The organism is Thioclava sp. UBA3469 (assembly GCF_002378135.1).
GTDB lineage: Bacteria > Pseudomonadota > Alphaproteobacteria > Rhodobacterales > Rhodobacteraceae > Thioclava > Thioclava sediminum.
Genome location: NZ_DFRG01000246.1, coordinates 1 through 43,967, shown reverse-complemented (window position 1 = coordinate 43,967; position 43,967 = coordinate 1). Strand labels below are relative to the sequence as shown.

Here is a 43,967-nt window from a genome sequence, read left to right as displayed (position 1 = left end):
GAAGATGCGCTGCCGCATCGTGCCGATCTTGCGCGCGACCAGAGCGGAATCCGGCATCGCCGGTCGGATGCGGATCGAGACATCGAAGCCGCCCTCCACCATGTCGACAACCCGGTCATCGAGCGAGAGCGACAGCCGCAGATCGGGATGCGCCTCCAGAAACTCCGGCAGGATCGGGGAAATCACCGTCTGCCCGAAAGAGCTCGAGGCGTTCACTTTCAGATGCCCGCGCACCGCCCCCGCCACGTCGCGGATACGCGTCTCGACCGAGGTCACCGCATCGAGAATGCCGCTCGCCTCGTCATAGTAGAGCCGCCCGGCATCGGTCAGAGACATCGAGCGCGTCGTGCGTGTCAGCAGCGAGCTCCCGAGGCTTTCTTCCAGCAGCTTGATCTCGCGGCTCAAAAGCGCGGGCGACACCCCGAGATCCTCCGCCGCGCGCGCGAAACTGCCGCGCTCGACGATGCGGCGGAAGGCTTGCATGACGGAAAGCTTGTCCATTTCGGAAGACCCTCGGGGCGGTCAGGTAGCGCTCCGAATAGCACGAATTTCGCGCCACGCGAACGCCCTCGCAGAGAGCGGTCGCAAGCGCCGAAGCCGCAGGGCGCATCGCCGGGGATTGGACCGACCTTCACGACCGCGGCCCAAAACTACGACCGGAGGGCCCGCTCACTCGGTGGGCCGCTCCTCCAGATCCAGCCGCATCGTGGCCATGCCCTGCCGCCGCGACAGCTCCTCATAGCCAGCCGAGAGATAGGCGTTGTGGGCTGGCGCGTTGTCGACTTCCACCTTCAAGGTCAGGGTCAGCGCCCCGAGGTCGCGCGCCGCCTGCTCCACATGGCTCGTAAGCTCCGCAGCGGCACCACCGCGTACTTCTTCGATGAGATAGACATAGGTAAGGTGCCGCACTTCCGGCCCGACACCCTCACGCAGCGCGAAGAAACCCACGTCTCGCCCCGCGGCATCCTGCAGGTAGAAGGAGACATCCTCGCGGTCTCCGAGCCACTTCTGATGCCATTCCATCTCGTCGAACGGGACTTTCGCATTGGGATTGAGCAGCGGGATTTCGGCGTCCGAAAGCATTGCTGCCAAGGGTGCCAGATCGCGGTCGCGGTTGCGGCGCAGGGTAAGTGTCATATGTCCTTCCTTCGGCTGGGCCCGGCACGTGCGCCGAGGGTCCTCATGAAAGGTCGCGTGCCTGACACAGAAGTCCAGTGCGGGTCAACCGGAGGGTGCCCCGCAACTGCGTCCATGTCCACGGTGCGGGCAGGCCCGAGCGGCGGGCCAGCAGATAGCGGCGTTCGAATATTCGCCATTTCGGAGCTTTGGAGAATAATCGAGCGAGCTTTGTGAGGGGTGTGGGGACGGCACAACAAAGCTCGCTCGATACCCCGCGGCTCAGGTCAGGCGTGTTTGCGGCCGGTGACCATGGCTCTCGCGAGGTGTTCGGGATGGGAGTGGCCCGCGAGGTGCACGCCTCCCAAATGTAGGACACTCAGGTCGAGTGTCAGGTGGGCGGTGGCGAAGCTCGCCACCAGCCCGCAGTATCCGAAGCGGACGAAAGGGCCTCAGACCCGACTGGCCGCTCCTTCGCACATCAGTCCAGCTCGGAGCCGATGATCTCGCCCGACACCGGGTCGAGCTTCAGCTCAAGCCGACGACCGTCGCGATCGCGAACCTTGGCTTCATAGCTGTAGCGCTCCATCTCCATCTTGCTGATCTGGTAGCCCTCGGCACGCAGGTCGCTGGCGACCTCGTCCATCTTCTTCCACTGCTCGCGTGCCTGATTCATGTTGCGAACTTCCTCGCGGTAGTTCGACGGCATGCCGTATTCGCCCTCGGACTCGCCATTGCGATACGAGTTGCGATATTCGTTCCGGTATTCGTAGGTCTCGCGGTTCTGGGACTTGGTCTGCGTGGCATTCTTCTGCGGCAGCATGACCTGACCGCCCGACTGCCCGCCGCCGCCATTCCCATTGCCACCAGGACCCTGCGCCTGTGCGGCACCGAGGCTGAATGCGCCGACAGCGGCACCGAGGGCGGCGGTGAAGAGAAGAGTGCGTTTCATCTTTAACTCCTGTGATCGGATAGGGGCGAGTTGCCCGGATGAGACGACATTCGCAGATTCACTCTGACGCCGTACTGACGGGCTTTGTCAGCGTTCTGTCAGCTTGTTTGCGCTAGGAAAGCCGCATGAAAACGCTCACGACCCTCCTCCTTCTTTCGCTGGCCATGGCCACGCCCGCCCTCGCCGATCGTGCGGGCGGCGGCGGCGGTTCGGGCCGAGGCGGCTCGGATCACGACCGGGCGCGAAGCGCGGTCGAGCGCGAGGAAATCCTTCCGCTATCGAAAATCCTCGGCGGTGTGCGCAACCGTTTCGGCGGCCGCGTCATCAAGCTGGATCTCGAATCGGATGACGGTCACTATGTCTACGAGCTCAAGCTGATCACCCCGGAAGGCCGGATCATCGAGCTTGAGGTTGACGCGGCGACCGGTTTGCCGATTGGTGGTCCCGAAGACAGCGAGCGCGACGGGGACAAGTAATGCGCGTATTGGCGGTCGAGGACGACCAGAGGATCGCGGCGGATCTAAAGGCTGCGCTCGAGGCGGCGGGATTTCTCGTCGAGACCTGCGCGGACGGGCTCGATGCGTGGTTTCTGGGCGATACCGAAGATTACGACCTCGTCATTCTCGATCTGGGCCTGCCGAAGATGGACGGGCTTAGCATCCTCAAGAAATGGCGCGCCAATGATCGCGAGATGCCGGTGCTGGTGCTGACCGCGCGCGGCGCCTGGACCGAGCGGGTCGAGGGGATCGACGCGGGCGCCGACGACTACCTGCCCAAACCGTTCCGCATGGAAGAACTCGTGGCCCGTGCGCGCGCGCTGATCCGGCGCTCGGCGGGGCGGGCCTCGGCGAACCAGAGCGTGGGCGAGTTGACGCTCGACGCGAACCGGATGAGCGTGTCGATCCGCGGCGTGCCGATTGCGGCGACGGCGCTGGAATTCCGGCTGCTCTCCTACCTGATGCTGCATCGCGACCGCGTCGTGCCGCCGACCGAACTACTCGAACATCTCTACGGCGATGACGACTCGCGCGAGGCCAATGCGCTGGAGGCGCTCGTGGCGCGGCTGCGCCGTAAGCTGGGCCCCGGCGTGATCGGCACGCGGCGCGGCTTTGGCTATTTCCTCGAAGGCGGCGGCGCGTGATGCGGTTGTCGCTGCGCCTCCGGCTCGCGCTTGGCGGCGCGCTCGCGGTGGTGCTGGCGCTGGCGATTGCCTCCGCCGCGCTTACGGCGCTGTTTGCCGCCCATGTTCAGCGCCGGGCCGAGGCCGAACTGTCGGTGCAGCTCGATCAGGTCGTGGCGGCGCTCGGACGCGATGCCGACGGGAGGCTGGCGCTGCAGACGCCGCCCGCCGATCCGCGGTTCGACCAGCCTCTGAGCGGGCTTTATTGGCAGATCGACCTCGGCGACACGCTGCTGCGGTCGCGCTCGCTTTGGGATTACGCGCTGCCGCTACCGCCCGATGAGCTGCCCGACGGACATATCCACGTGCATCGTCTTCCCGACCAGACAGGCGACACCCTTCTGACGCTGGAGCGCAGCGTGACCCTGCCGCCTTCGCTGGGCGGGAGCCAAGTGCGCGCGGCAGTCGCGCTGACGACGGTCGATCTGGATCAGGCGCGCAACGATTTTCTCAAGGAACTGCTGCCCTATAACGCTATCCTCGCAGCCGCTCTGATCGTTGCCGGATGGGTTCAACTTTTCTTTGGCCTGCGGCCCCTTTCGGAAGTGGGCCGCCGCGTGCTCGCCGTGCGCTCGGGCGAACAGCGGCGGCTTGGCAGCGATTTCCCGAAAGAGGTGCAACCGCTCGCGAATGAGGTCGATGCGCTGATCGACGCCCGCGAGGCCGAGCTGGACCGCGCGCGCCACCGCGCCGCCGATCTCGCGCACGGGTTCAAGACCCCGCTGCAGGCGCTGATGGGCGAGGCCGACCGGCTGCGCCAGACCGGCCAGACCGAGCCTGCCGCCGCCATCGAGGAGATCGCCGAAGCGATGCGCCGCCATGTCGATCGCGAACTGACGCGGTCGCGCCTCGCGGGACGCGTCGTGAAAGACAAGGCCACGGTGGCCCCTGTCGTGCAGCAGATTGTCTCGGTGATCCGGCGCACCCCCACGGGCAGCGCGGTGGAATGGAACATCGCCGTGCCCGAGGATCTGCAGGTGACGCTCGACGCCAGTGATCTTGCCGAAGCCTTGGGCGCGCTGATCGAGAATGCCAGCCGCCACGCCACGTCGCAGGTCACGATCCGCGCAAGCCGACGCGCGGAAATGATCGCCATCGACGTGCAGGACGACGGCCCCGGCATCTCGGCGGACCGCATCGAGCATCTTCAGAAACGCGGCGCGCGCGCCGATGAAAGCGGCCATGGTTTGGGGCTGTCGATCAGTGCCGAGATCGCGCAGGCCGTCGGCGGCACGCTGAGCATCGCGAATGCGGAGACCGGGCTGCGTGTGACGCTAAACCTTCCGGACGCCCGCGCTGGCGTTCCCGGGACGCGCCGCTCCTGAACACCTGAAACGGGCATCATCCTCACGCATCGTTTATGAGCGATGTCCTGCCTACATATTCAAGTTTTGGAACATGAATCGATCGCGGCGCATTTCTCCGGCAATCCCGAGCTGACGGAAATTCGGAGGCAAATGACATGACTATGCGTTTTGAACAGATCCTTGCGGAAGGGATCGCCCAGTGCTCCTACCTCCTGGGCGACACCGGCAGCGGCACCGCCGCCGTTGTCGATCCCCGCCCGGATTGCGATATCTATATCGAGCGCGCCAAGGCGCTCGGCCTGACGATCACCCATGTGTTCGAGACCCATATTCACGCCGACTTCCTGTCGGGCGCGCGCGAATTGGTGGACCGGCTGGATGGCACGCCCAAGCTTTGCGTCAGCGTCGAAGGCGGCGCCGAATATGACTTCGCGCATGAGGGCATCTGCGATGGCGACAAATTCACCTTCGGCCAACTCACGCTTGAGACGCGGCACACGCCGGGGCACACGCCCGAACACGTCTCCTTCCTGCTCTACGAGAAGGACAATGACGACCCGTGGGGCGTGCTCAGCGGCGATTCCTTCTTCGTGGATTCGGTCGGCCGCCCCGACCTCTTGGGCGACGACAAGACCGAGGAACTGACCGAGGCGCTCGTCCGCACCACGCAGGAATTCTACATGCAACTGCCCGACGGTGTGCTCGTCTACCCCTGTCACGGCGCGGGCTCGGCCTGCGGGCCGAATATCGGCGACCGGATGTCGACCAGCATCGCCTATGAGAAAGCCCATAACAAATACGTCCAGATCACCGATCTGGAGGCCTTCAAGGAGGAGATGACGAAGGACGCGCCGCCGGTGCCCACGCATTACCCGCGCCTCAAGAAGGTCAACGCGGCGGGCCCCGAGGTGATGCACGGATTGCCGCGCTGCATCGGCAAAACGCCAGAGGAGTTCGAGGCGCTGATCGCCGACAAGGACGTGCAGCTCGTCGATCTCCGCGACATGCTCGCCTTCGGCGGCGGCTTCATCGAAGGGTCGCTCAATATCGGGCTGCAGCCGATCCTGTCGGTCTGGGCCGGATGGATGCTCGATCCCGACAAACCCATTGCCTTGGTGAGTGAAAAAGCTGTCGACATCGACGAGGCCGTGCTGCGTCTCTGGCGCGTGGGTTTCACGAAATTCGCGGGCTACCTGAACGGCGGCATCGCCGCGTGGCGCACCTCCGGGCGACCGCTTGCGCATATCCCGCAGGTCACGGTGCAGGCGCTGAAGGGCAGCGATCTGACCCCGCTCGACGTGCGCAAGAATGAGGAGTGGGACGGCGGCCGTATCCCCGGCGCGATCCACCATTTCCTCGGCACGCTCGAAGACGAGATGGACCAACTCGACCGTTCCGTCGACTATGCGGTCTATTGTCAGGGCGGCTACCGTGCCAGCGTCGCTGCGAGCCTGCTGCACCGCGCCGGGTTCAAGAACCTCTCCGCTGTGCCGGGCAGCTTCGGCGCATGGTCCGCGCAGGACTACCCGGTCGAAACCTGAACCGCTTTCAACTCAAGGAGCCAACACCATGAGCTACACCATCGACAAACGCCTCACCAACACCACGCTGGAAGAGGCCGACACCCGGACCCGCGAGGCCCTGAAGGAGCAAGGCTTCGGCGTGCTCACCGAGATCGACGTGCAGGGCACGATGAAGAAGAAGCTGGACGCAGACATGCCCGGCTACCTGATCCTCGGCGCCTGCAATCCGAAGATGGCGCATCAGGCGATCCAGCTGGAGCCGAATGTCGGCGCGATGCTACCCTGCAACGTCATTCTGCGGCAGGATGGTTCGGACATCCTCGTCTGCGCAATCGACCCGGAAGCCTCGATGACGGCGATCGACAATCCGCAACTCAAGTCGGTCGCGGGCGAAGTGCGCGACATGCTGGCAAAGGCGATCGACGCCCTTTGAGCTGGAATGCCCCCGGCAGCGAGGCCTCCTCCGCTGCCGGGGCATCGGCGCGCGCGTCCCGCGCAGCCCTTGCATTCGAGAGCCGTTTTGCGGGATATCACGGCCCGACGACTTCCCATGCGAAGTCCCGTTAAGCGAAGGCCAGAATGCCCCAGACCGATCGTCTCAAGACCGACTGTTCGCAATGCGCAGCCCTGTGCTGTCTGGTGCTGGCCTTCGACAAGGGCAAGGATTTCGCCTTCAGCAAGAACCCCGGCGAGCCCTGCCGGCACCTTTGTGGGCACGATTGCTCGATCCACGACAAGCTGACGCAGGAAGGCATGGCGGGCTGCGTCGCCTATGATTGCCTCGGCTCGGGCAACCGTGTCGTGCAAGAGGTCTTCGGCGGGCAAACCTGGCAGAGCGAGCCGCGCCTGATGCCGGTGATGATGGAAGCCTTCTCCGCCATGCGCGAGGTCCATAAGCGGATCGACCTGCTGCGCGCCGCCGAGACCCTGTCGCTGGATGCGAGCGACGAGCGCAAACGGCGCGACTTCCTCGACCATCTCGAGCAGCACGAATGGACCCATCCCGAGCTGAACGAATTCGAGTTCGGACTGGCGCTCGAGATCGACCTCTTCTTCCACAGCCTCAGCACGTAACGCGCCCCTGCGCCTCGATGCGGCGGGGCCACGCTGAAGCGCTCAACTCCCCGCCAGAGCCGACAAATTTTGACTGCCTGAAGAAGCTGTGATCTGATCTGGGTCGGGCACTTTGCCCGATCTATCTCAAGAGGCCGAGCGTGCAGCCTGCCTTTCGCACCGAAGCATTGTCGAAGACCTACGGCGAAGGTCCTGCCGCGGTCCACGCGCTCCGAGAGGTGACGCTGGAAATTCCGCGCAGCGAGGTCGTCGTGCTGCTGGGCCCCTCGGGCAGCGGCAAATCCACCTTTCTCAACATCATCGGCGGGCTCGACAGGCCAAGCTCGGGTCAGGCGTGGTTCGGCGATCAGAACCTGACCGAGATGTCCGACCGCGCGCTGACGCAATATCGGCGCAGCCATGTCGGCTTCGTCTTTCAGTTCTACAACCTGATGCCCAGCCTCACCGCGCGCGAGAATGTCGATCTGGTGACCGAGATTTCGCATGACCCGATGGATGCGGGCGAGGCGCTGCGGCTGGTGGGGCTGGAGGGACGGCTCGACCATTTCCCGGCGCAGATGTCGGGCGGCGAGCAGCAGCGCGTCGCCATCGCGCGCGCCATCGCGAAGCGCCCGGCCGTGCTGTTTTGCGACGAGCCGACCGGCGCGCTCGACAGCACGACGGGGCGGCGCGTGCTGCAGGTGCTCAACGATGTGAACCGCGAGCTGGGCACCACCGTGCTGATCGTCACCCATGCAGCGGCGACGGCGGCGATGGCGCATCGCGTGCTGCATTTCACCGATGGCCAATTGCGCGAGACGATCGTCAACGAGACCCGCGCCGATCCTGCCGAGATCGAATGGTGAGCCGATGGCCCTGACCGTTCTCCATCGCAAGCTGTTCCGCGACCTCTGGCGCATCCGGGCGCAGGCGCTTGCGATCTCGGCGGTCGTCGCTCTGGGCGTGATGGTGCAGGTGATGATGGCGGGGCTGACCGATACGCTCACCGTCACCCGCGACGCCTATTTCGAACGGCACCGGCTGGCGCAGGTTTTCGAGCCGCTCACCCGCGCGCCCAGCTCGATGATGGAACAGGTCAATGCCATTCCCGGCGTGCTGGCCGCCGAGGGCCGGATCAGCGGCTTCGGCCGGATCGACGCAGACGGCGGCGAACCGGTGCAGGCGCGCATCCTGTCGCTACCCGGTGCGGCGGGGCTCAACGGCATCCTGATGACGGCAGGACGCAAGCCCATCGCCGGGCGCAGCGACGAGGTCGTGCTGCTCGACACATTCGCAGCCGCGCGTGGGATCGCGCTTGGCGACACGCTCGGCGTCACAGTCGAGGGCCGCCACCAAAAACTGCAGGTCGTCGGTTTCGCCCGCGCGCCGGAGTTTCTGTTCATGCCCGCACCGGGTGAATTCTTCCCCACCGATGGCCGCTTCGCCGTGATCTGGATGGAGCGCAAGGCCGCCGCCGCCGTGCTCGATCTCGACGGCGCGTTCAACGAGGTGCTCGCGCTCACCACGCGCGAGCGACCGCGCAAGGCGGTGCTGGCCGATCTCGACCGGCTGATGGCGCCCTATGGCGGCGGCGCCGGATATGTGCAGGACCAGCAGACCTCGGCGCGCTTCATCGAGGAAGAACTCAAGGGTCTACGCCAGTCGCGGGTGTTTCTACCGCCGATCTTCCTCGCCGTTGCGGCCTTCCTGCTCAACGTCACGATCACCCGGATCGTGCAGGCCGAGCGGCGCGAGATCGGGTTGATGAAAGCCTTCGGCCATAGCGGGGCGGAGATCGCGGGGCACTACCTCGAAATGGCGCTGATGATCGCTTTCGCGGGCGCGCTCCTCGGATCGGCTCTGGGCGTGATGCTCGGGCGGTCGATCACCGGGCTCTACATGGAATTCTACAAATTCCCCTATCTCGTCTTTTCGATGCATCCCGGCCCCTTCGCCGGGGGGCTCGCCTTCTCGCTACTCGCCGCCGCGCTCGGTGCGGCGATTGCGCTGCGCACGGTGTTCCGCCTGACGCCCGCCGAGGCGATGCGTCCCCCGGCTCCGCCGGATTTCACCCATGGCCGCGTCGGCTTCCTCGCGACCGTCACGAAAGCCTTCGACCAGCCGGGCCGGATGATCCTGCGCCAGATCACGCGGCAACCGGTGCGCAGCCTCGGCACCGTCGCGGGCGTCGCCGCCGGCCTCGCGCTGAACATGGCGATGCTGATGATCTATTCGGGCTTCGATCACACGATGGATGTCACCTTCGGCTTTGCCGACCGCTCGGATGCGACGGTGAGCTTCATCCACCCGGTCTCGCGCGATGTGACGCATGAGATTGCGCACCTGCCCCGCGTGCTGGAGGCCGAGCCGACGCGCTACGTGCCGGTCCTGTTCCGCAACGGCGTCATCACCCATCGCGGCGAACTGACCGGCCTGTCCGAGGATGCGCAGCTCAACCGCGCGCTGCGGCCCGATCTGGAGCCGATCGCCCTGCCCGCGCAGGGCGTCGTGATCTCGCGGGGGCTCGCGGATGTGCTGAAACTTCAGCCGGGCGAAAACCTCACCGCCGAAGTCACCGAAGGCCGCAAGCGGACCCTCTCGCTGCCGGTCGCGGCGATCTCCGACACCCTGCTGGGCGCTCCGGCCTATATGCGCCTCGACTCGCTGACCCGGGCCGTGGGCGAGGCGGACCGGATCACCTCGGTCTCGATCCGCACCGAGGGCGCCCCATCGCCGGAGCTTCTGCACGAGCTGCGTGAGCGCCCCAAGGTCGCAGGCGTCTCGATCAAATCCGACAGTCTGGCGGCGTTCCGGGAAATCGCCGACGAGGGCGCGGGCCAGATGCGCTTTGTCTTCGGCGCGATCGCTTTCGTGCTGAGCTTCGGCATCGTCTACAACGCCGCGCGCAACGCCTTTGCCGAGCGCGCGCATGAACTGGCGAGCCTGCGCGTCCTTGGCTTCACCCGCGGAGAGGTGACGCTGATCCTGGCCGGGGAGATCACCCTGCTGGTCGCCTGCGCGCTCCCGGTCGGCATCTGGTTCGGCTGGACACTTGCCAAGTTGATCGCACGCGTTTTCTCCAATGAACTCTACCGGGTCAGCGTCAGCTTCGATCTGCCCAGCATCGCGATGGCGGTTCTGGTCGTGGTCTCGGCGACACTGGCCTCGATCCTGATGTTGCGCCGCGCGCTGGATCGGTTGAACATGATTTCGGCGCTCAAGGCGAGGGACTGACCCGTGACACCAAAACCCCGGACCAGATGGCTCATTCTCATCCTGATCGGCCTGATCGCGGCGGGCGCTATCGCTGCGCTTCTCTGGCCGCAACCGCAGACCGTCGACATGGGCGAGGTCACGCGCGGCCCCATGAAGCTCGTCATCGAGGATGATGGCCGGACCCGCGTGAGCGAAAGCTACACGGTCTCGACCCCGGTCAGCGGCAGGCTGCAGCGGCTCGATATCCATGTCGGCGATCATGTCGTCGCGAACGAGACGGTCGTCGCCCGGATGCGCCCCGCCCTGCCCGCCGTGCTGGATGCGCGCAGCCGGGCGCAGGCGGAGGCCGCGCTGGCCGAGGCCCAAGCCGCGCTGAGTGCCGCCGAGGGCGATTACCGCGCCGCCGTCGCGATGCGCGAACAGGCCGATAGCGATCTCGCGCGGTCGCAGCGGCTCGCGCTCTCCGGAACGATCAGCCAGTCGAAACTGGACCGCGATCAGATCAATGCCGATTACGCCGCCGCGCAGGAAGCAGCCGCGAAAGCCGCCATCGCGATGCGCGAGGCGGCGCTGGCCTCGGCGAAATCCGTGCTGCAGAACGATGCCGCCGCGAACAACAGCGACGGGGTCGAGCCGATCCCGCTTTATGCGCCCGCGACCGGAACGGTGCTGCAAATCCTGCAGGAAAACGAGACCGTGCTCTCTGCGGGCTCCCCGATCATGGAGATCGGCGACATCTCGGAGGGGCTCGAAGTGGTGGCCGATCTTCTCTCGCGCGATGCGGTGCGCGTGCGCCTCGGCGATCCGGTCGAGATCACCGATTGGGGCGGGCCGGATGTGCTGGAGGGCAAGGTGGTCCGCATCGATCCGTCGGGCACGACGAAGGTCTCCGCCTTGGGCGTCGAGGAGCAACGCGTCGGCGTGGTCATCGCCTTCACCGGCGATTCTGCACAGCGGGCCGGGCTGGGCCACGGCTTCCAGGTGACCGCCCGGATCGTGGTCTGGCAGAACCCCGACGCGCTGCGCGTCCCGTCGAGCGCCCTGTTCCGGCGCGGCACCGGCTGGGCCGTCTTCAAGGTCGAGGACGGGCGCGCGCGGGAAGTGAACGTGAAAATCGGGACCGATAACGGCACCTATGCCGAGCTTCAGGACGGTCTGAGCGAGGGCGACCGCGTCGTGCTCTACCCGGTCGAGACGCTGGAAGACGGCTCGCCGGTGGAGGCCCGTTCGGGAGGGTGAGGTGCGCCTCACGCCCCGCCCCTCCCACCTCGCGAGGAATCACGAAGCCGCACGAAAAGCGCACCAACCGATCAAAAATGCTTGGGGTGACGCTCAAAAAACCATCACTTGAGAGTTTTTTGCGCCCAAATGCCATGCGGGGCGCAATCGAGGCGGCTTTTGCCCCCTCTCCACCTTTGGAAACGCACCAAGGTCATGCCCGAATGAGGATGCAGGGCGCTTAGGGTTCCGTTGCCGAGAAGGCAGGTCTGGTCCGAGAAGTGCCACCCGCGCGGCAAATTCCGTGCGGGCACACGGCGGGCCAAAATCCCGGGAGATTACTGCGCAGGTCTGACCCGCGCCTCATCTCTTGTTCCGCCAGCGGGTCGGCCTCTACGCCATAAAAAGGCGGGACGCATGCCAACGGGGAAGACCATGACCAGAACGAAATTCCTGTCCGCCACGGCCCTCAGCTTGGGCGTTCTCGCCGCCTCTCTCTCGCCCGCGATGGCCGAGCAGAAAACCGATTTCAAACTCGCATGGTCGATCTATGCCGGCTGGATGCCCTGGGGCTATCTGGACAGCTCGGGGATCATGGACAAATGGGCCGAGAAATACGGCATCACCGTCGATATCGTTCAGATCAACGACTACGTGGAATCGATCAACCAATACACCGCGGGCGGCTTCGATGGCGTCTCGGCGACGAACATGGACACGCTCTCGATCCCGTCGGGCGGCGGCGTCGACACGACCGCGCTGATCGTCGGCGACTATTCCGACGGCAATGACGCGATCATCTCGAAGAAAGCGACCTCGATCGAGGAGCTGAAGGACACCAAGGTGAACCTCGTCGAGCTGTCGGTCTCGCATTACCTGCTGGCGCGCGCGCTCGATAAAGCCGGGCTGGCCGAGAAGGATCTGGCCGGCGTGGTGAACACCTCCGACGCCGACATGATCGCCGCCTTCGCGACCCCCGAGGTCGAGACCGTCGTGACGTGGAACCCGCTGGTGTCGGAAATCCTCGATTCCAACCCCGATGCGAACAAGCTCTTCGACAGCTCGCAGATCCCGGGCGAGATCCTCGATCTGATGGTGGTGAATACCGAGACGCTCAAGGACAATCCCGATTTCGGCAAGGCCGTGGTCGGCGCCTGGTATGAGGTCATGTCGAAGATGGCCGCAGGCGACGAAGAGGCCCTGACCGCGATGGCCGAAGCCGCCGGCACCGATCTTGAGGGCTACAAGGCCCAGCTCGCCGCGACGGCGATGTTCTACGATCCGGCCAAGGCGGTCGAGCAGGCTTCGAGCGCCGAGATGCCCGAGACCATGACGACGGTCGCGAACTTCCTGTTCGACAAGGGCATCCTTGGCGTCGATGCGCCTTCGGCCGATTTCGTAGGCGTCGAGTATCCCGACGGCTCGGTGACGGGCGACGAAGCCAACGTGAAGTTCCGCTTCGACACCACCTACATGCAGATGGCGGCCGACGGCGCGCTCTGATCTGACTTGCCCGGCCTTCGGGCCGGGCCCTTTTTCCGCCAATTGCCGAAAGCGCCCATGCGTCTGCTCAACCGACATCCGACCCGGCCCACCGGCATCCTGCTGGCCGCGCTGCCCTTCGTGGCGGTGCTGATCGCCTATTGGATCGGCTCGGAAATCCGGCTTGCGGCGAACCCGCAAGACAAGCTTCTGCCCGCGCCCGAGACCATCATGAACACCGCCGGGCGGCTGTTCACCGAACCGAACAAGCGTACCGGCGAGATCCTCCTCTGGGCCGATACCTTCGCGAGCCTGCGGCGTCTGGCCTTCGGTGTCGGCATCGGGGCACTGATCTCGCTGACGGTCGGCGTCGGGATCGGGCTCCTGCCTTACGTGCGACGCGGATTGTCGAGCTTCGTCGCGGTGCTCTCGATGGTGCCGCCGCTGGCGCTGCTGCCGATCCTCTTCATCGTGTTCGGACTGGGCGAGACCTCGAAAATCGTGCTGATCGTTATCGGGATCACACCCTTCCTGATCCGCGACCTCTCGCAGCGGGTGCTCGACATTCCGCACGAAGAGATCGTGAAGGCGCAGACATTGGGCGCCTCCACTTGGGTCATCGCGCTGCGCGTGGTGCTGCCGCAAATCCTGCCGCGCCTGATCGCGGCCATCCGCCTGTCGCTCGGCGCGGCTTGGCTGTTCCTGATCGCCGCAGAAGCCGTCGCAGCCGAAGTCGGCCTTGGCTACCGCATCTTCCTCGTCCGGCGTTACCTCGCGATGGATATTATCCTGACCTACGTCATCTGGATCACGCTGCTCGCCTTCCTGATCGACTTCGCGCTCAAGACGCTCTCGCGCAAAGCCTTCCCGTGGCTGGGAGGTGGGCTATGAGCTTCGTCACCGTTCGCGATGTCTTCCAGGAATACGACGGTCGCCCGATCATCGAGCGCGTCAATCTCGACGTGGCCGAGGGCGAGTTCGTCTCGATCGTCGGCGCCTCCGGCTGCGGCAAATCCACCTTCCTGCGGCTTCTGCTCGCTGACGAGACCCCCACGCGGGGCCGCATCACCGTCGATGGCGGTCGGCCCGCGCGCGAACCGGGCCGCGAGCGCGGCGTGGTGTTCCAGAAATACTCGGTCTTCCCGCATATGACCGTGCGCGACAACATCGTCGCCGCCGAGAGTTTCCCGAAAGGCTTCGGCTGGTTTCGTGGCGCGAAGCTGCGCGAGGCCCGGGCCCGCGCCGATGAGGTTCTCGAGCGGATCGGGCTGGCCCATGTGGCGAAGAACTACCCCTCGACCCTCTCGGGCGGGATGCAGCAACGTCTCGCCATAGGGCAGGCGCTGCATGCGCGGCCCCGCATCCTGCTGCTCGACGAGCCCTTCGGCGCGCTCGACCCGGGCACGCGGCTCTCGATGCACGAATTCCTAACGCAGCTGCGCGCTGAGACCAGCATGACCGTCTTCATGGTCACGCATGATCTGGGCGAGGGCTTCAAGCTGGGCGACCGCGTTCTCGTGTTCGACAAGACCCGCTGGGATCCGGATTATCCCGAACGCTACGGCGCGACGATCACCTATGATTTCGACGCCCGCGATCACGGCATTCCGTATCAGCACATCCTCGACAAGATCCCGTCTCTGGCTGCGCAAAGCGACCCTGCGCCCGCGCCGGACTGAGATCAAAGTTTCACCGCGCGCGCCGCTGGGCCCCGCGCGCGGGCCGCCGCCAAGGTCCAGACAGCCTGCCCCGATCCGGGGCTTCGATAGATTGGAGACAGAGATGTTCCATGACCTGCCAGGCGGGCGATCGCGCCCGCACCACCCGCAAGCGGCCATCGCGGCGCATGCCCTGCGCGAGCGCCGCCAGCACCACCCGGACCTGACCAAGCTCGCCGGCTGGAAGGCGATGCGCAAAGAGGCGGAACTCCCCGAGGGCCGCTGGGACGAGGAACGCCGCTGGGCGCTGCGCATGGGGCTGACCGGCGCGGACAGCATCGAGGATAAGTCGATCCCGACCTTCGCGCGCGGCGAGCTGCCCCATTACGCGGGCATCAACACCTTCCTCAAGGCGCCCTATGCCGAGGACGTGCTGGAGGTCTCGCATTACGACGCGACCGTGCTGGGCATCCCCTTCGATGGCGGCACCACCTACCGCGCGGGCACCCGCTTCGGACCGCAGGGCGTGCGCAAGATCTCCGCTCTCTACACGCCTTACAACTACGAGATCGGCGTCGACCTGCGCGAGCAGATGACGCTCTGCGATGCGGGCGACGTGTTCACCATCCCGGCGAATATCGAGAAGAGCTTCGACCAGATCAGCCGCGCCGTCAGCCACGTCTTCTCCTCGGGCTCGCTCCCGATCATGATCGGCGGCGACCACTCGATCGGCTTCCCCTGCGTGCGCGGTATCGCGGAATGCACCTCGAAGAAGATCGGCATCGTCCATTTCGACCGCCATGCCGACATTCAGGAAAAAGACCTCGACGAGCGGATGCACACCACGCCGTGGTTCCACTCGACCAACCTGCCCAACGTGCCGGCGAAGAACCTCGTGCAGATCGGCATCGGCGGCTGGCAGGTCCCGCGCGAGGCTGTGAAGGTCGCGCGCGAGCGTGAGACCAACATCATCACCATGGGCGACATGGAGAAGATGGGCATCGACAAGACGATTGAGATGGCGCTCGAAATGGCGTGGGACGGGGTCGACATGGTCTACATGTCCTTCGATATCGACTCCATCGACTGCGGCTTCGTGCCCGGCACCGGCTGGCCCGAACCGGGCGGCTTCCTGCCGCGCGAGGCGCTGGCGCTGGCCTCCGGCATCGCCGCCGAAGGCATCTGCGGGATGGAGCTGGTCGAGGTCGCGCCGCCCTATGACGTGTCCGACATCACCGCGCTGATGGGAACGCGGGTGATCGTGGATGTGCTGGGCTCGCTGGTGGCCAATGGCAAGCTGGGCGCGCACCGCAAGCATATCGACAAGCCCGTCTCGCTGCCCCATGGCGAATTCGAAGGCAAGCGCTGGTCGAATTCCGAACCGCATAAGGTGGGCTGAGCCATGCCGCATGATCACGCCCCTCACGGGCACCATCACCACCACGATCACGGGCACAGCCACGGGCATTCCCATGACCACGCGCATCACGGGCATGGTCACAATCACGCCCATGGCGAGCATCTGCACAGCCACATGCATCACGAGGACGAGGCGGCGGACCTGCAGGTTCTGGCCACCCAGTTCATCGACGGCTTCATGCAGGCCTCCGACAAGACGAGCTATCTCAAGCTCGCCGGTGTGCCTTTCGAGCGCCCTTCGTCCACGGGGCCGAAATCGCTGAAACTCGTGGATGTGGAGCTCAAGACCGAATGGCAGGTGGGCACCGCCTCGCCCTCCTTCGGCTCACGCGAACTGTCCTACCTTCCGTTCCCGGGCGAGATGGTCCGCGAACGCACCAACATGTCGCTGATCTACGTGTCGATGGACGAGAAATCCGTCCTCGACATCCGCGACTTCCTGACACAACGCAAGAAAGAGATCGACCAATGAAGAAGACCTTCGCAACGCTTCTGGGCGCACTGGCAGCAAGCCCGGCCCTCGCGCATTCCGGCACGCATTTCCACACCCACGGCGTCGAGCCGATGCTGATCGTCGGCGTCGCCGCCCTCGCGGTCTATGGCATCGTCGAATTCGTCAGATCGCACCGCTGATTTTTCGAAACGACCTTACAAGGCGCCTCGACGGGCGCCTTGTTCACTCCGGCTCCCCGAGCCCCGCGAGGTTTCGCATATGCCAGGCCAGCGCCTGATTTGAGCTGAGCACCGGCATCCCGAGCTCCGCTTTCAGCTCCGGCAAAATCCGCCGCGTGCGCAGGTTGGTGCAGGACAGGAAAATCCCGTCCAGCTTGGCCTGCCCTGCAAGGCTTCGCGCCGCCTCCGCGATCGAGGCCGGGTCGATCCGCGCAACCCGCGCCTCGACCTCCTCACCGAAAGACAGCGTCGCGGGCACGGTGATCCCTTCAGCGACGAAAGCCGCCCGCAGAGGCTCCGCGACCGAGGCGACATAGGGCGAGACGATGCCCACCCGCTCCAACCCCAGATCTGAGATCGCCGCCAGCGCGGCGCTCAGCGGATCGGTCACATGCCGCGTCGTCACCCCCGCCATGACATTCGCCCGTACCTCAATCGGCCCGATCAGCGCTGCGCCCGAGGTGCAGCCATAGCCCACCACATCGAACTTCGCCGCAGGCGGCAGCAGCTCCGCCGCGCCGCTCAACGCACGCTCCATCTCGGCGATGCTCGACGGGGTCAGGTCGTCGCCCGAATGGACGCGCGTGACATGCATCCGCGCGTCGCCCGGCGGGATGTAGCGGCGGAATTCGTCCTCGATAGTCTCGTCCACACGCAGCACGATCAGCCCCATCGTGGGCGTGGCGTCTTCGCGAAGACGATAGGGGAAATCGGCCATCAGCTCAGCTCCGGCAGGGTTTCGGGCGCGCGCGGCGACAGCAGTTCGGCCCCGGTCGCGCGCAGGACGATGTTTTCCTCATGGACCAACAGGCGGCGCGGACCCTGCGCGGTCTCGACCCAAGCGCCGGGTTCCAGCGTCAGCACCATGCCCTCGCGCAGCTCCGTGTCGTCGCGCGGGGTGAAGGACGGCCATTCCGTCAGCGTGACCCCCAGCCCGTGGCCCAGACGCCCACCGCCCGCCGCGACACCGCGCGCCGCCAGCCCCTCGACCAGCAGACGATGCGCATCATGCGCCCGCATCCCGGGCCAAAGCTCGGCCATCACCGCCTCGGTCACCTCCCAGAGTGCAGCATGGGTGCGCCGCACCGGCTCCGACGCCGGACCGACCGAGAAATTGCGATCGAAATCGCAGAAATACCCGTCGCGCACCGCGCCGGTATCCAGCATCAGCACGTCGCCCGCCTGAAGCGGCTCGGGTCCGGCAGGCGAGATCACATCGTCATAGCCCGACGGCCCCGCCGCCCCGGCGACATAGCTGACCCAGTCGGCCCCCTCCTCCAGAAGCGCTGATTGGAAGGCGCGGAAAATCCCGTCGAGCGGACGCCCCTGCCCCGCGAATTCCGGCACACGGTCGAAAACGCGACCCGCGATGGCGCAGGCCGAGCGAATCTTCTCGATCTCGGCCGCGCTCTTGATCTCGCGCACCCGCTGGATCGCGGCGGTGCCGTCGATGAAGCGCCGCGGCGCGATACGCTCCCCGAGCCGCGCGTAATCCGCGAGCGGCATCCGCAGCTGCGTCTCCAGCCCCATCGGCACCCCGATCCGCGCGCTGTCGGGCAGCAGATCGCAGAGCGTCTCGGCAAGCAGGCTCACCCCGTCATCCGTCGGATCGGGTGCCTCCCAAGTGCGAACTTGCGTCATCCATGTGCGGCCCATCAGTTCCGCCCCGATGGAGGGGATCACCGCGACCGGCGCACCGATGGCCGGAACGATCACGAACCACGGGCGCGCGGGACTTTCCCAGAACCGAGTCAGGAAGCCCGTAACGTAGAAGATATCCGCAGCCGAGGTCAGGAACAGCGCATCAAGACCCTGTGCGCTCATCTCGACCTGAAGTCGGCTGACGCGGGTGCGATACTCCTCCGCCGGGAAGATGAGCGAGCGCTCAGCCATCTTCCGGGCCTTCGCTTAGGATCGCCAGCACGCGCGCCTCGGGACCCAGCGACAGCCCGGCAAGCAGAGCCGCCAGCCCGGCCCCACCCGAAGGCGTCGTGGCCAGCCCGTGCGCTGCGAGGATATCGACGCCGGACTGCGCCTCGGCTTCCGTGATCGTGGCGAAGCGATCCGCGTCGCGCGATAGACCCGCCAGCGCCACCATCGAAGGCGTCTTGCAATCGAGCCGTCCCATCGAGGAAACCGGCCCTTCCGTACTCACCAGATGCCCTGCGCGAATGCTCTCGATCAGCGCAGGCGCCGCATCGGGTTCGACCACGATGATCTGAGGCCCGTCGCCCCAAGCCAGCCGCGCATGGGCCGCGACGGCGGCCGCCAGACCGCCGACCCCGGCCTGCAGCAGGATATGTGTCGGCGGCACGTCGATCTGCGCAACGGCCTCCGCGGCAAGCTGAGTGTAGCCCTCCATCACCCGCAGCGGCAGGTCGACATAGCCCTCCCACGAGCTGTCCGACAGAAGCGTCCAGCCGTTCTCCGCCGCGGCCGCCTCGGCGGCCTCCATGCTCGCTTGATACTCCGCGCCAGCCCGCACGACCTCGGCCCCGCGTGCCTCCAACCGTGCGGCGAAGGCGGCGGGCACGGTCTCGGCCAGATAGATGATCGCGCGGGCGCCGAAAATCCGCGCGCCCGCCGCGACCGAGAGGCCGTGGTTGCCTGCACTGGCCGCGACATAGGTCTCACCGGAGAGGGCCGTTTGCAGGTCACCACCCTCGGCGCGCGCCGCCGCCTCGCGGGCAATCGCATGGACCGCGCCCAGCGCCTTGAAGCTGCCGAGCCCCATGCGCGCACGCTCGTCCTTGATCCAGACCTCGCCGACCCCGGCGCGCTCCGCAATCTCGGGCGCCGCGCGCAGCGGGGTCTCGCGATGTGCCGGACATTGAGCGAGCAGGCTGGCCACGCCCGAAGCATCCGCGATGGGCTGGATGCCCTCCGGGTCGAGCCCGTCACCGCGCCAAGGGTTGTCTATGATGATCGGCATATCGGACCCTCGCTGCGATGGAAGCAGGCCCATAAGGCAACGAGATGTCCGCGCACGCAATGACCTTTTCAGAAAGGCCATTGCGCGAAATCGTGAGGCGCGTCAGTCGGCCTCTTTCACCGCCGAGAGGAATTGCTGCGTACGCTCTTTCTGCGGGTTGCCGAACAGATCTTCGGGGGCGCCCTGCTCTTCGATCTTGCCGTCGAAGAAGAAGCAGACCCGATCCGAGATGTCCTTCGCGAAGCCCATCTGGTGCGTCACCATCAGCATCGTCAGATTGTGCTTCTCCACCAGCGAGCGGATCACGTTGGTCACCTCGCCGATCACCTCCGGGTCGAGCGCGGAGGTCACCTCGTCGAACAGCATCACCTTGGGGCGCATCGCCAGCGCCCGCGCGATCGCCACGCGCTGCTGCTGCCCGCCCGAGAGCCGCGAGGGGTGCTGGTCGCGCTTGTCGGACATGCCGACCAGCTCCAGCAGTTCCTCGGCCCGTTCGCGCGCCTCGGCCTTCTTCAGCCCCAGCACCTGCACCGGGCCTTCCATGCAATTCTCCAGCGCGGTCATATGCGGGAAGAGATTGAAATGCTGGAAGCACATGCCGATCTGGCTGCGGGCCTTGCGCAGATATTTGCGGTCCGCAGGCACCAGCTTGCCGTTCTTCTCCATATGGGTCAGCGGCTTGCCGTCCACGTAGATCACGCCCTCGTTGATCGTCTCGAGCGTCATCAGCATCCGCAGCACGGTCGTCTTGCCCGAGCCGGACGGGCCGATGATCGTGACCATTTCCCCCTCGGCCACGTCGAGATCGAGCTGGTCGAGCACCACCAGATCGCCATAGCGCTTGGTGACTTTCAGGAACCGCACCATCGGCACATTGTCGCCCGTCAGTTCGAGCGGATAGTTCGAAAGGTCTTCCATCATTTCAATCCGAGTTTACGCCGCACGCGATCCTCGAAGACGCGGATCAGGGCAGCGGTGGGAAGCGAGATGGCGAGGAAGATGATCCCCACCAGCGTATAGGGTTCGAGATAGCGATAGCTCGACGAGCCGATCGCATTCGCGGTGTGCATCAGTTCGGCCACCCCGATCACCGAGAGCATCGGCGTGTCCTTGAAGATCCCCACGAGGTAGTTGCCCATCCCCGCCAGCGCCGGCGGAATGGCCTGCGGGATCACGATGCGCCAATAGGTGTCGCGGGTCGACATGTTGAGCGCGGTGCAGGCCTCCCATTGGCCTTTCGGCACCGCGTCGAGACCACCGCGATAGACCTCGGACAGATAGGCCGAATAGTGCAGACCGATCGCGATCATGCCTGCCGTCCACGGCCCCAGCTTCAGGCCGAATTGCGGGCCGACGTAATAGACGAAGAAGATCTGCAGGATCAGAGGCGTCGAGCGGATGAACTCGATGAATTCGCGCACGACCTTGGTCAGCGCCCAGTAGGGCGTGCGTTGAGCCAGCGCGAAGACCATGCCCAGTACCACCGCGATGGCATAGCCGAAGCCTGCCGCCATCAGCGTGTTGAGCGTCGCATGCATCAGCTTGGGCAGGATCTCCCAAGTGAATTCCCAGTTCCAGTTGAACCCCATGGATCAGGCCCTCCCCAGCTTGCGCCGCATGACCAGCTCCAGCCAGCGCATGAATGGCGTCACGATGAAGCGCGCGAAGACGTAGTAGATGATCAGCGCGGTGCCGAAGGTCTGCGCCGAGAGGAAGGTGGAGCCGTTGATCTGCTTGGCTTCGAACATCAGGTCCGACACGGAGATCAGCGCGACCAGCGCGGTGTTCTTCAGCAATTCGATCAGCAGGTTGCCCCACGGCGGCAGCATGTTGACGAAAGCCTGCGGCAGGATGATCCGCCACATCCGCCTCATCGGGCTCATCGACAGCGCATAGGCCGCCTCCCATTGCCCTTTCGGCACGGATTGGATGCCACCGCGCACCAGCTCGGCGCCGTATGCCCCGAGGTTCATCCCCACCGCGACGAAACCCGCGGTGAATTTCGGCAGCGTCAGCCCGAACAGCGGCAGCACGAAGAAGATCCAGTAGAGCTGGACCAGCAGTGAGGTGCCGCGGAAAATTTCGATATAGACGACGGCGATACCCCGGATCAGCCCGTTGCGCGAAAGTTTCATAAGCCCGGCAACAAGCGCGATGACGATCGCCAGAGCGGAGGCCAGGAAGAACTGCCCCGCCGTCACGAGCGTGCCGTCCCAGAAGCGCGGCCCGTATTCTTTCAAAAATTCTATGTAACTCATTCCCGTCCCGCCCCGGCGGTGAATGTCAAAATGGACGGGCCATGCGCTGGCCCGTCCATGTCTTCAGCAGCTGCGCTTAGCGCATCTCGCAGACTTCTGCGGCGGTCTTGTCGCCCGGCAGGTTGCCTTTCGAGTAGCCGTACTCGCCGACCGCTTTCATCATCGCGTCCGAACCGAGATACTTCTTCTGAGCTTCGTTGAACTTGTCGACGAAGTCCTGATCCGCCTTGCGGAAGCCGATGCCGACCCAGTTCTGGGTCCATTCGGGAAGCTGGCTCACGTCCGACACTTCAACCGAACCGTCCGACTGCTTGGCAAGGTTCTGCGCGGTGAAATAGGTCACGCCACCTGCATCCGCGCGGCCCGCTTTCACGGCGGCGAGGATTTCGGTCGGACCCGGCACGGTCATCACGTCGCTATCCGGGATGCCGCCCTTGGCTGCGGATTCCACCTGGTTGTAGCCCGCACCCGTCACGAAGGTCGCGCCAGCCTTGGCGATCTGCTCGTAGTTGTTCAGGTCCTTCGGGTTGCCCTTCGGCACGATGAACGCATCGCCCACCTTCGCCATCGGCTCCGAGAACGCGACGTTCTGGCAGCGCGAGTTGAGGATGTAGAGACCGCCGGTGACCATGTCGAAGCGGTTCGCGTTGAGGCCCGGGATCAGCCCGCCCCAATCGGTCACGACGGGGGTGATGTTGTCATAGCCCATCTCGTGGAGCACACCCAGAACATAGGCGTTCACGAAGCCCAGCGGCTTGTTGTCTTCGCCCGGATAGGCCCACGGAACTTCGTTCGCGAAGCCGATGCGGATCGGCTCGCCCGAGTTGATACGGTCCATCAGGGGTCCGGCCAGTGCGGCGGTGGCGCTCATGGCGAGGCCCATACCGGCAGCGGCGACAGATTTCCAAATCGATTTCATGCGTCTCTCCTGTTGGCTCTTGTTAACGGAAAGCCGGAAGCCTTCCGCGCTTGATGTACACAACACCTATGAGATTCCGGGGAGTGTCAAGCAGATCACATTGATTATACAGGGTTGCCAGACAGATATCGTAGACTTGTGAAGTTCCCTGCGCAGATGTTGTGCACCAATATTGCCCAATATCGCAGCGTTGAACACGGAACGCGCATATCTCGCGCGCCCGTGCGGACGCAGTGCAGGCCCCGTGCAGGTCCTGTGCGGGCAACAACCTCCGCATCGGGCCGATTGCTCCGCCCCCACAGGCGCAATATGTGAAATCAAATGCCTTTTGGTCCGTCGCCGCGAAGCAGATTGACCTGCGCGCCGCCGCCGCCGATCATGGCCTTCGCGCGAAGAGACAACAAAACCCGATGAACGAGATACCCCTGATCCCTCGGCAAACCGAACCGGAACGACTGCGTGGCCGCGACCGCTTGGATCTCATCCATGCCGAAATCCGTAGCCGCATCTGCCTGCTCGACTACCCGCCCGGCATGCGCCTGTCGGAAACCGCGCTGGCGTCCGAATTCGGCATCTCGCGGACACCGCTGCGCCGGGTGCTGGCGCGGCTCGAGGATGACGGGTTGCTGCGCTCGATGCACGGGGTTGGCACGTTCGTCACCGATGTCGATTACACCGAACTGGCTCAGGTCTTTCGGCTGCGGCGCGAACTCACGGTGCTGCAGACCACGCTCGACCCGGTGCCGCCAAGCGCCGCACTGATCGCGTCTTTCGTCAGGCTGCAGGAACGCGGCCGCGCCCTTGTCGATGCACCCACCGCCCGCGCTTTCGCCGAGCTGGACCGCGATACCTTCCTCTGCCTGCTGGACCTGACCGCGAATGCGCCGCTGAGGGAAATGTCGGAGGCGCTGTATTTCCGCACGGCCCGGATCTGGCTGCAGCAGGTCACCGCCTCGCAGATCGACCTGATGCAGGAGATCGAGATCTACAATGACGAACTGCGCGACATCCTGCGCGCCTTGCGGCTCGGCGATCTCGATGCGCTCGGCCACATGCGGCGCGGCCATATCTCCATGAGCTTCGCACGGATGCCCGTCCTGATCAAAGCGCCCTAGCGGACGACTGGGGGCCGCAGCCCCCACGACCGGGTTTGCGCCGCGCGCGGCTCTCGAACGCACACGGTTTGTTCAAGGAACCGCGGCGCGGCGGGTCCGTTCGATCACTGAGAGGGATGTGATTGTCTCCGGGGGGCGACGCCCGGAGATGCGACGAAGGACATGCATTCCATGACCGACCTCACCCGCCCTTCCGCCGACCGATCCGCGAAGACCACGCCCGATCCGGACAGCCCGCCGCTGCGCTTTCTCGAAGGGCGGCGGGGCTATCTCCCGATTGGCGATTATGCGGTGATCGGGGACACGCGCACGGCGGCGCTGGTAGCCCGCGACGGCGCGATCGACTGGCTCTGCGGCCCCGATTTCGACGGCGATCCGGTCTTCGGGCGGCTGCTCGACCAGTTTCGCGGCGGGACGTTCTACGTTGGCCCGGTGCCGGATGCAGCTCGTCCAAGCGCGGCGAAACGTGCCTATGAAGACCACGGCCCGATCCTGACCACGACCCACCCGACCGAGGGCGGCCAGCTCAAGGTCACCGACTTCATGAACCTCCCGGACTCGCTCGAAGAAGCGGCGAGTTTCGGGCACTCCGTCGTGCGGCTGATCGAGGCGCAGGAGGGCGACGCCGAAGTGGAAATCTGCATCGCCCCACGCTGCGACTACGCGCTGAACACCCCCAATTTCATCCGCCGCGGCCCGGGCAGCTGGCAATTCACACAAGACGGCGACATCGTCCTGATCGACAGCTCGATCGAGCTGGAGATCGAAGGCTCGGGCCGGCTGAACGGGCGCGGCACCCTCGCCGCCGGAGAAGAAGGCTACGTCACCCTCACAATCACCCAAGGCGGTCACGGCCATGTCGGGGGAATGGACGCGGCCCACAAGGCGCTCGCCGCGACCCGCGAGGCATGGCGCAAACGGCAGTCCAAGACGGATTTCGGCGATGGGCCGTTCTCCGGGGCGCTCAAACGCTCGCTGATGGCGCTGCAGCTGCTGGTCCACGCGCCCACCGGCGCCGTGATCGCCGCGCCGACGATGGGCCTGCCGGAGGTGGTCGGCGGCATCCGCAATTACGACTATCGCTATTGCTGGCTGCGCGACGCCTATTTCGTGCTGCATGCCTTTCTCGATCAGGGCCTGACCGGCGAGGCCGACGCCTTCTTCCGCTGGATGATGGCGGCCACGCGCGAAACGGCGCCGGAGCTGGGCACGCTCTACACGGTGCAGGGCGACAGTGACGTATCCCTCCAGAAACTGCAGACGGTCGAGGGCTATCGCCGCTCGGCCCCGGTGCAATTTGGCAACGGCGCTGCGACGCAGCTGCAACTCGACGCCTATGGGTCGATGATCATGGCCGCGCGCGCCTATGTCGAAGCGGGCGGAGAGCTGCATCCCGGCGAAGGTATCCGGCTTGCGAATTTCGCGGATGTCGTGGTCTCGCAATGGACCCGGCCCGATAACGGGATCTGGGAAATGCCCGATCCGCGCCGCCATCACACCTATTCCAAGGCGATGTGCTGGGGCGCGCTGAACGCGGTGATCGCGCTGGTCGAACGCGGCGTGATCGATGCCGACACGAAGCTCTGGAAGGCCGAGCGCGCCGCGATCGAGGCACTGATCCGGGAAGAGGCGTGGAACGAGGAGATCGGCGCCTTCACCGGCGCGATTGGCGAGGACTGGCTCGATGCGAGCGTTCTGCTGATGCCGCGCATCGGGGTGATCGCAGCCGACGATCCGAAGATGGCCGCGACCTATACGGCGATCCGCGAGCGGCTTGGCTCGGGCGTCCATCTGCGGCGCTACGACGTGCAGGAGGACGGGTTGCCCGGCGTCGAGGGGTATTTCAACGCCTGCGGCTTCTGGGCGGCGGACTACCTCGTGCGGGCCGGACGGCTCGACGATGCCAAGACCCAGATCGAGGGGATGCTGAAAGCCACGACCGATCTCGGCCTGATGGCGGAAGAGCACGACCCGGAAAGCGGCGCGCAGTTGGGCAACTTCCCGCAAGGGCTGTCCCATGCCGGGATGATCGCGGCGATCAGCGCCTATCGGGGCGCGATAAAGGATTGATAGCCCGCTCACAAAAAGAAACGCGCGCCATTGGGCGCGCGTTCTTCAAATCTCTTTCCGAGTGCTCAGCCCCGGTGCCGTGACGCGGCGAAGACTGCCCCCAGCATCAGCCCCGCGACCAGCGCCGCACCGCCGCCGGCGACGAGCCGCGAGCCGCCAAGCTCGGAAATCGCAATCGCCGGAGAGCTGTCGCTCGCCTCGTCGGAGAACCGCCCCCGCGCCTCCCAATCGCCATCGACGCTGTCATAGAGATTGTCCGCCCGGGTAGGATCGGCGGGCTCCTCCGTCTGCTGCCCGGAGATCGCCGTGCGCGCGAGATATAGGTCGCCCAGCTCCGGCGAGATCTTCTCCGACAGGATCGCCTTTACCGCAGAAAAGCCCAGCCAGTATTCCCGCTTCGGGTGGAAGGCCGCGTGATGGATGCCATCCGCGATCAGCTCCGGCTGGAACACAGGGGCGACCGGGCGCGGACGGTTCGGCAGCTTGTTGCGCGCCCAGTCGAATTGCGGCGTGTTCACCGCCGGCAGGTGGCAGACCGTGATCTTCACGTCGGACTTCTCGTGGATCAGCTCGGAGCGCAGGCTGTCGGTGAAACCCACGATTGCCGCCTTCGCCGCGCAATAGGCCGATTGCAGCGGCACCGCGCGATAGGCCAGCGCAGAGCCCGTCTGCACGATCGTGCCCCACCCCTGCTGGCGGAACCGCTTCAGCGCTGAGAGCGTGCCGTTGACCGTGCCGAGATAGGTCACCTCGGTCACCCGGCGATATTCCTCGGGCGTCATCTCGGCCACGGGCGACAGCACCGTGACCATCGCGATATTGATCCAGATGTCGATCGGACCGAAAGCGCGCTCGGCGGCGACAGCCGCGGCCTCGACCGCATCGGTATCGGCCACATCGAGCGGCTGCACGAGGGCCTCGCCGCCCTTCGCGCGAATTTCCTCCGCCGCCTTCTCGAGCCGCGCCTTGTTGCGCGCGATCAGGGTGATGCGGTTGCCTTTGGCGGCGAAGCGGCGCGCGACGGCGCGTCCCACGCCTGCGGATGCGCCGGTAATCACGATATTGGTCATGGGGCGGCTCCTTCGGTCTGAATGGGTTTCGTCAATTCGTCTCTGAAGGAAGAACCACGCGCGGCTGCCGCTAGTTGCAGGGACGCGGCTTCAATTTGTGGTGCGCGGCCCGCATGTGAAAAAAGGCAGCCCCGATCCCCGGAGCCGCCTTTTTCATGTGTTTCGCCTTATCCCGCCGTTAGGCCGCAAGCGTCTCCGTGGAGGAGAAGAACATCGCCTGGCTCACCGCCGACTGCACCTGGCTTTCGGTGTAGGGCTTGGTGATCAGGAACGCGGGTTCAGGCCGCTCGCCGGTCAGCAGACGCTCCGGGAAGGCCGTGATGAAGACCACGGGCAGCTCGTTGCCGAACTGCGCGAGAATGTCGTTCACCGCATCGATCCCCGAGGAATTATCCGCCAGCTGAATGTCGGCAAGGATCAGGTCGGGCTTGTCGGTCGAAGCAAGCTCCACCGCTTCGGTGCGGGTCCGGGCGATGCCGGTGATCTGGTGACCCATATCCTCGACGATGGCACGAATATCCATCGCGATGATGGCCTCGTCCTCGATGATCATCACCTTGCCCGCGACGGAGGTTTCCATCTCGCGGATCGCGATGTCGATCAGTTCCTTCGCCTCGTCGGTGTCGACCTGCATGATCGTGCCGATCTCCTCGACGCGGAACCCTTCGATCGAGTGCAGCAGAAGTGCCTCGCGCGTGTTCGGCGTCAGCGTCGACATGTGATCCTGCGCGCGTGCTGACAGCCGGTTGTCCGGCTCGCCCAGCGGTGCGCCCGCGGAGGCCCAGACCAGATGGAAGGCGTGGAACAATGCGAGCTTCGGATCGTTATTCTCGAAAGGCGTCGTGTCTTCGAGTATGGCCTCGAGCGTAGCCGCGGCGTATCTGTCGCCGCTGTCCTGGCTGCCGGTAAGGGCTCGGGCGTAGCGCCGCAGATACGGCAGGTTGGCTCCGATGGTGCCGGCGATGTCTTCGGACATGAAAACCCCCTTTTGCGTTTTTTCGGGAACCAAACTCTCTGGCCCCGCGTTCGGTTCCGTGCAAAATGAGTGGGATCGAAACCGGATGTATAGTGATATGGCAGACGAAAAGCCTAAGTCCAGTATCAGGGACCAGATCAATCAAAACCTGAAGAAGGTTTATGAGGAGGCGCTTCAGGAAGAAGTGCCAGATCGGTTCAAAGACTTGCTGGCGCAACTCAAGGCGAAGGAGGGCGAAAAATGACTTCGTCCTCCAAAGCCAACTCGTCTACCGAAGCCCGCGATCCGCGTGAGGAACTGCCCGATCATCTCGGAGCCCTGCGCGCCTTCGCCCTGTCGCTGACCCGGAATTCGGCCTCTGCCGACGACCTCGTGCAGGACACGATCGTCAAGGCGTGGTCGAATATCGAGAAATTCGAGCGCGGCACGAATTTGCGTGCATGGCTCTTCACGATCCTGCGCAATACCTTCTACTCGGACCGCCGAAAGCGTAAGCGCGAGGTTGCAGACCCCGAGGGTATCCACGCTGCTTCGCTCTACGAGAAACCCGCGCATGACGGACGTCTCGCGATGAACGATTTCGTCGTGGCCTTCGATCAGCTCAGCCCCGAACATCGCGAGGTTCTGACCCTCGTCGGCGCCTCGGGCTTCTCCTACGAGGAAGCCGCCGGAATGATGGGCGTCGCAGTCGGGACGGTGAAAAGTCGTGCCAACCGAGCCCGCGCCCGGCTTGCGGAGATGCTCGGGCTGGAAGAAGGTGAAGACATTCTGTCCGGCTCGGATCGAAATTCGCTGGCCGTGATGGGCAAATCCGGAGTTGCCGCCGCATGAATTCGGAAGCCGCGAAAGCGGCAGACGACGAGCACTACAGTGACCACGCCCCGTTTCAAGCTCGGAAACGGGGCGTCATTCCCTTTTTTGACGGGCTTGGCGTGCGTCTGGCCTTCATGCTGGCGGTCGCGCTCTTCCCCCTTCTGATCATCGCCGTGCTGCAATCGACCTCGGTCGTTCGCGAAGCGCAGGCGCGCTCCGAGGCTGCCCTGATGGGCGAGACGATGCGCGCCGTCGCAGGCGAGACGCGGGTGATCCAGCACGCGCAGGATGCAGCCCGCGTCCTTGCCAGCACCGTCCAGCCGCTCGTGGGTAGTGACGAGGCCTGCTCGAACTGGATGCGGCAGATTTCGGGCGCTTTCCCAGAGTTCTCGCTGGTCGCCTTCATTCCCGACAGCGGCAAGATGAGCTGCTCGAACTCCGGCAAGAGTTACGATTTCAAAGGTCAGGACATCTTCGAGAGGATGATGACCGCGGATCGCACCAGCTTCTACGTCAATCGCGATGCGCCGGTGTCGGGCACCTCGGTGCTGGGCGTGGCCCATCCCGTCTACAACGCGGCGGGCGATCATATCGGGATCATCGCGATCTCGATGAGCCACTCCTCGCTTTCGCTGGCGAAAGACGGGCCGAAGCTCGCCGATGACCGACCGCTGGTGATTATGACCTTCGACCGCGAGGGCACGATCCTGACCTCCTCGGACGGGCTGGCGAACACCCAGTCGCACCTGCCCGTCGACCGCTCGCTGAAGCTGCTGGCGGGCAATGGCGCGGTGACCTTCTCGGGAGATTCCAACCGCGGCATAGAGCGGGTCTATTCCGTCGTCGAACTCGTCCCCGACCAACTCTACGCACTCGGCAGCTGGCCCGCACAGGCGGCCTCCGCGCTGAGCCCCTTCGCCGATATCTCGCCGGTGCTGTTCCCCGCGCTGATGTGGATGGCGAGCCTTCTGGTCGCCTATTTCGCGATGCAGAAACTGGTCATCGGCCATGTCCGCAAACTGTCGAGCGCGATCACCAGCTTTGCCACCGGCAGCCGGATCGTGGGCAATCTCAACCTCTCGACCGCGCCTTCGGAAATCCGCGATCTTGCCGAAGCCTATGACCGGATGACCGAGACCATCCTGCATGACGAGGCCGAACTGGAAGACATGGTGCACCACAAGGAAGTGCTGCTCCGCGAGGTCCACCACCGGGTGAAGAACAACCTCCAGCTCATCGCCTCGATCATCAACATGCAGATGCGGCAGGCGCGCACGCCCGAAGCCAAGGGGCTGATGAAATCGCTGCAGGAGCGGGTCATCTCGCTCGCGACGATCCACCGCGGCCTCTACCAGACCTCCGGGCTCACCGATATCCGCGCGCAGGAGCTGCTGCCCGATATCGTGCGCCAGATCACCCGCCTTGCGACCGGGCCGGGCCGCCATGTCTCGGTCGATTGCCATATCGACGACATTCACCTGACGCCCGATCAGGCCGTGCCGCTCTCGCTTCTGCTGACCGAAGCGATGACCAACGCGATGAAATACGCCTCCGCCCGTGACGGCAAACCGAAGCTCGACATCTCGCTGAACAAGCTCGAAGGGATGCAGGCGCGTCTCAGCGTGCGCAATACCGTCGATACGGACGCCCCGCCACTGGAGGCTGTGGACGGAACCGGGCTGGGGTCGCAACTGGTCAACGCCTTCGTGCAACAGCTCTCCGGCACGATCGAGATCGAGACCACAGACGACGAATACCTGCTCAATGCGGACTTCACATTGCGCCCCCTCGTCGAGAGCGAATTGCGTCACGAAGAGCGCTTGAAATCTCGGAAACACGAAACAGTTTCTGAAGAGAGCAATTGAGTGAGATACCTGCCGCGGCGACCTCTGGTCACCTTCGCGGCCGTTCAGAAAAAACGAGCCGCATGGAACGTCTTAAACAAGCCGGAGTTCACGCCGAGAGCCGCGTCAGACTGCTTTTGACAGCAGCCGAGGCTTATCCCGTGCTCGAGGATGCCTTCCTCGACTCGCGGCACTCGATCCACGGCTCCTTCCGCGTCTTCGACCTCAACACGAAGCTTAAATCGGATCGCGGGCGCGCCATCGGCGCGACTTGGTTCGACCTGATCATCCACCTGCTGAAACGTGGCGTGGCGATGCAGATCGACCTGACCGACTTCGACCCCTGCGCCAAGCCCGAGCTGCACCGCATGACGTGGTCGTCGATCCGCATGTTCTGCGCCGCGCGCGAACTGGCCGGGCCGAACGCCAATCTGCGGCTGCGCGCACTGATGCACCCGGCGCAATCGGGCATCCTGCCGCGCACGATCTTCTGGCCCTATGTCTATTACAAGCTCGGCAACCACGCGAGCTGGCTCAACGGGATGGACGAGGCCAAGCGGCTGACGGCGATGCGCGACATGCCGGGGCTGCGGGAATATCTCAAGGCCGGATCGGACAAGAAAATTCACCGCAAGTTCCGCGGCGCGCCGCCGAAACTGTTCCCGGCGACGCATCACCAGAAGCTTGCCGTGTTCGACGACAAGAAGCTCTATATCGGCGGGCTGGATCTCGACAATCGCCGCTTCGACACGCCCGTGCACGAGCGCGACGGCGAGATGACTTGGCACGATGTGCAGCTGATGATGACCGGCCCCGTGGTCGCCGAGGCGAAGGCCCATCTGGAGACCTTCCACGAAAGCTGCGCCGGCGAAAAGCTGGCAAAGCCGCCGCGTCGCCTGCTCCGCACGATTTCGCAGCGGCGCAAATTCGCGACCTTCCGGATCGGGCCGAAGCTCTATCGGACCGAGATCGAGAACGCGCACGAAATGCTGATCGCGCGCGCGCAGAAGCTGATCTATCTCGAGAGCCAGTTCTTCCGCTCGCGCAACCTCGCAAATCATCTGGCCCGCGCCGCGCGCGAGAACCCCAATCTCAACCTGATCCTGATGCTGCCCGCCGTGCCCGAGACGCTGATGATGGCCGACCGCCCGACCAGCGACGTGCGCTATGGCGAGTATCTTCAGGTCCGCGCGCTGGATACGATCCGGGAAGCCTTCGGCAGCCGCCTGTTCATCGGCTGCCCGGCGGAGCCGCGCCTCGCCGCTCCCGACGATGACGGGGCGATGCGCACCGGTGGCGCGCCGCTGATCTACGTCCATGCGAAAGTCTCGATCTTCGACGAGGACGCGGCGCTGATCACCTCCGCGAACCTCAACGGCCGGTCGCTGCACTGGGACAGCGAGGCGGGCGTCTATCTACGCCGCAACGACGGCATCCCGGCCATGCGCCGTCGCCTGATGCGCCATTGGCTGCCGCCCGCGCCGGAAGAGGCGTTCTTCGACCCGACGCGCGCGGTCTCGGCCTGGACCGAACTCGCACGCGAGAACGGCACCAAAGCCCCCGAGGACCGGGAAGGCTTCGTGCTTCCCTACGACATCGAAGCCGCACGCAACATCGCGCGCAAGCTGCCGTTCATTCCCGAAGAGATGGTCTGATCCGCACTGGCGGATCGCGGGCCGCGTCGCCTCATCTGGGACTGGCCGCGTCGGCTCAGTTGGTTTCGAGCTTCTGCTCCGCCTCGGATTTCGGATCCGGCAGGCTGTCGGTCAGCACCAACGCCCAGAGCAGCAGCGGAATCGCCACGATCCCGCCCAGCGGCCCCCAGAGCCAGATCCCGAAGGTCAGCGACAGGAAGACCAGAAGCGGATTGAGTCGCATCTGCCGCCCGATCGCGGCCGGGGTCACGAATTGCGCCTCGGTCGCGTTGAGCATCACGTAGATCAGCGGCGGCAGGATCACCCGGATCCCGTCGAACGTCGCCACGCCTGCAAATCCCAGCGCGATGATCAGCGCCGCAGGACCGAGATACAGGATGTAATTGATGAGGAAGGCCACCAGCCCCCAGAGCGGCGCATTCGGCAACCCGATCAGCTGCATCGCGACGCCCACCGCGAGCCCGAGCCCGCCATTCACCACCGTGATCGTGAGGAAATAGCGCGACACCCGGGTCTCCGCCTTGCGCAGCCGGGCAGCGGTGGCGCCGCGGTTCGACGGTTCAGCAAGGTGCTTTGCGATCCAGTTGTAAATCTCGGTCCGCGAGAGCTGGAAGAAGAACAGCGCCCCGATATAGATCAGCCCCTGCGCAATGATGGCCGGGGCGAGCATGACGAGATCCTTGGCATCCGGCACGGCGCTCTTGTCGCCATTGCCACCACCGTCCTGCGCGGCATCCTTTGCCGGCGTGATCGCATCGCTCACCTCCTTCGAGGCGTCCTGAATACCTTGGAACATGTGACGCATGTGAATGATGGTGGAACGCATGTCGTCCATCACCTTCGGCGCCTGACGCATCAGCTCCGCGATCACCGGCTGAATCACGAGAACCAGCAGCACGGCGATCATCAGAGAGATAACGAGCGAGGTAAGTGCCCCCCAGACAGGCGACAGACCTCTTTTCTCCCATGCATCGGAAATCGGTGAAAGCACGATCCCAACGACGAGCGCGAGCACGACGGGGGCGACCAAGCTTTCCACCTGGCTAAGCGCAGCCACGACAGCGATTACAGCGATCGCGATCATGGCGATGCGCGACAGGGTCTCCAGGCGATGCATTTCGAGAATTACTTCCCTCTTGGGTTTCGCGAGCTAACGCTGCTGGAGCCCCCGCAGTTCCCGAGTTTTTGCGCCCTCACCCACAGGAACATCGCCCCCGGCGAAACGTTGATGGACGACGCCGAGACCCGCGTCTTCATCTTGAAAGGAGCGACGCCATGAATTGGGATCAGATTAAAGGCAGCTGGAAAGAAATGAAGGGCAAGGCCCGCGAGAACTGGGGCGAGTTGACCGACGACGAGCTTGAGGAGGCCGCAGGCCATCGCGAGCAGATGGTCGGCCTGATCCAGAAGAAATACGGCAAGACGAAAGAGGACGCCGAGCGCGAAGTCGACACCTGGTCGAGCTCGGTCTGATCTTCGGAATTAGACCCTATTCCCGCGTAAAACAGCATAAACCGGCGTCGCAGAGATTGCGGCGCCGGTTCTCTTTTGCGGGTCGGTCACGGGCAGCGAGCGCCATGACCGCCAAGCAAAAAGGCCGGGCACGAGGCCCGGCCTTTTCCAATCAGGTCCACCGATCGGATCAGTGGGTGGTTTTCGGCGCCGACGAGGACGTCGGGTTGGTCGAGGACGCGCTCGACGTGGACGAGGAGGACGACGACGAATGGTTCGCCTTCACCTTCTCGGCCGCCTCATGGGTCTTCGCCTCAGCCTTGGACGCGACATCTTCGGCCTTGGACTTCGCGGCATCCTTGGCCTCTTGGGCCCCGGCGCGCACTTCCTCTTCGCCTTTCTGCAGCGACTGGCCGACGTCGCGCAGCGCGCGGTTGGCTTCCTGAGCAAGCTGGCGCGAGAGGCGGTCGATAAGCTGCTCGCCTGCAGCCATCGCCTGATCGCCGAAATCGCGTGCAGCGCTGCGCGCCTCGTCACCGGCCGAGCTCATCACCGAGCGCGCGGTCCGCTTCAGCTCGTCGGTGAACTGATCGGCCACCTTGCCCGCACGGCGCTTCTCGTCGCGGTAGAGGCGCTCGGCCTCGTCGAACAGACGGTTCGCGCGCGGGCCGAAGCTGCGGCGGCTGACATTGACGTCCGGCTTGGGCACCGCGTTGAAGATCGCGGCACCGATGGCGAAGCCGATAGCGGCGGCGATCAGCGGGTGATCCTTGACCATCTGCTTGCTCGTCGTACCGGCATGGGTCGCACCGTCCTGCAGGCGAATCCGGGCGGAATAGGCTCTTTCACGGGCCCGCACCACGCGGTCGCGCGCATCCTCATTGAGGTCGCTCAGACCCGAGGACAGCGAGCCGCGCAGGTCGCTCGCGAATTTCTGCATCACCTCGGAGCGCTCCTTGACGAAGTCGCGCGCCTTGTCGGTCGAGCTGCGCTGCTCGGCCTCGAGATCTTCGAGACGCACCGACGCATCGTGGCGCAGCGTGTCGATCTCGTCGATCCAGCCGTCTGCGCCCGCTTCGCTCGGCATCACGAGCGGATCGGCATCGGCGACAAGATCCTCTTGCTCAACGGTGTCCGAGTTGCGCTGGCGCAGCAGGAACCAAGCGATACCGGCGCCCGCGAGGGCGAAGGCCACGGGGTTCTTGCGCACGGCCTGTTCGGCACTGCGCGCAGCCGGCGCCGCGTAGTCGCGCACGACTTGCGACACTTGATCGGAGAGATAGTCCGGCGCGATGCGGCCGGTCAGATCGCCGAGCGTCGATGCGAGATCGGCACGGTCCTGGCGCAGACGGTTCTCGATTTCCTCAATGGTTTTCTTCTCGGTCATTTGAAGCTCTCCTTAAGCGCCTGCGCGTCAGCAGACAGGTTTTCCTTGAGACGGGTGGGTGGGCTCGACACTTTGCGCAGCTTCGACGCAGCGATGAGCGCCGCGATGATGCCGAGGATCAGAAGCACCACGCCGACGATCAACGTCGCGGGGCCCCGGTCGAGGCCGGCCCATTCCAGCCCGTAGATGGCGGATTGCGTCAGGGGGAAGATCGCACCGAGCGCGAAAACCAAGGCGACCGCGCCGAGAATGACGGCATTGCGCGCAAGACCCGCCCGATGGGCAGCTTCGGCGCGCACCAATTCCGCCTCGGTCCGTGCGATCTCGCGCGTCTGCTCGATCACCCGGTTCAGCAAATCGGTCACCGTTCCCCGGCCCTCGTGGCCGTCAGGTTCTTCGGTCTCGTGGTAACTCATCGACCTCTCCCAAACATGTCACGGCCTCTTGCCGCGATTTCTGTGGTTCCAACGCGGGTTGGGGAATGCGGTTCCTTGAGGCTCTCCGCAGCCGCCCCCCTTGATTTCGTCACTTCGAGGCGCGCGGTCCGGCCACCAGCCAGATCAGGAAACCGATCAGCGGCAGGAAGAAGACGAGAAGCGCCCAGAGCACTTTCTTGCCGGTGCTGGAATTCGACCCGACGATCGAGACCAGCGCCCAGATATCAAGTGCGAGAAGTAAGATACCCCAAAAGCCGCCGAGGCCCGTCATATTCATTTCCATGTCCCCATCTCCCTTTTTCGTGAGGTTGTGAATCGCCGCCCAAACGCCGGAAAGCGCACGATGTTCCGCGGATTTACTGACCCAGGGTAATGGAACTTTCGGGAAAACGGCACGTTTGGATGTCATGAAAGCGCAGCACTCAGCGCTAATGTACGCAACATCCGAAGGAGAATACCCATGCTTGGTTGGGCTCTGACCTTTCTCGTTATCGCGCTGATTGCCGCGGCGCTCGGTTTTGGCGGCATCGCAGGCGCATCTGCCGGGATCGCACAGATCCTCTTCGTGGTCTTCCTGATCCTGTTCGTGGTGGCCATGGTCGCCCGGGCGGTAAAAGGCAAACCGCCGGTGTAACTGCGAAGACGCTAGGAATATTTCAGGCCGCTCCCGCCGGGGCGGCCTTTTTCATGCGTCGGGGGCGGTCTTGGCGCGCGCCTGCGCCAGCATCGCATCCAGATTGTCTGCGACGACCCGGGAAATCTGCGCAGCCTCCGCCCCGCCGATCTCCGACCATCCCATCTTGCGGCGCACGACCTCCGCGCCGAGCCGGAAATAGAGCACCTGTCCGATCATCGCGAAAACCCGCAGCGCGCTCTCCGGATCGTCTTCAGACGTCCCGCTCGCCCGCGCCCAAAGCCCCAGCAGCCGCCCATGCACGATCGAAATCAGACGGTCATAGAGAATATCGAGCGTCTCGCCGCCTTCGGTCACTTCGCGCATCACGAAGCCGATCATCGAGGCCGCATCCGGCTGCGTAAGGATGCGCGAGATCATCGCCTCCATCAGCGTCTTGAGCTCCGCTTCCGCCGCCTCGGGCGAAAGCGCCTCCGGGGGTCCAAGAGGCCGCATCACCTCTTCCATGCGGTGCACGAATTCCAGCGCGCAGGCGCGGCGCAGCCCTTCCTTGCCTTGGAAATGGTAGGAAATCGCGGCGACATTCGCGCCCGCAGCCTCCGCCAGTTCCCGCGTCGAGGTCGCCGCGAACCCCTTCGTCCCGAACAGGCGCATCCCGGCTTCGATCAGGGCGCGCGCGGTGCGATCACGGGCGGGCAGCTGTGTCTGGGTCATCGGCGCATCACGTCTGGAGAGGAAATCTGCCGCCAACATGCGCGGCGCAGCGCGAAAAAAGCAAGCCGCACGGGCGACCCATGCGGCTTGGCTTTACGTGTCTCTTAGGAAGCTTTGGCCCGATCAGAACGGGAAACTCACCCGGCGGGTCAGCATCAGCGAGACCGAGCTTTGCTCGCGCGAGCCTTGCTGCACGATCGGGCTGTCCGCCGCATCGCCCTGCAGGCGATCGTAGTTCAGCTTGCCCTCGACCGCCCAGTCATTCCCGAGTTGATAGGTCGCCGACAGTTCCAGACCCGTCGAGACGAGGCCGCCATCGGGCGAATAGGCCGCCAGACCGCTCGCCGTGGATTCCGACGGGCTGATGCCGAAATAGGTGCGGTTGTAGAGACCCGAGCCATAGAAGACGCGCGGCCCGATGCTCAGCTTGAAATTGTCGGTCTTGATCGGCTTCCAGTCGGCGCCGATTTCGGCGACCACGGCGTTATGCCCGACCACGCCATAGCGCATATCGGCAAAAGCGCCCCATTGCGGCGCCTGATAGCCAAGGCCGAGCCCCAGTTCGAGCGACGTAGTGACGTCGTCGAGACCCGCGATCTCGGAATAATCGCTGGAATTACGACCGCCGACGAGACGGAAGGAGCCATGCACGTTCGGGCCCAGCTTCTCGTAATTCGGATCGTCCGAGCCGAAGCGCATCCCCTGCAGCGAGAAGCTGTTGAGCTTCACCTTCGCGGTGGGGCTGGTGTCGTAATGATCCGCGCCGAAATAGGACGGGGCATAGCGCGCACCTGCGCCGATGGTGAAGGTCACGCCACTTTCTGCCTGCGCGCTCGCGGCGGTGCAGACAGCAGCGACCGCGATTGCGGCGCTTGCGGAAAGTTGGCGGATGACTTTTGCCATGATGGCGCTCCCGAAAAAATGTACCGATTTGCGCAAACACTGCCAATTGACGGCGAAAAACGCAATCCGCTGGCGCAGATTGGTTCAGATTAGCGGCGCTTATACCACGGCTGGGCGATTTCCTCGATCCCTGTGGGCTGATCCTGCTCCACCTCACGCCAGACCGTGCCGTCGACCGGGGCCACCGTCGCGTCGCGGCCTTGGGTGAAACTCTGGTCGCGCACGATCATCCGATAGGCCGCGTTGAGCGCATCGGCACGCTCCGGCGAGGGCAGGATCAGCGGGCCGATATCCTCGGCCAAAGCCGCCTCTTTCTCGGCCGGCAGCTTGCCCGCCTCCAGCCAATCCTCGATGAGCTCGGCATTGGCGCGGAACTCGTCCCCTGCCCCGTTGGTCTTCAGGTAATGGGCGTAATCGCCGCTCCCATCGGCGCGGACCCGGTCGGGCGTGCCGGCGAGCCCCTTCTGCGTCCAGTGATACCAGCCGCCGCGATAGGCGTCCTTGCCCAGCTTGCGCGCGAAGGCGAAGGTGGAATCGTCGTTCACACCCAGCGTGCCGTGGCAGCCGACGCAGAACACGGTCTCCTCGAAGCTCTGCGGGCGCAGATCGCCCGTCGCATCCTCGATAAACCCCTGCAGCCGCCAGCCGAACGTATTGGGCACGCCGGTCTCGGAACTGCCGAAGAACTGCTTGGTGCGGTCAGGAAAGGCGCTGTCTTCCTTCAACTCGGCCAGCGCGGTTTCTTCCAGATCGGCATAGCTCTCCCAATCCGTCTTGACCATGTAGCGCAGCTCTTTCAGCCGCGCCGCCAGTTCGATGCCCTCGGGCGTCGGGTCGATATAGCGCACGGAATGGACGAATTCCGTGCCCTTGGGATAAAGCCCGGCGGCAAGCCGAGCGCCTTCGGCACCCGCGCGCCCCGCCCAATGCATCGTGATCCCATCGAGCGGCGCGAAGGCGAATTTCACCACCTCCGCCTGCCCCATCACCCCGTCGCGGTCCAGATCGACGCCCATCGCGACCTCGTCGGTAGGCGCGATCGCGACATCCGCGCGGGTGATCAGCGCCTGCACGATCGCGAGGTTGGTCTTGTAGGTGACGATATCCTCGGCCCCGTCGGCATTCTGACGGAACGCCTCCGGCAGACGGATCATCACATCATCGGTCGAGCCATTGGTCGGCCAGAATGTACCGGGCAGCGGCTGATAGGCAAAGGCGCGCCAGCCGGTCAGGCTGCCATCGGGCCTGCGGTCGAAGCCTTCGTCGTCGAAGGCGAATTGCACGTCGGGGATATAGCCGTCCCATTCGCCATTGCCGTTCACATCCCAAGCCGCAGGCGGATCGGCCAGCCTCGTAGCCAAGGCGATCCCCCCCTCGGCGTCGTGGTAATTGTCCTGCCGCACATAGGCGCGGATTTCCGCGCTGTCGGTCGCAGCCACCTCGGCGCGGCGATCCACGAAGAGGTTGCGCCACGGGTTCTCGAGCGCCGGGCCCGGAAACGCATATTCGGTCTGCAGATCGGCATCGCGCACGTAATTCGGATGGCGCGGATAGGTGTGACAGGTCTGGCAGGGGTTATGCACCTCGCCCGCCGTGTCTTCCGTCTTGGTATAGCATTGCGGAGGAATATAGGCCGTCGGATTGTCCAGCACCGTGGTCTTCAGATCGACCGCCCCCGCCATCGTGGTCATACCCAGCAGCGCCAAAATCGAAATCCGCAGCATCCGTCAGCCCTCAGTCTTGAAAGAAAAGGCGAGGCCCGGGTCTCCGCCGGGCCTCGCCAGAAATGTCTCGCGAGCGCCCGTTACTGGGTCTTCGCGGTGGCATCCATCTGCGGGAACGGACCGACATAGCCAACATAGGCACGCGCCTGCGCCGGGTCGGTCAGCTTGTCTTCGTCGCTCTCGCCATAGGGGTGCTGGATGACCGCCATCAGGTAGCCGTGGCCGTTGACGTTCGGGTACCAGTAGGTCGAGGTGGTTTCCGAACCGTAAGGCGTCGACAGGATGCGGGTCAGCTCCTTGGTGTCGGTGTTCATCGCCCAGATCGCGTCGTTCTGGTGGCCCGAACCGGTGTCTTCACCGATGATCAGCGTGTTGTAGCCCGGGATGTAGGTGATGTTGTCCGGGTTCGCGATGCCGTTGATATCGCAGCTGTTCAGCTCTGCCGTGTCGCCGCACATGTCATGCGCCGGGTCGCAGCTTGCGTCCTGCGCCTTGACCTTGTGCTCTTCGGTGAGCGGCTTGCCCGAGATCAGACCCATCATCTTCGTCGCGGTGAACTTGTCATCCAGCGAGAGCGAGTAGACCGTGCCGCACTTGTTCTTCGGCAGCTTGATCGCGTTCATCCCGCCCAGATCCTGCTTGGCACCGTCTTCCATGCCCTTCTCGACAGCCGACATCGACAGATACATCTGATGCTTGTCGGCATCGTAGGTGATGCCTTCCATCTTGCGGAACTCGGTCGTGGCGCCCTTCATCGAGGCGTAGCGACGGGTTTCCAGACGCGAGGCGATCGCATCCATGCCGTCCTTGACCTTCAGACACTCGGGATTGCCTTCGGCGTTCGAAGCCGAGAAGCCGTCGGCGCAGGAACCGTCCTCGCCCATCTCGGCGGTCTCGAAGAGATCCGAGAACTGGGTGCCGGCTTCGATCGCCTTCTGGATCGTCGCGTCGTCGGCATGGCCCAGATCGACCCATTCCAGATCGGCCGCGCCGCCGTTTTCTGCCGAGGTCTGGTTCCACTTGGCCGCATAAAGCGTACCGGCGCTCAGGTCGCCTGCGGTGTCGGCTTCAAAGCGGAACAGGCCGACATTGGTGCCGTCATCCGAGATATAGGCGGTTTTCTGGTCGGGCATGACATAGGCCAGCTCGACAGCCACGCGGCCCATCGCGAAATGCTTGTCAGCCTTGGCCGAGCCGTCTTCCGAGACGGTGATCTCGGTCGGGTAGCCATAGCGATAGGGCTTGTAGGCGTCGCGGAACTGCTCGAGGCTCATGCCCTCGGGGTTCACGCCCGCATAGCGCACCATCGGGAAGTCGTAATCGTCGATCTCGTCGAGCGAGGTCGCCGCTTCGATCGCGCGCGCATCGGCCGGATATTCTTCCGAACCCAGATGGGTCTCCCACGGCGTCACCGAACCCGCGCAAGGCACCCAGAGGCCGTGATATTCGGAAAAGTCGATCGGCTTGGTGGAGACCAGCTTCAGGTTGCCGTCTGCATCCTGGCTGACTTCGCTGAGATACATCGCACCGGGGCGCGATTCGAAATGCGTCACCGAATAGAGCTTGTCGCCCTGACGGAGGAGCGAGGTGAAATCGGCGGAGTCCGAGATATGCTCGGAGCCGTCGGCCGACTTGACCGGGTTGCCGTCCTTGTCGGTCAGCAGGGCGAAAGTGTTGTCACCGATCTTGTCGCCCGAGCGCGCCATCACGTGATAGCCGATCTTGTAATCCTTGCCGTCGATGGTGACCGTGTCGGAGGCGATGGCCTGGCGTTTGGCGGCGTCGTCCTTGGCGAAAGGAACGGGCGAGAAAGAGATATCACCGGCATGTGCCGCAAGCGGCAGCACAGCGATAGCGGTGGCTTGGAGGAGGGTCGTACGAAGCGACATGGCTGATCCCTTGGCTAGTTGCGTTCACGACGCTCCTAACGGCGAAGTGATTCCCTTTTGTGACAATCTGGCGCTTTCGTGATCCTGGCCCCGACCACGGGCGGAGGGCGCGCGTGGCTCGGCCCATACTGACCTGCGCCTTGGCCAAAAATAGACCCTATTCCAGCATGTTTTCGTGTTTCCGGCCCTGTCTGGCACAGGCACGGTTCGGCTCGCGCGACGCCAAGCGCCTGAGACGCAACAGCTTTCAGCAAAGCGCGGGCGCCGCGTTGCGATCACGCGGGGCTTGAGCAATGGTGAATGAAACGAGGAGTAGCGCGTGAGAGAAACGGCGAAATTCGCGGTCAGCCTGTTCGGGCGGCTGTTCCAATCGAATATCACCCTCGTGTCGGCGGGGGTCGCCTTTTATTCCATGCTTGCGATCTTCCCCGGCATCTCCGCGACCATCGCGCTCTGGAGCGCGTTTGCCGATCCGACGGTGATCCGCACCTATCTCAACGTGGCCGATGATTTCATCCCGCCCGAAGCCTATGCGCTGATCAACGACCAGATTCAGAACTGGCTGATCGGGCCGCGCGCAACGATCGGGCTCGGCGTGATGTTCTCTGCCGCCGTGACCCTGTTCTCGGCCCGCGCGGGTGTCGCGGCGTTGGTGCTCAGCCTCAACGTGATCCACGGCACCCGGCCCCGCGCGACGATCTGGAGCTTCATCATGGGCTACCTGATGACGATCGCGCTGGTCGGCGTGATGCTGGCCGCGATGGCGACGGTGGTCGTCGTCCCCGTCGCCATCAACTTCCTGCCCTTCCACGAATATTCCAAGATTCTGCTCTCGGGTCTGCCTTGGGCGGCGATGCTTTTGCTGATGCTGACCGCGCTCGGAATTCTCTATCGCTACGGGCCAAATACCGAGGGCAAGCGCGATCCGATCCTGACGCTCGGCGCGGTGCTGGCGACGGCGCTCTGGGGGCTCAGCTCGATCGGGCTGACCTTCTACCTGTCGAATTTCGGCAATTACAACAAGATCTACGGCTCTATCGGCGCGGTGATCGCGCTTCTCGTCTGGCTCTATCTCAGCGCCTTTTCGGTGCTGATGGGGGCCGCGCTGAACGCCGAGCTCGCCGCCTTCCGCAAGCGCCGCACGCAAGAGAAACTTCGCGACGCAATCGAGGGCGACGACGAGGCTAAGGCCAAGGAAGCATCCTCGTCATAAGTTTCACTTATTTCCGGGCGCGGAAATGAAGTGAAACTTATGGATCAGTAGTTCTTCTCGAAATAGAGGCCGACCCCGCTCTTGCCGTCAGAGCCGACGGTGCCGCGCGCGGTGAGGCTCTTGGTCACATCCAGATTGAGGTTGATCTGCGAGGTGCCGTCGCCGCCCACCGTGACATCGGTATAGATATTGTCCGACAGGTATTTCCCGACCTTGAGCTGGGTGTTGCCCTGCGCATCGGTCGAGACGTCGAAATCATCCAGCCCGAAATTCTTCCGCAGCTTGCCGATGATCCCTTCGCCGCCCTTGCCCGCGAGCGTCGCGACTGCCGAGGCCAACTGCGCCGCCTGCAAGGGCGAGAGATTGTCGATGGACCGCCCGAAGATCAGCCGCGCCAGAACCTCGTCCTGCGGCAGGTCGGGCGAGGACGCGAAGGTCACCAGTGGCGCATTCGCCTGCCCCTGAATGTTGATCGAGATCGTGTAATCGTCCTGCGTCGTGGTCGCGGTGAAGTCGATATAGGGCACCAGCGCGCCTTGCAGCGCGATCCGGCCCTGATCGAGCGTGAAGCGCTGGCCCAGAATGTCGAGCCGCCCGCGCACGAGCGAGAACTGCCCGATCGGAATCACGTTCGCCGTGGTGCCGGTGATCCTCAGCGAACCGCCAAGCTCTGCATCCAGACCCCGGCCGCGCACGAAGATGCCGCGCTCGGAGGCGATGGTGACATCGAGCGGGAAGGACGGACCGGAGGCCTTCGCACCACCGCTCGCATCGCTCTGACCATTGTTCAGCAGGCTGGCGCGCTTCAGCGTTTCGCGCACCGCCGCGCTTTCGCCGACGTGCTCGATCCCGTCGGGCACCGACGCCCCGCCGCCGACGCCCGAGGAGGGCACCCGCAATTCGGTATCGCTCAGCGTGATGCGCCCGGCGATTTTCGCACCGCCGGTCAGCGGCCCGTCCATCGTGATCGTGCCCGAGGCGCGCGTGTCATAGAGCTCAGGGTCTTTCAGCCGCGCGCGGTCGAAGCGGATCGTCAAATTGCCGTTATAGGGCGCGGACAGGTTGATCGGGCCGTTGACGGTGATCTGCCCGCCCGTCCCCAGCCGCCCGGTCACGCCAAGCTGCGCACTGCCATTTGACAGCTGCACGCGCGTGTCGACGTTTTC

The 43,967-nt window shown here is 64.6% G+C and carries 46 protein-coding genes and 1 riboswitch; of the genes, 24 read left to right on the top strand and 22 right to left on the bottom strand.

Annotated elements, in window-relative coordinates:
* From B3D39_RS18010 to B3D39_RS18000, 3 genes are all read right to left on the bottom strand, one after another.
* Window positions 1-501: LysR family transcriptional regulator (locus tag B3D39_RS18010; RefSeq protein WP_274961604.1), on the bottom strand; the 501-nt coding region annotated here is incomplete at its 3' end.
* A 168-nt stretch (window positions 502-669) separates the two neighbouring features.
* Window positions 670-1,137, bottom strand: a complete 468-nt coding sequence (locus B3D39_RS18005) for a GNAT family N-acetyltransferase (protein ID WP_274961603.1) — start codon at window positions 1,135-1,137, stop codon at window positions 670-672.
* Window positions 1,138-1,597: 460 nt separating this feature from the next.
* Window positions 1,598-2,068: a PepSY domain-containing protein gene (locus tag B3D39_RS18000; RefSeq protein WP_078522774.1), complete on the bottom strand. Its 471-nt coding sequence runs from the start codon at window positions 2,066-2,068 to the stop codon at window positions 1,598-1,600.
* Window positions 2,069-2,193: 125 nt separating this feature from the next.
* Between B3D39_RS18000 and B3D39_RS17995 the strand changes: the two genes are divergently transcribed.
* The 15 genes from B3D39_RS17995 to B3D39_RS17925 all read left to right on the top strand — a co-directional run bounded on the left by B3D39_RS17995 (window position 2,194) and on the right by B3D39_RS17925 (window position 16,757).
* A complete protein-coding gene (locus B3D39_RS17995; RefSeq protein WP_253732517.1) occupies window positions 2,194-2,544 on the top strand; it encodes a PepSY domain-containing protein in 351 nt (116 codons plus the stop codon).
* On the top strand, window positions 2,544-3,209 hold the full coding sequence (locus tag B3D39_RS17990) for a response regulator transcription factor (protein ID WP_078602488.1): 666 nt from the start codon (window positions 2,544-2,546) through the stop codon (window positions 3,207-3,209). Before B3D39_RS17995 ends, B3D39_RS17990 begins: the two co-directional genes overlap by 1 nt.
* Window positions 3,209-4,573: a sensor histidine kinase gene (locus B3D39_RS17985; RefSeq protein WP_274961602.1), complete on the top strand. Its 1,365-nt coding sequence runs from the start codon at window positions 3,209-3,211 to the stop codon at window positions 4,571-4,573. The genes B3D39_RS17990 and B3D39_RS17985 overlap by 1 nt, the downstream gene beginning before the upstream one ends.
* A gap of 137 nt (window positions 4,574-4,710) precedes the next feature.
* Window positions 4,711-6,096: an MBL fold metallo-hydrolase gene (locus B3D39_RS17980; protein WP_274961601.1), complete on the top strand. Its 1,386-nt coding sequence runs from the start codon at window positions 4,711-4,713 to the stop codon at window positions 6,094-6,096.
* Window positions 6,097-6,124: 28 nt separating this feature from the next.
* The gene (locus B3D39_RS17975) at window positions 6,125-6,511 is read left to right on the top strand and encodes a DUF302 domain-containing protein (RefSeq protein WP_274961600.1); all 387 of its coding nucleotides are present in this window, start codon (window positions 6,125-6,127) and stop codon (window positions 6,509-6,511) included.
* Window positions 6,512-6,657: 146 nt separating this feature from the next.
* On the top strand, window positions 6,658-7,152 hold the full coding sequence (locus B3D39_RS17970) for a hypothetical protein (protein WP_274961599.1): 495 nt from the start codon (window positions 6,658-6,660) through the stop codon (window positions 7,150-7,152).
* A 140-nt stretch (window positions 7,153-7,292) separates the two neighbouring features.
* Entirely contained in the window at window positions 7,293-7,997 is a 705-nt protein-coding gene (locus B3D39_RS17965; protein WP_274961598.1) for an ABC transporter ATP-binding protein, read from the top strand.
* A gap of 4 nt (window positions 7,998-8,001) precedes the next feature.
* On the top strand, window positions 8,002-10,365 hold the full coding sequence (locus B3D39_RS17960; RefSeq protein ID WP_274961597.1) for an ABC transporter permease: 2,364 nt from the start codon (window positions 8,002-8,004) through the stop codon (window positions 10,363-10,365).
* 3 nt (window positions 10,366-10,368) lie between these two features.
* A complete protein-coding gene (locus tag B3D39_RS17955; protein WP_274961596.1) occupies window positions 10,369-11,586 on the top strand; it encodes an efflux RND transporter periplasmic adaptor subunit in 1,218 nt (405 codons plus the stop codon).
* A 209-nt stretch (window positions 11,587-11,795) separates the two neighbouring features.
* Window positions 11,796-11,904, top strand: a riboswitch (guanidine-I (ykkC/yxkD leader).
* 96 nt (window positions 11,905-12,000) lie between these two features.
* The gene (locus tag B3D39_RS17950) at window positions 12,001-13,068 is read left to right on the top strand and encodes a putative urea ABC transporter substrate-binding protein (RefSeq protein ID WP_274961595.1); all 1,068 of its coding nucleotides are present in this window, start codon (window positions 12,001-12,003) and stop codon (window positions 13,066-13,068) included.
* Between the two features lie 57 nt (window positions 13,069-13,125).
* Entirely contained in the window at window positions 13,126-13,938 is an 813-nt protein-coding gene (locus B3D39_RS17945; protein ID WP_078522763.1) for an ABC transporter permease, read from the top strand.
* Complete coding sequence (locus tag B3D39_RS17940) at window positions 13,935-14,726, top strand: ABC transporter ATP-binding protein (RefSeq protein WP_078570541.1); 792 nt, start codon at window positions 13,935-13,937, stop codon at window positions 14,724-14,726. The genes B3D39_RS17945 and B3D39_RS17940 overlap by 4 nt, the downstream gene beginning before the upstream one ends.
* A 103-nt stretch (window positions 14,727-14,829) precedes the next feature.
* Entirely contained in the window at window positions 14,830-16,104 is a 1,275-nt protein-coding gene (locus tag B3D39_RS17935) for an agmatinase family protein (RefSeq protein WP_146673635.1), read from the top strand.
* Between the two features lie 3 nt (window positions 16,105-16,107).
* Window positions 16,108-16,596, top strand: coding sequence for a hypothetical protein (locus B3D39_RS17930; RefSeq protein ID WP_078551097.1), 489 nt, complete (start codon window positions 16,108-16,110; stop codon window positions 16,594-16,596).
* A complete protein-coding gene (locus B3D39_RS17925) occupies window positions 16,593-16,757 on the top strand; it encodes a peptidase M23 (protein WP_274961594.1) in 165 nt (54 codons plus the stop codon). Before B3D39_RS17930 ends, B3D39_RS17925 begins: the two co-directional genes overlap by 4 nt.
* 43 nt (window positions 16,758-16,800) lie before the next feature.
* Here the strand turns inward: B3D39_RS17925 and B3D39_RS17920 are convergent, their stop codons facing one another.
* The 8 genes from B3D39_RS17920 to B3D39_RS17885 form a co-directional block, all read right to left on the bottom strand.
* On the bottom strand, window positions 16,801-17,514 hold the full coding sequence (locus tag B3D39_RS17920) for a maleate cis-trans isomerase family protein (RefSeq protein WP_274961593.1): 714 nt from the start codon (window positions 17,512-17,514) through the stop codon (window positions 16,801-16,803).
* The gene (locus B3D39_RS17915) at window positions 17,514-18,689 is read right to left on the bottom strand and encodes a M24 family metallopeptidase (RefSeq protein ID WP_274961592.1); all 1,176 of its coding nucleotides are present in this window, start codon (window positions 18,687-18,689) and stop codon (window positions 17,514-17,516) included. Before B3D39_RS17915 ends, B3D39_RS17920 begins: the two co-directional genes overlap by 1 nt.
* Complete coding sequence (locus tag B3D39_RS17910; protein WP_274961591.1) at window positions 18,682-19,728, bottom strand: pyridoxal-phosphate dependent enzyme; 1,047 nt, start codon at window positions 19,726-19,728, stop codon at window positions 18,682-18,684. The genes B3D39_RS17915 and B3D39_RS17910 overlap by 8 nt, the downstream gene beginning before the upstream one ends.
* 102 nt (window positions 19,729-19,830) lie before the next feature.
* Window positions 19,831-20,646, bottom strand: coding sequence for an ectoine/hydroxyectoine ABC transporter ATP-binding protein EhuA (gene ehuA / locus B3D39_RS17905; RefSeq protein WP_134329865.1), 816 nt, complete (start codon window positions 20,644-20,646; stop codon window positions 19,831-19,833).
* Window positions 20,646-21,317, bottom strand: a complete 672-nt coding sequence (gene ehuD / locus B3D39_RS17900) for an ectoine/hydroxyectoine ABC transporter permease subunit EhuD (RefSeq protein ID WP_078602475.1) — start codon at window positions 21,315-21,317, stop codon at window positions 20,646-20,648. Before ehuD ends, ehuA begins: the two co-directional genes overlap by 1 nt.
* Window positions 21,318-21,320: 3 nt before the next feature.
* Window positions 21,321-21,986, bottom strand: a complete 666-nt coding sequence (gene ehuC / locus B3D39_RS17895) for an ectoine/hydroxyectoine ABC transporter permease subunit EhuC (protein WP_078551092.1) — start codon at window positions 21,984-21,986, stop codon at window positions 21,321-21,323.
* A 76-nt stretch (window positions 21,987-22,062) separates the two neighbouring features.
* The gene (ehuB, locus tag B3D39_RS17890) at window positions 22,063-22,905 is read right to left on the bottom strand and encodes an ectoine/hydroxyectoine ABC transporter substrate-binding protein EhuB (RefSeq protein WP_274961590.1); all 843 of its coding nucleotides are present in this window, start codon (window positions 22,903-22,905) and stop codon (window positions 22,063-22,065) included.
* A gap of 317 nt (window positions 22,906-23,222) precedes the next feature.
* Window positions 23,223-23,393 (bottom strand): hypothetical protein, encoded by a 171-nt coding sequence (locus B3D39_RS17885; RefSeq protein WP_274961589.1) that lies wholly within the window; start codon window positions 23,391-23,393, stop codon window positions 23,223-23,225.
* Between B3D39_RS17885 and B3D39_RS17880 the strand changes: the two genes are divergently transcribed.
* Window positions 23,379-24,020: a GntR family transcriptional regulator gene (locus B3D39_RS17880; protein WP_274961588.1), complete on the top strand. Its 642-nt coding sequence runs from the start codon at window positions 23,379-23,381 to the stop codon at window positions 24,018-24,020. The genes B3D39_RS17885 and B3D39_RS17880 overlap by 15 nt on opposite strands.
* Before the next feature lie 171 nt (window positions 24,021-24,191).
* On the top strand, window positions 24,192-26,090 hold the full coding sequence (locus tag B3D39_RS17875; RefSeq protein ID WP_274961587.1) for a glycoside hydrolase family 15 protein: 1,899 nt from the start codon (window positions 24,192-24,194) through the stop codon (window positions 26,088-26,090).
* Window positions 26,091-26,155: 65 nt separating this feature from the next.
* On the opposite strand, the gene B3D39_RS17870 is transcribed toward B3D39_RS17875, so the two are convergent.
* A complete protein-coding gene (locus B3D39_RS17870; protein ID WP_274961586.1) occupies window positions 26,156-27,160 on the bottom strand; it encodes an SDR family oxidoreductase in 1,005 nt (334 codons plus the stop codon).
* Window positions 27,161-27,338: 178 nt separating this feature from the next.
* The gene (locus tag B3D39_RS17865) at window positions 27,339-28,136 is read right to left on the bottom strand and encodes a response regulator (RefSeq protein WP_078522750.1); all 798 of its coding nucleotides are present in this window, start codon (window positions 28,134-28,136) and stop codon (window positions 27,339-27,341) included.
* A 97-nt stretch (window positions 28,137-28,233) separates the two neighbouring features.
* Between B3D39_RS17865 and B3D39_RS17860 the strand changes: the two genes are divergently transcribed.
* The 4 genes from B3D39_RS17860 to B3D39_RS17845 all read left to right on the top strand — a co-directional run bounded on the left by B3D39_RS17860 (window position 28,234) and on the right by B3D39_RS17845 (window position 32,448).
* Window positions 28,234-28,380, top strand: a complete 147-nt coding sequence (locus B3D39_RS17860) for a NepR family anti-sigma factor (protein ID WP_078522790.1) — start codon at window positions 28,234-28,236, stop codon at window positions 28,378-28,380.
* Complete coding sequence (locus B3D39_RS17855; RefSeq protein ID WP_078522749.1) at window positions 28,377-28,967, top strand: RNA polymerase sigma factor; 591 nt, start codon at window positions 28,377-28,379, stop codon at window positions 28,965-28,967. The genes B3D39_RS17860 and B3D39_RS17855 overlap by 4 nt, the downstream gene beginning before the upstream one ends.
* The gene (locus B3D39_RS17850) at window positions 28,964-30,814 is read left to right on the top strand and encodes a histidine kinase dimerization/phosphoacceptor domain -containing protein (RefSeq protein ID WP_078570550.1); all 1,851 of its coding nucleotides are present in this window, start codon (window positions 28,964-28,966) and stop codon (window positions 30,812-30,814) included. The genes B3D39_RS17855 and B3D39_RS17850 overlap by 4 nt, the downstream gene beginning before the upstream one ends.
* Window positions 30,815-30,876: 62 nt before the next feature.
* Window positions 30,877-32,448: a phospholipase D-like domain-containing protein gene (locus B3D39_RS17845; RefSeq protein WP_274961585.1), complete on the top strand. Its 1,572-nt coding sequence runs from the start codon at window positions 30,877-30,879 to the stop codon at window positions 32,446-32,448.
* 55 nt (window positions 32,449-32,503) lie between these two features.
* Here B3D39_RS17845 and B3D39_RS17840 read toward each other — a convergent pair whose 3' ends face one another.
* The gene (locus B3D39_RS17840) at window positions 32,504-33,565 is read right to left on the bottom strand and encodes an AI-2E family transporter (RefSeq protein ID WP_274961584.1); all 1,062 of its coding nucleotides are present in this window, start codon (window positions 33,563-33,565) and stop codon (window positions 32,504-32,506) included.
* Between the two features lie 158 nt (window positions 33,566-33,723).
* On the opposite strand from B3D39_RS17840, the gene B3D39_RS17835 reads away from it, so the two are divergent.
* Complete coding sequence (locus B3D39_RS17835; protein WP_078522745.1) at window positions 33,724-33,921, top strand: CsbD family protein; 198 nt, start codon at window positions 33,724-33,726, stop codon at window positions 33,919-33,921.
* Between the two features lie 169 nt (window positions 33,922-34,090).
* Here B3D39_RS17835 and B3D39_RS17830 read toward each other — a convergent pair whose 3' ends face one another.
* The 3 genes from B3D39_RS17830 to B3D39_RS17820 form a co-directional block, all read right to left on the bottom strand.
* Window positions 34,091-35,287 (bottom strand): hypothetical protein, encoded by a 1,197-nt coding sequence (locus B3D39_RS17830; protein WP_274961583.1) that lies wholly within the window; start codon window positions 35,285-35,287, stop codon window positions 34,091-34,093.
* Window positions 35,284-35,703, bottom strand: coding sequence for a phage holin family protein (locus B3D39_RS17825; RefSeq protein ID WP_078541429.1), 420 nt, complete (start codon window positions 35,701-35,703; stop codon window positions 35,284-35,286). The genes B3D39_RS17830 and B3D39_RS17825 overlap by 4 nt, the downstream gene beginning before the upstream one ends.
* Before the next feature lie 109 nt (window positions 35,704-35,812).
* Complete coding sequence (locus tag B3D39_RS17820) at window positions 35,813-36,007, bottom strand: PLD nuclease N-terminal domain-containing protein (RefSeq protein ID WP_093477206.1); 195 nt, start codon at window positions 36,005-36,007, stop codon at window positions 35,813-35,815.
* Window positions 36,008-36,184: 177 nt separating this feature from the next.
* Here B3D39_RS17820 and B3D39_RS17815 point away from each other — a divergent pair, with 177 nt between their 5' ends.
* The gene (locus tag B3D39_RS17815; protein ID WP_075776656.1) at window positions 36,185-36,358 is read left to right on the top strand and encodes a DUF1328 domain-containing protein; all 174 of its coding nucleotides are present in this window, start codon (window positions 36,185-36,187) and stop codon (window positions 36,356-36,358) included.
* Window positions 36,359-36,409: 51 nt separating this feature from the next.
* Here B3D39_RS17815 and B3D39_RS17810 read toward each other — a convergent pair whose 3' ends face one another.
* The 4 genes from B3D39_RS17810 to B3D39_RS17795 all read right to left on the bottom strand — a co-directional run bounded on the left by B3D39_RS17810 (window position 36,410) and on the right by B3D39_RS17795 (window position 41,588).
* Window positions 36,410-37,072, bottom strand: coding sequence for a CerR family C-terminal domain-containing protein (locus tag B3D39_RS17810; protein WP_274961582.1), 663 nt, complete (start codon window positions 37,070-37,072; stop codon window positions 36,410-36,412).
* Between the two features lie 123 nt (window positions 37,073-37,195).
* Window positions 37,196-37,975 carry a MipA/OmpV family protein gene (locus tag B3D39_RS17805; RefSeq protein WP_078541431.1) on the bottom strand — a complete coding sequence of 260 codons (780 nt, stop codon included), beginning with the start codon at window positions 37,973-37,975 and terminating at the stop codon, window positions 37,196-37,198.
* A gap of 89 nt (window positions 37,976-38,064) precedes the next feature.
* On the bottom strand, window positions 38,065-39,699 hold the full coding sequence (locus tag B3D39_RS17800; RefSeq protein WP_274961581.1) for a hypothetical protein: 1,635 nt from the start codon (window positions 39,697-39,699) through the stop codon (window positions 38,065-38,067).
* An 80-nt stretch (window positions 39,700-39,779) separates the two neighbouring features.
* Window positions 39,780-41,588: a PhoX family protein gene (locus tag B3D39_RS17795; protein ID WP_274961580.1), complete on the bottom strand. Its 1,809-nt coding sequence runs from the start codon at window positions 41,586-41,588 to the stop codon at window positions 39,780-39,782.
* Window positions 41,589-41,907: 319 nt separating this feature from the next.
* Here B3D39_RS17795 and B3D39_RS17790 point away from each other — a divergent pair, with 319 nt between their 5' ends.
* A complete protein-coding gene (locus B3D39_RS17790) occupies window positions 41,908-42,801 on the top strand; it encodes a YihY/virulence factor BrkB family protein (RefSeq protein ID WP_274961579.1) in 894 nt (297 codons plus the stop codon).
* A 44-nt stretch (window positions 42,802-42,845) separates the two neighbouring features.
* Here the strand turns inward: B3D39_RS17790 and B3D39_RS17785 are convergent.
* Window positions 42,846-43,967 (bottom strand): translocation/assembly module TamB domain-containing protein (locus B3D39_RS17785; protein WP_286789931.1); only part of this gene is annotated, 1,122 nt, incomplete at its 5' end.

What these genes read in the sequence shown, in the direction of transcription:
- B3D39_RS18005 (WP_274961603.1), bottom strand. Translation starts at nt 1,137, where the DNA reads ATGACACTTACCCTGCGCCGCAACCGCGACCGCGATCTGGCACCCTTG.
- B3D39_RS18000 (WP_078522774.1), bottom strand. Translation starts at nt 2,068, where the DNA reads ATGAAACGCACTCTTCTCTTCACCGCCGCCCTCGGTGCCGCTGTCGGC.
- B3D39_RS17995 (WP_253732517.1), top strand. Translation starts at nt 2,194, where the DNA reads ATGAAAACGCTCACGACCCTCCTCCTTCTTTCGCTGGCCATGGCCACG.
- B3D39_RS17990 (WP_078602488.1), top strand. Translation starts at nt 2,544, where the DNA reads ATGCGCGTATTGGCGGTCGAGGACGACCAGAGGATCGCGGCGGATCTA.
- B3D39_RS17985 (WP_274961602.1), top strand. Translation starts at nt 3,209, where the DNA reads ATGCGGTTGTCGCTGCGCCTCCGGCTCGCGCTTGGCGGCGCGCTCGCG.
- B3D39_RS17980 (WP_274961601.1), top strand. Translation starts at nt 4,711, where the DNA reads ATGACTATGCGTTTTGAACAGATCCTTGCGGAAGGGATCGCCCAGTGC.
- B3D39_RS17975 (WP_274961600.1), top strand. Translation starts at nt 6,125, where the DNA reads ATGAGCTACACCATCGACAAACGCCTCACCAACACCACGCTGGAAGAG.
- B3D39_RS17970 (WP_274961599.1), top strand. Translation starts at nt 6,658, where the DNA reads ATGCCCCAGACCGATCGTCTCAAGACCGACTGTTCGCAATGCGCAGCC.
- B3D39_RS17960 (WP_274961597.1), top strand. Translation starts at nt 8,002, where the DNA reads ATGGCCCTGACCGTTCTCCATCGCAAGCTGTTCCGCGACCTCTGGCGC.
- B3D39_RS17950 (WP_274961595.1), top strand. Translation starts at nt 12,001, where the DNA reads ATGACCAGAACGAAATTCCTGTCCGCCACGGCCCTCAGCTTGGGCGTT.
- B3D39_RS17945 (WP_078522763.1), top strand. Translation starts at nt 13,126, where the DNA reads ATGCGTCTGCTCAACCGACATCCGACCCGGCCCACCGGCATCCTGCTG.
- B3D39_RS17940 (WP_078570541.1), top strand. Translation starts at nt 13,935, where the DNA reads ATGAGCTTCGTCACCGTTCGCGATGTCTTCCAGGAATACGACGGTCGC.
- B3D39_RS17935 (WP_146673635.1), top strand. Translation starts at nt 14,830, where the DNA reads ATGTTCCATGACCTGCCAGGCGGGCGATCGCGCCCGCACCACCCGCAA.
- B3D39_RS17930 (WP_078551097.1), top strand. Translation starts at nt 16,108, where the DNA reads ATGCCGCATGATCACGCCCCTCACGGGCACCATCACCACCACGATCAC.
- B3D39_RS17925 (WP_274961594.1), top strand. Translation starts at nt 16,593, where the DNA reads ATGAAGAAGACCTTCGCAACGCTTCTGGGCGCACTGGCAGCAAGCCCG.
- B3D39_RS17920 (WP_274961593.1), bottom strand. Translation starts at nt 17,514, where the DNA reads ATGGCCGATTTCCCCTATCGTCTTCGCGAAGACGCCACGCCCACGATG.
- B3D39_RS17915 (WP_274961592.1), bottom strand. Translation starts at nt 18,689, where the DNA reads ATGGCTGAGCGCTCGCTCATCTTCCCGGCGGAGGAGTATCGCACCCGC.
- B3D39_RS17910 (WP_274961591.1), bottom strand. Translation starts at nt 19,728, where the DNA reads ATGCCGATCATCATAGACAACCCTTGGCGCGGTGACGGGCTCGACCCG.
- ehuA (WP_134329865.1), bottom strand. Translation starts at nt 20,646, where the DNA reads ATGGAAGACCTTTCGAACTATCCGCTCGAACTGACGGGCGACAATGTG.
- ehuD (WP_078602475.1), bottom strand. Translation starts at nt 21,317, where the DNA reads ATGGGGTTCAACTGGAACTGGGAATTCACTTGGGAGATCCTGCCCAAG.
- ehuC (WP_078551092.1), bottom strand. Translation starts at nt 21,986, where the DNA reads ATGAGTTACATAGAATTTTTGAAAGAATACGGGCCGCGCTTCTGGGAC.
- ehuB (WP_274961590.1), bottom strand. Translation starts at nt 22,905, where the DNA reads ATGAAATCGATTTGGAAATCTGTCGCCGCTGCCGGTATGGGCCTCGCC.
- B3D39_RS17885 (WP_274961589.1), bottom strand. Translation starts at nt 23,393, where the DNA reads ATGGATGAGATCCAAGCGGTCGCGGCCACGCAGTCGTTCCGGTTCGGT.
- B3D39_RS17875 (WP_274961587.1), top strand. Translation starts at nt 24,192, where the DNA reads ATGACCGACCTCACCCGCCCTTCCGCCGACCGATCCGCGAAGACCACG.
- B3D39_RS17870 (WP_274961586.1), bottom strand. Translation starts at nt 27,160, where the DNA reads ATGACCAATATCGTGATTACCGGCGCATCCGCAGGCGTGGGACGCGCC.
- B3D39_RS17865 (WP_078522750.1), bottom strand. Translation starts at nt 28,136, where the DNA reads ATGTCCGAAGACATCGCCGGCACCATCGGAGCCAACCTGCCGTATCTG.
- B3D39_RS17860 (WP_078522790.1), top strand. Translation starts at nt 28,234, where the DNA reads ATGGCAGACGAAAAGCCTAAGTCCAGTATCAGGGACCAGATCAATCAA.
- B3D39_RS17855 (WP_078522749.1), top strand. Translation starts at nt 28,377, where the DNA reads ATGACTTCGTCCTCCAAAGCCAACTCGTCTACCGAAGCCCGCGATCCG.
- B3D39_RS17850 (WP_078570550.1), top strand. Translation starts at nt 28,964, where the DNA reads ATGAATTCGGAAGCCGCGAAAGCGGCAGACGACGAGCACTACAGTGAC.
- B3D39_RS17845 (WP_274961585.1), top strand. Translation starts at nt 30,877, where the DNA reads ATGGAACGTCTTAAACAAGCCGGAGTTCACGCCGAGAGCCGCGTCAGA.
- B3D39_RS17840 (WP_274961584.1), bottom strand. Translation starts at nt 33,565, where the DNA reads ATGCATCGCCTGGAGACCCTGTCGCGCATCGCCATGATCGCGATCGCT.
- B3D39_RS17835 (WP_078522745.1), top strand. Translation starts at nt 33,724, where the DNA reads ATGAATTGGGATCAGATTAAAGGCAGCTGGAAAGAAATGAAGGGCAAG.
- B3D39_RS17830 (WP_274961583.1), bottom strand. Translation starts at nt 35,287, where the DNA reads ATGACCGAGAAGAAAACCATTGAGGAAATCGAGAACCGTCTGCGCCAG.
- B3D39_RS17825 (WP_078541429.1), bottom strand. Translation starts at nt 35,703, where the DNA reads ATGAGTTACCACGAGACCGAAGAACCTGACGGCCACGAGGGCCGGGGA.
- B3D39_RS17820 (WP_093477206.1), bottom strand. Translation starts at nt 36,007, where the DNA reads ATGGAAATGAATATGACGGGCCTCGGCGGCTTTTGGGGTATCTTACTT.
- B3D39_RS17815 (WP_075776656.1), top strand. Translation starts at nt 36,185, where the DNA reads ATGCTTGGTTGGGCTCTGACCTTTCTCGTTATCGCGCTGATTGCCGCG.
- B3D39_RS17810 (WP_274961582.1), bottom strand. Translation starts at nt 37,072, where the DNA reads ATGACCCAGACACAGCTGCCCGCCCGTGATCGCACCGCGCGCGCCCTG.
- B3D39_RS17805 (WP_078541431.1), bottom strand. Translation starts at nt 37,975, where the DNA reads ATGGCAAAAGTCATCCGCCAACTTTCCGCAAGCGCCGCAATCGCGGTC.
- B3D39_RS17800 (WP_274961581.1), bottom strand. Translation starts at nt 39,699, where the DNA reads ATGCTGCGGATTTCGATTTTGGCGCTGCTGGGTATGACCACGATGGCG.
- B3D39_RS17795 (WP_274961580.1), bottom strand. Translation starts at nt 41,588, where the DNA reads ATGTCGCTTCGTACGACCCTCCTCCAAGCCACCGCTATCGCTGTGCTG.